This is a genomic window from Vibrio sp. AIC-3 (assembly GCF_013114515.1).
GTDB classification, from domain to species: domain Bacteria; phylum Pseudomonadota; class Gammaproteobacteria; order Enterobacterales; family Vibrionaceae; genus Vibrio; species Vibrio crassostreae_C.
The window spans coordinates 1-57,671 of sequence record NZ_VTXG01000025.1 but is presented as its reverse complement, the minus strand read 5'-3'; the positions used below and the strand labels follow the sequence as shown (position 1 = coordinate 57,671).

Below are 57,671 nucleotides of genomic sequence, written 5' to 3'. Positions count from 1 at the left end.
ATTTGAGCTTGACAGACTGCTTTCAGGCTTCACAATTATCGGCCACGAACCCATCAAAATAAACGATTTTACAATGAGTTAATCGAGAATAAAGCCTTATTCTCCAAGCGTTAACGGCACGATTTTAGTATAATCAATGCTATGAAAAAGACGCCAAATATCGACCCAGAAAGCCAAGATGTTGCCGAGCTACAAGCGATGGTAGCTGCTCTGATGTCGGAGAAAAATGAGTGGAAACAAGAGCGCCAATCGCTGCTTGAACAACTCAAACTCGCCTTCGACCGTCAGTTCGCGAAACGCTCGGAGGCATTAAAGCCTTACGATGAATCACAAGGTGACCTCTTCAACGAAGCGGAATGTGAAGCCGTTAAAGAAGACGAGGTTGAGGTGACAACCACGACCACAACGAAAAAGCGCGGTAAACGTAAACCTCTGCCTAAGACCTTGCCTCGTGAGGTTATCGAACTTGATATAGACGACCATGAAAAGCAGTGCGCTTGCTGCAATCATAGCCTGCATAAAATCGGGGAAGACCGCAGCGAGAAGCTAGAGTTCACGCCAGCGGTACTCAAAGTGTTGGAATATGTTCGTCCTAAGTACGCTTGCCGCCAGTGCGAGAAAACAGGCGACAGCAGCCGAATCGTTCAGAAGCCATCCCCTCAGAGCCTCATCCCTAAAAGCTTCGCCACAGAAAGTTTGCTGACCAACATCATTCTTGGAAAATACCAATACGCGATGCCACTTTATCGTCAAGAATCGCTGTTTACCCAGTCGGGTATCGAGCTATCACGTACCACCATGGCTAGGTGGGTCATCCAAGTCAGTGAGAAGTTCGCCCCGCTGTATGCCGCCTTGAAAGAGCACCTACTTCAACAAGTGGTGGTTCAAGCGGATGAAACGCCGCTCAATGTGCTCAAAGAAGAGAAGCAGTGTTATATGTGGCTCTACTGCTCAGGCGCTGACTCACCCGAAGCGGCACTGCCGAATGTGAAAAATATTGCCTTGTACGACTATCAAAACAGTCGCGCGAGGGCGTGTCCCGTGGACTTTTTAGGTGACTACAACGGTTATCTACAAACCGATGGCTACGCGGCTTATGATGGTCTGCATCACGTCACCAATGTAGGGTGCTTAGCGCATGCTCGTCGCAAGTTCATGGATGCTAAAAAGCTTCAAGGGAAAGGTAAATCGGGCAAGGCTGATAAGGCGCTGGCTAAAATCCAAAAACTCTACGGGATAGAATCACGCTTAAAAGGTGCGCCTGCCCAAGAGCGAAAAGCAGAGCGTCAAGCGCTTGCCAAGCCGATACTGGATGAGCTTTACCAATGGATGACAACCCAGAAGGTGATAGGCTCTAGCCCACTAGGCAAAGCAATAAAGTACACGCTCGGGCAATGGCCTAAACTCATTCGTTATATCGACGATGGTCACTTATCTATCGATAATAATCGCGCTGAACGCGCAATTAAACCGCTGGTTATTGGCAGGAAGAACTCTTATGACCTTTTTCAAGTTTTTCGACAAAACCTCTCTCTCCTCTGTGAGACGAGGCATGCTTTCAACATTAGAATTGCCTGAAAGTGAATTAGCAATAACTTGGGTTATACATACTCTTATTCGGGGATCTTTAGCCCCAACATGGTTTTCGTAATGAGTTTACCTCTATCTGGCTGCTAGTATCTAACCAAGTGGTCGACTTAAATTCTTGACGAGGATTACTCACCTGAGCTTCTTCACTTCCAAGCAAATTTTAAACTCTCTGATTTCGAGTGGTGACAGCAATGTCCCACATGAATCCAAGTAACTCTCTCGCAACAGCAGTAATTGCTATTTGTGACTTTTTCCCTTTAGCTACCAAGCTTCGGTAACGGAAGCATAATCGCTGCTGAGCTTTCCAGGAGATATCTTTGGCTTCTTGGCAAACACTATCTGGTCGATTCGCAGTTAACCAGCTACCGACCTTAGCATTGTTTCTATATGCCCATGCTGCCTCATACAAAAGTCGTCTTAACTCAACATTTCCAGCTTTAGTGATCCCTGCTTTACGAGTCACACTACCACTTGAGTGTTCACCAGGTATTAGGCCAAGGAATGCCATTATTTGTTTCGGATTACTAAATCGGGAGAAATCACCCACTTCAGCCACTACGGAGATTGCAATCGTACGTCCGACACCTTTTAGAGCTTGCAGTTGATTAACCAAGTTATAAAGTGACCAGTTAGGAAGTAACCTATCAATTTCTTGGTCTAATTGCTCAATACGGTTTTCTATTTGCTCCAAGCTTTGTCGATAGTGCTCATAAGCTATTTGTTGAGAAGCTAAGGGGAAAGATTGGTTGGCTAGCCATACTCGATGGCGGACAGTCCACATTTTCTTTTCATACTTTTTACCCGTTCTCAGAAGAATACTTTGGATTCGCTGCTTGGCAACTTTAGTATCTTTCTTTGCACAGCTTCTGGCTCTCACAAGATCTCGCATAGCTTCATGTGTCAGGTCGGGTACCCAGATATCAACTAACTCACCCGCTCTTAACAACCTCGCTAAAGCGACGGCATCTCGATGATCATTTTTGATCTTGTTGGTTGATATCTTAGGTATTCTAGAAGGAGCCACAACTGTACACTCTATGTTCATGCTAAGTAACAATCGATATAGACCGTAGCCTGTTGGGCCCGCTTCGTAGCAGACAAGGATCGTACCGTGAAGCTTGATTAGCTTCTTCATTAGACGAATAACGGCATCTTTTGCTGAAGAAATATTCCCATAAAATCGAACTTCTCCCTGCCGCTCTGGACTTGCAATCGCAACAGCAATTGTGTCCTTGTGCACATCAAGTCCAATATAAGCAGAATAGTTGACGGATTCCATATTGATGACCTCCAAAAACGCACCAGTAGGTAAGTCTAAGTATATAAGGTCATACCATCTGGCTGTTCTCTAACACACCAAACGGTGCTGATGCGAGCGCGATGCTTTACAGCATCATCGAGACCGCGAAAGCCAACGGTCTTATCCTCTACGACTACATGGTCAAGTGCATGAAAGAGCTGGCGAAAGCTGAGCCTGATATCGACGCACTCCTGCCTTGGAACTTCAAACACTGACAAGTCGCCCCGTGGGTTCATGGGGCGGATACCATACAATCAAGGTATTTACGGCCTGCAAGCAACTAACCCTCAAGCGCATCCCCTTGAGCACTGGATTCGTTTAACCATCGACTTGAACCCGCCTGAGTATTTCATGAAGCATTGGCGCTAATAGAATGATGGCTAACCCTGCCCTTCTAGTTATGAAAGAGTTGAAACACTACTTATTGCTGTTGCTAGGAGTCTTGCTAAACAACCCAAAAGTGGAGGTTTCAAAAACAGTACGGGAGTATTCAGCCGAGTTAATGCTTATTAGTAGACCACGCACAACAATACGTTCATGTGTAGACGTCGCATTAGTACATACCTTGAGAACGAAGTCGAAGTTTTCTAGCTCTGGCGATTCCAAAATAATATTGGCATTGTTTAGCTTTGAATGAGAGCCAATATGACCTGTTGTCAGCTGAGATTAATCATGACTGAGGTTAATGGTGATCGGCGATTGGGGAGAGGATAGTAACTGAAACTGATAATGACTACAGTTAATACTGAATGAGCTTAATGATATTGTCTTAAACTATGTGTAACTGATAACTTCAACTTAAACGACAGGCACAAAAAAGCCTCCAAACCCTGAGGCTGGAGGCTATTGCGATAGCTTAATATTAAGTGTTATTCGGTTAGATTACTTTTTGTATTGATCGTGCGATACGTCTAGTTGGTAGAAAGTCGCTTGTGAGTAATCGTCTAGGTCGCCGCTGATGTTTTGGTTGTAAACACCGGCTTTGAAGTACATGTACTTGCCGCCTACGTCGTAGCCGCTGTTGCTCATATCAACCACTTGTACAACGTCGTCTTTGCCTTCACGCATTAACGTTACAGTCATCGTGTTGCCTTTAACGTCAATACGGTAGCTGAACACTTCGCCAAGTGCGATACCATCGTCACCCACTTCAGCCGTCATGTCGCCCACTAGAGGGTAGAAGTCCTCTTTAGTTGCGTCTTGGCTTTCGTGTGCGAAGTAAACCGCACCCGTTGCTTGGTTTGGCAGTTTACGGTAGTACAAACGAATTGGTTCATCGTTTTGATCGTGAATCTGACCAATGATAAAGCGGCCTACTTCGTTCGCATTACCTGTTGTTGTTGCGTGATCGATTTTCAACGTTGCTTCTAAAACGCCATCAATACCAGCAGCAGCTTCTAAGTCAGACTCAGGTGCGCTTGAGAATACCCAGTTGTTCTTGTTAACACCTTTAGTGCTAATAGACTGGTCACCACGGCGCATCATTTCGCGAAGCTCTGTACGCGCATACTTAGTATTTTTAGAGGTACGAACACCTTTCACGTAAGACTTGAAGACTAGACCACCATCGTCAGCTGTGTAGAAGATCTCTGGGTGTTGGTAACCGTTTGCAAGGTTCCACTCAGAAACATCATCAGGCTTACCGTTTTTGTCATGGTCGAATGGTTGAGATAGGTACCAATGCGTCATGTCAAAGTTTTCGCTTGGCGCGTTACCTGCAACTGGTGTCGCTGGCAGGCCTGTCGGAACTGGCAGTGCACTGCGTGTGTCACATTCAACTGAGGTCTCACAAGGGTAAACCGCTGCTACACCAAAGTTACCTGAACGAAGATCTTTGCGCGCATCTTTACGTGCTTTTTCCACTGCTTTCATTTCAGCGATAATAACTGCTTCTGCTGCTACCACGTCTGAAGTGATGATATGGCTAGCAGGACATGCGTTAATGTTACAGTTAACCGCAGCTAACCCTGTCACACTGTTCCAACCATTTTTGGTGTTACCGTGACCAACGTATCTTACGTAGCGCGCTTGCACTGCTGGCTCGAATTGGAAACGCTCTAGGCCGATCGCTTTACCTGAGCTCAGTTGGTTTTCAAGTACGGTTGTCCAGGTTTCACCATCGACACTTACTTGAATATCAAATTTAGACTGGCGCTCGTTACCTTTGCTGAAAGATGCTTGAACCGCATCAAATTCTTGAACTGAACCATAATCTAGCATTGCCCACTCACCGTCACCCGCTGAAGACCAACGTGTAGTTAGGTCTTGGTCAATGAGACGATCAGGTCCGTTACCATCATGGCTACTAGCGGCAACAGCAACTGGCGTCAGAAGCGCTTCACCAGTTTCTTTGTTATTTGGGAAATCAACAGTCGGTGTGCTCGTGCTCGCACAACCAACTGCAAGTAAAATAGAAGAAGCGAGTAAGGTTTTTAGAGTAATTTGTTTCATATCTAATCCATTATTATAATACAAAGACAGCGTTCGTAAGTGAAAGATAAATTGGCAAACACGAGCTATAAGGCGTTTTCTCTCTCAGTATTTGCGATAACACAAAAATATTACGTAATCTTATAATACAAATAAAACACTTCGTTGAATAAATGAGACTGGGAACACTTTTCGCTTTTTCCATACTTTAACTGGATCACACTTCCTATTGATAAAAGACAACATATGAAAATTTAGAATGCGAAATGGGCTATCAAGGGCGAAAAATCCGAGCGGTAATGGTGAGAATGTGCATCACTCGAGCAGAGCATTTATCGTTCAGAACATCTCATTTAACAGTGTCTCAGCAGTTAAAAAAAGACCACATTGTTAGGAATCAATATGGTCTTTAAAGCAGTCATTGTTGTTACTCAAACGTTAGCTAATTCAAATAGTGTTCAGCTCTAAGAGAACTAAAGCTCACATCAAACACTTCACCCGCATAGTCGCTATCAGGCTTAAATTGTGGGTAGATGCCCGCTTTGAAATAGAAAGCGATGTCTGTCGATGTCCAATCTGATGTTAACGAAACCGTGTCCCCATCTTTATCTGTGTAATCTTGTCCCCAAGGGATTAAATGAGAAACGGTGTTGGTTCCATCTAAATCATGAGTCGCCAAGTAGATACCGTCTTGATTGGCACGAATCGTATATCGCCACTCTTCACTTGCCGAATAAGTCCCTAACTCGACACTGAACGGGTCACAATGATTACAGTCTTGGTTGTTGCGCTCAAAATCAGAGTTCAGTATCACTCTTACTGGCTTACTCTCGCCTTCCCATAACAGTTTCACCAGTGCTTGATTGATCTTCCAACCATGGATTTGTCCAAGTACCACTTTTGGATCTTGATTGTTGATGTTCGGGTAATCTTCAATTCGCAAGCTTGCGGTTAACTCGTGACTGGTAGCGTTCGTTCTAGTGTCGTCCAAATACCAACTTGTATCTTCATCGCTGGTGCTACAATCCGGTTGAACACTGCTTTGATACAACTCCCTGAGCTCAGAGCGAATATAGCTAGAGTTTTGGGTAGAGGTGCCGTATCCCATATCCGCTCTAAAGTGCATTCTTCCTTCATCAGTATTGAAGTAAGAAAGATCAATATCACTGTCGTACACATCGCTGTCATTTGAAAGAAGATCTTTACTCGATTCACAACGTTCTGGTTCTAACTCAGCAGCACTGTCACCACCGCTTCCATACCAATCATTCTTACTCGGTGGAATAGTCAGCTTCCAATCATTAATGTCCCAATCGTTTGATCCATCGATTTGAGTCGTGGTGTATCTCAACGCCTGATAGTAAGCAATCGCTTCACCATTCTCAAATTGGTTATAGATACCCGCTTTGAAGTAGCTCAATAAATGCTGCCAGTAAGCGATGTCTTGATTCACTTTTACTTCATCATTCACTTTGAGCGACAGTGTGTTCTCATAAACAGAAAGATCAAATTTGGTAAAACTGTCCAATTCCGCCTCACCTAAATCGTAGCGATTGTATGACGTGGCATAACAATCCGAAGAGTCAGCAGCGCTGCTACAATCAATGGCATTGTTTTTCATGACTGCCCAGTAGTGACCTGTGAGGCCATCTCGTTCTTGCTCCCAAACCACACGCAATAGCGGATGAGGGATATAACCCGTACCACTCTCATCAGTCCCCTTATTGTGTATCTGCAGCAACGTCACTTCATCATGGTCGGCAGGTGAACTCGCCATTGCATACTCGATATCAGGTAAGCTTATTTCCGCATACAAGCTTCGTCTTACACCCGTTTCATTGATATCGAAGTTTTCTCCCTCACGAACCTCAGAACGCATCTTGTAGTTCGTCATTTTGAAGATAAGATTTTCCGTCTCTTCATCAGCATAAAAATAATCACTGACATAACCATCGAAGTTACCATCTTTGACTTCAGAGGTTTTATTGCCCTCCTCTCCATTAGGATCAGAGACCTGAAGATCTGAGCTGGAAAGGATGTTTTGATACTTGGTAATATCATAGGGAGCAACAACACCAGCGGGCATTCCTGGGTTATTGGTATCGGAAGGATCACTGCTGTCACTGGAGCTGCTTCCACCGCAGCCATACGTAAGCGAAGCGAGTACTACGACGAAGATTGGCTTATTCACATTTATCTCACTTATCCATAAGAATAGAGTGACAATGTATATTTGTACTATTTTATGTCAATTATATATTTATCAGAATGTGAGATGCGGCAAATGAAGTGGGATGAATGAGTATTGCGTAGAGTTAGACTCAAGAAAAACGCAGAAAGGCCACTCTAAACTCGCAAGCTATTGAGTGGCTCTCAGATCAACAACTAAACTTAGTATGTTGATTTTTAAATATAAATATTAGAAAAGTTAAACCTTAAAGCTGCTCATCAAGTCACTAACGCTGCCGTTAAGTGTTTTGATTTCTGCTGATTCAATCAACTGATCTTGGCTTAGCTTATTAAGCTCCTCAACAAAGCTTTCAATCTTATGCATGTTCTTAGCAATGCTCTGAATAAGGGCGTTCTGCTCAACAGACGAACCCGAAATATCGTTATTAAAACGACTTACCGTTTCCATCTGTTCCGTTAGCTTGGCCAACATATTTACCGCTTGAACCACTTGGGCACGCGTCATTTCACAGTTACTTTTGGTCAACTCAATCGATTTAACCAAACCATCTGATTTAGACTGCAAGCCAGACAGCGCTTCATCAATTTCAGAAGTACTGATTTGAGTTCGGTTGGCTAACGCACGGACTTCATCAGCAACCACCGCGAAACCTCGGCCATGCTCACCCGCTCTCGCCGCTTCAATTGACGCATTCAATGCCAGCAAATTAGTTTGTTCCGCAATTCCTCCAATCACAGACACGATAGACTGGATGCTCTGCGTTTCATTCGCCATTGAGCGAATATCATCAGAGGTGGTGCAGACTTGCTTCTCAAGATCACTGATATAGGTTTCCGTCACGGTGTTAATTTGTTTCGTCTCATCACTGAACACAGCGGCCTCTCTTGCTGCTTCTGCCGCCGACTGAGAACTCTTCTCGACTTCGTTTGATGCTTCAGATAAGCCGTTAATTGCAGAGACCACTTGAACCGTTTCATCAGTGTGAACTTTCAGTACATCGCTGGTTTCTTTACAACCTTCACGAATACTCAGTACCTTAGTATCGAGATCCGAGTTCTTAAATTTGACGTCCTTAACCATCTCTTGCAGACCAATGATGAACAAGTTGATGTCTTTGGCGATATGCCCTAAGTCATCATTCCCCTTCTCAACAAGCCTTTGAGTCAGGTCTCCGTTACCTTGAGATAGATCGTGGACGATTTTTCTCAGTGACACGATTGGGCGGTAGAAGCGATTCAGCAGTAAAATCATCAATATCACCGAGCCAAGCACACATGCCACGATAAGGATACGCGCACTCGACATCACGCCATTCAACTGATTGAGCGCGAGTTCAGGATCGATACTAGATATCATGTACCATTCTTTCTGGCTGCCAATATCCACTTTCTTGGCCATCAAAATTCTCTGGTTGCCATCAATCACACCCTCAATGAATTGGTCAGGCTGTTCAATGGCACTATTGAGTCTCATCTGAGTATCTGCAGAAGATATATTGCTTTGCGGAAGTACGTTTTCTATTGTGGATGCAATTACCATCCCTCTCTCATCCACGATGATACCTTTGGCTTCGTAGATGCTATCTAGCTGTTTGAGCTGAGTTTCCAAATCATCAAATCGAATGTCTGCCATGATGACGCGATCTTGATAGGTGTAAGTCACACCAATCATAGGTACTTGAGTACTCTTGGTGAAAAACAGATCACTAAAAGATAAACCTGATTTCAATTTCGCTTGTTGATACCAAGGACGAGTCGTTGGGTTGTATTTTTCTTTGATTCCAACACCGTTTGGGAAAGACTCTGAAGGACGAGAAGTGTAAGAACGACCATCATCAAAACCCACTACAATCTTGTCAATACCACCGAGCTTAGCGGCAAAATGCATCAGCGCTTCGTTTGGTACTTGGTATGGGGATTTCATGAACTCTTGTGCAACGGAATTGACCGTATCGATGGTGCGCTGGACGGTGCTTTCAATCTGATTAATTTCTATCGTTAACGAGTGATCAATCTCGTTATAAATCGTTTGGTTTACTTGATCAGTCGCCAAGTTAAGCGTGAACCAGTTCGTAAATGCCAAGGCACTGGAACTGACGATCGCCACCATTAAAATCAATTTTCCTTTAAACCCTAGAGACAATTTTGAATTCATAAAACTCATAATCCATATCAACCTATGTCTATTATTTTTATCCGAATGAAATGGTCATTTTTTAGATATTCGAAGATACGGGAAGCAAAACTTGTTCATGCCGTTCCATCGTCACAACCATCAATTTAACTAATATTGTATGTTTAATTTACTGCACTTTCTGTGAGCAATCTTGACATATCAAAACTGGTTAAAATCACCCTGTGACATAGGTATCATTTATGAGTTTGAACTTTTAACATGATTAGAAAGGAATAATTAACCAATTAAAAATGATCAACTTTCAGATGATTACCTCACAACTTCGCCGATAATGCCTCCACTCAAATTATTCATATCACTTTCGGTCACCTGACTAGGAAAGTGAGCCTTAGGTCACATTTTCACTAACCAACCATTCACTCAAGGCATTCAATCTTAAAATTTATTTGTAATACAATAAGCCTTAAGTTATGGTGTATTTGAATCATAACTTAAGTTCTTTCTGGATGCTTTTGTTCAGTTCAAAGTGATAATTGAAGCAGCCGCTTTAAGGTCATTGAACTCGTTTAACGTAGAAACTGTCGGGGGATCTCGTTATTCGTTTTTTCACTTTCTATTGATCATTTGTTTTTCCAGACGGCTCGTCCGAACATGCCCATACAGTCACCAGCTGTGTGGGTTTTTTTTACTTTCTTTTCAGACCCGATATACGAGCGGTGTTAAGCCATCGCCAACAATCAGTTAAGTGCACTGGTTTAAGCTTGCGAGGAAAAGTGAGTGAGTTGGTGCTAGAAGGCTTTGAATTTACAAATAGATATAGAAACAAAAATAGGAATTGAGGCAGTAACAAAGTTGAACAGAGTTTTGAGTAGGTGTAGCTGAGGAAGTAGAAGAGTTTAACGAGGGAACAAAGGGTTGGGTATGGCAGATAAAAACGAACCTCGCTGAGGTATCGCCGCCTAAAAAGACAGGCAATACCCTAGCGAGGTCGTACGTCGATTACTTCTCTAGTTTAGCGAAGTAGTCGAAGATTACTGGTACGTCGTTGTTACCCATTCCTGCGTCAACAGCAGCTTGTAGGCTAGTTGCAGTACCTTGAGCAATTAGAGACTCAGTACCTAGCTCTTCACAAAGAGCAAGGAAGTAACCAAGATCTTTGTTAGCGTTAGCAACAGAGAAACCTAGCTTCTCTTCGCCGTCTACTGCGTAGAACTTACAGAATTGCATGAATGGTGAGTTAGATGGACCTGCAGACATGATGTCAAACAGTTGTTGGCCATCAACACCAGCGCGTTGAGCAACAGCGAAAGCTTGAGACATAGTCGCAACAGTCGTCATACCCATGAAGTTGTTTACAAGCTTAGTAACGTGACCAGAACCTAGAGCACCTAGGTGGAATACGTTTTCGCCTTGCTCTTCAAGAACAGGTTTAACTTTGTTGAAAGTTTCCATGTCGCCAGCAGCCATGATGTTCAGAAGACCATCTTTAGCGTGTGCAGGAGTACGGCCTAGAGGTGCGTCGATCATGCCCGCGCCTTTTTCAGCTAGAGCTGCGCCGATTTTCTTAGTAGAAGCAGGGATAGAAGTACCGAAGTCTACTAATACTGCGCCTTCTTTGATGCCAGCTAGAACGCCGTCTTCGCCGTAAACGATTTTTTCAACAACAGCAGAAGTTGTAAGACAAAACTGAACGATATCACTTGCAGCCGCTAGTTCTTTAGCAGAAGTGAATGCAGTTGCGTTGCCGCGATCTGTAACGCGAGCAACAGCTTCAGCGCTTAGATCCATTACGTTTACGTGGTAGCCGCGCTTTTGTAGGTTTTCAACCATGTTGCCGCCCATAAGACCTAGGCCAATGAAACCGATTACAGGTTTAGTCATGTTCAAACTCCAAATATAGTATTGTATGATTATATGGTCATTATAATAACGACGTCTTTTCCGTTACGCAATAGTTTTAGGGTAATCCTTCAATGCTTAGACGCAAGTTGTGACGGGGATTCACTTTACGAGAAAATATGGTCACGCTTTGTACTTACAAGAGCGATATCCCAATCAAAAAATAACCTATTGATGAAATAATGCACTCTAAATGTCATACGATTAATGAGAATAAGCCACTCCAATAACGATTATTAACCTGCCGTCCCTTTTTTCAGACAAGATTAAGGCTGCCCACTGTCAGTAGTTGACAAATTATTGGAAGACAGTCACTGCCCTAGCCTTAGTAAGGTTTACTGAACACGGGTTTTAAACCAAGTTTTGTCGCCACTTACTAAGCCTGGCACTCTTGCTACTTAGCCTCTAACTAACCAACGCAACCTCTTCCCACCTCGTAGGCTACTGCCTGTTCTGTGCAAACAAAAAAACTCCGAGCTTTCACTCGGAGTTTTTAGTATCTAGCTTCTGTTACTTCAGCGAATTACAGTTCGATTGAAACTGTTTCACCGTCAACATTTAGCATTAGCGTGTTGCCTTCAAGCTTGTGAGACACTTCAACTTGCTCGCCTTCGTTCTTATTAGGAACAAGAAGCGTCAGGATGTTGTGCTCTTTCGATGGCTTGAATTCCACTTCAACGTGACGGTGGATTTCAAGATCTTTGAACTCGTATGGGTCAACTTCGCCAAAACCTTCAACATTCTTAACTGAAGTGATGTTGTCAGCTGATTCGTTGATGAAGTTTACGTCTAGGTGTGCAACTTCGCCACGGATAGTGAAAGACTTGTCTGCCACTTCGTTTGCGAAAGTTGTGTGCATTAGCCAAGTCATGTCTTTCTCTTCAGAAAGCGTTGCCTTGTCTTGCATTACGAAGACTTTACCTTGAACAAACCAGACCTTACGCTTGTAAGATTCAATTTCAGGAACGAAATACTTGTAAGACGCTGTCGCATCACCTTCAACCATCTTCACATCAGATTCAGTGTCGAAATCAGAGATGTTGCCGCCCGCTTCGATACAGAAGCGATCTTGATGGTTTTCGTAGCCTGTATTCTTGTTCTCGCCATACTGACCTTTACCGCCAAATAGTGGAAGGTTCTTAGAGAACGTTTGACGACGCCATTTCGTGTGCATATCAACACCGAAACCACCGTAGTAGCCAGTGATTGACGCTAGCGTTTCACCGAATGCATGCAACGTGAATGCGTTTTGGTCACCGTGAGAGTGGCTGATTGAGCCAAACGGAGAACATTTGAATACCATGTGAATATGGTTATCACGCTCAGTCATCTTGTTGTGGAATGCAGCCCAACCCGTGATTGGGAATACTTTCAACAGTGGGTCATTCGATGGTGCTTTCTCTTCAGGTGCATCCCAAAGGAAGTTAAAGCGAAGATCATCGTAACCGAAGTCCCACCAACCGAAGTTGTAGAATTTAGTGTGTGCTTCAGTATCACGGCCTTTCAGTTGGTTGTAGTACCAAACATACTCAGGCTTCTGGTTAACACCTGCGTAATGCTTGATGTTGTAAGCCAGTTTTAGACCTGGGAAATCACCGATTGAAGACTGGTCACAGAAGCTCGCGCGCTTAGAGTGAACAGGCATGCAGTAAAGCGGGAAATCACCTGTGTTTTCGTAGAATGTTTTGTTGAACATGTCTACGCCACAGTATGCTTTCAATAGGTCAAATGCTTCGCCTAGGAATGCAGTTTGCGTGTTCCAGTAGTCAGGACCTTCAGCCCAACCGCCGTCTACACCGCCCCATGGTGGGTAGTGTACTGCGTAGTATTCTAGTGCGTATGCAATGTACTCGCCTGCTTTCGGGTGATCGTGGTAAAGCGCGATACACGTTGGGATGATAGCAGAAGAGATAGAACGAACACCGTGGCTGTTCAGTGGGTTGTTCAATAGATCAACCGTCACTTTCAGGTGGTGCATGATTTCGTCTAGACGCTCAATCAAAGCATCTTGAACTTGCTGACGTTCTTCATCTGTGAAGTAGCCGTGTAGCCAGTCGTAACCCCAAGCCATAGCCGCGATAACACGGAAAGCCGCTTCATCGTTATAGCCACGAGAAGTCACGCCTTCTGGATCGTACGTAGACAGTTTTAGAGTCCAAGCTTTTGCTTTAGCAATTAGCGCTTCGTCTTCTTTCACAACACCAGCAATTGCTAGGTTACGTGTCGCGTTTAGTGCCATTTGGCAATCAACGTACATTTGACGCCAGTAAGGACGCCATAGAGAAGCTTTGCCTACCGTGTCAGCTGGGTACGCTTGAGGCTCTTCGAAAGGAGCAGTCTCAAGGAACTTAACTGTCGAGTTATTGTAGAAATCATCAAACATGCAGTGAGCTTCATCAGCTTTCACTTTCGCTTTGAATTCTTCTAACTGATCTGCTTGAACAAGAAGACGTGGACGTGCTTCGCTCAAGTTGTCTAGGAATGATAGGTCGAAGTCACGTTTCTGTACTTCGATAGGGAGTAGGTCTACAAGATTACCTGCTGAAGTATCATTCTCCAGCTTCATCTTCCTGATTGCATCAAGAGATTTTTGGTCGCTCATTCTAACTCACTTATTTTTCAAGTTGATTGAAAGGAATTAGCAATAATATACGTCTTATTGTAGGACAATTGAATATATTTCGATTCGATTGAACCATTTTGTACAGTTTTCGTGATTTAGGTCAGATATCTTCCACCTGACAGTTTTTCCGTGTCGCAGAACAAAAAATGCGACGCCCTTTCGAGTCGTCGCATTCTATTATAAACGTTTTCTATGTATTAGCTTTCGGTTACTGCTTTCGCTTGCTTGCCGCCGTCATCGACCGCTTTAACCAATAGCACACCAACACCACCAACAATCACACCACAAAGAATGAAGACTAGACGTCCCCACATTGGGTTAGTAAGTAGAGCCATTAGCATGATACCGACACCCGCTACCGCAATCAGTTTACCAAGCATTTCACGCTGTTTGTTATCCAGTACTTTCTGTTCTGCTGACTCCGCAACTAATGGAGTAGACAGGTTGCCGAAGAACTTATCAACGTCTGCTTGACGCTTCTCAGTTAATGGCTTGTAGAACAGAGTTGATAGGATGAAGAAACCACCTGTTAGTGTAATGTGAGCAATCAGACCAATAGCTACCTTAACATCAGACCATTCACGGCTTGTTAGCTCTTCTAGACCGAAGATTGAAGACACTATTTCAGCGTTAACAACGAAACCCACGTAGTAAGAAACAAAACCACCAACCACTAGCGTACCCCAACCAGCCCAGTCCGGAGTCTTCTTAATAAAGAAGCCAAGGAATGCAGGAATTGTCATTGGGAAGCCGATCAGTGCGCCTACATACATCATGGTATCGAACAGGCTCAAACCTTTAAGCGAGTTGATGAACTGTGCAATAAGGATGATAGCAATACCAAACACGGCAGAAGTAATCTTAGAAACCGTTACTAGTTCTTTTTCGCTAGCCGTACCTTTACGAACGATTGGTTCATAGAAGTTCTTAACAAAGATACCCGAGTTACGGTTTAGACCAGAATCCATTGAAGACATTGTCGCTGCAAACATCGCCGCAACTAGAAGGCCAACCATACCTGCTGGCATGTACTCTTGTACGAAGTATAGGTAGGCAAAGTCACCCGCTTTCTTACCTGCTTCTGGGTAAGCTGCTGCTAGGTCGACACCTTGACCTGCAATGTACCAAGAAGGCATGAACCAGATAAATACACCACAAAGCATTAGCACACACGCTAGTAGCGCTGCTTTCTTCGCGTTCTTTGAGTCTTTAGCCGCTAGGTAACGGTAAGAGTTAAGCATGTTGTTAGTAATAGAGAACTGCTTCACGAAGATGAAGAATGCCCAAATGCTGAAGATGCTTAAGTAGTTAATGTTGTTACCAGAAAGGAAAGAACCGCCTTCCGCTACAGGGAAGTTATTCACGATTTCACCAACACCGCCACCTTGAACAACAGCAACAACAGCACATGTCACGGTTACTGCCATGATGATAACCATCTGCATAAAGTCAGATGCAATTACCGCCCATGAACCACCCGTTACAGACATTGCCAATACAACCAAACCGGTAATCCAGATAGTTGCTGTCATGTCGAAACCGAAGATACCAGAAGCGATGATTGCTAGTGCGTTTAACCATACACCGGCAGAAACAACACTGTTTGGCATTGAAGACCAAGTGAACACTTGTTCGTTAGTCGCACCGAAACGCATACGAATTGCTTCGATTACCGTTACTACACGTAGTTGACGGAACTTTGGAGCAAAATATGCGAAGTTCATGAAGTAACCAAATGCGTTGGCTACGAAGATGACCGCTACTGCAAAACCATCGTTATACGCTTTACCTGCCGCACCGGTGAATGTCCATGCACTAAACTGGGTCATAAAGGCGGTTGCACCAACCATCCACCACAACATGTTACCGCCCCCGCGGAAGTAGTCACTGGTGGTACTTGTAAATGTTCTAAACATCCAACCTATCGCAATCAAGAATAGGAAATAAATGCCGACAATAATCGTGTTGAGTTCCATCGTGTATCCTTTGTCCGTTGTATTTTGTTACGATGACTATAGGAAATCTCAAACTTTATTTGTAGTACAATAATCCAAATAAGTGATGGCGATCTTATTTTGATTGATTAAGTTAATTATATATATGACATAGGATGGAATATGGCCAATCCATCAAGGCAATTACTGGTGTTTGAGGTAAAAACTCAAAAAACAAGGCCAAAGAACATCACGCCCATTAAAATCAAAGACTTATGAGAAAGTGAGACTTTGCACACTTATTAACAAATACAACCAAACACATATAAATATAAAATCCTCAAAAATAATAAAAGCCAAATCAGAGCTAAATCACCCTCATTTATCACACAATAAACCAGCGTTTTTTATCTATTGAGAGTGGATAATTTCATTAGAATTCTACTTAAATTAATCAATATAGAAGAGGCATACCCAGTTCAAACGATGGTAGATTCAAAATATACAAAAATGAAAAATCATGGATGACGCATAATTATTTGGGGGTCGAGAGTGTCTAAAACGAATATCGAGCGTAATATTATTTTTATTATGATGGTAAAGAGAACGACCGCTAGGCGTATACAAGAAGGAACTGGCTTAAGAAGGAGTTAAGCGGGGGTGAACCAAAACAGTGCCACACATGGTGCAACACGCTTTCTAAAAACAAAAAAGGCATGCACTTGGCATACCTTTTTGACTGGTTCAAATGAAATTGAAAACCGTGTTTAGCTTGCAGTGGCTAAACGGTGGTTAGCATCTTGCAAGTGAGCCGCTGACATTGTACGAGCTTTTTCACTGTCGCCAGCCATAATCGCTTCATAGATTCTACGGTGTTCATTGATACATGTGCTGCCCTCTTCAGAAGAGTGCACGATGAAGTTAACGAACATGGTCGTCAGAATATTGCCGAATGGCAGGTAGAAATCGTTACCTGTTGCATTGAAGATCAAGCTGTGGAAACGAATGTCGATGTTTGTCCAACTTTCTTGGTCAAATACTTCTGCGTCATCCACTTCAACCATCTTCTGGAAGATCTCTGAAAGCTCGATACGTTGCTCAGCAGTCGCAAATTTTGCAGCTAATGCACACGCTTCAGGTTCAATCGCACGGCGAAGGCCTAGAAACTGAGAACAGAATTGGTCTATGTCGGTTAGACCATCCATCCATTCAATCAGTTGAGGATCAAGAAAGTTCCAGTATGCGCGATCCACTACACGAGTACCGATTTTCGGGCGGGACTCTAACAGGCCTTTAGAAGTCAGTAGTTTAACTGCTTCACGAAGTGCCGTACGGCTGATACCAAACTGTTCACACAGCGCCATTTCACCAGGAATAATAGAACCTTGTGGCAGTTCACCAGACAAGATTCCACGAGCGATTTCACGCGCTACTTGCACGTGCAGGCTGCGCTTCGAGCCCGAGATTGAATTAAAAGTGCTAACCATAAGTTCACTTATTTTATATGTTATGTTTATGTATTATTTAAGGATCACTATAACAGGATTTCAACCTAGCGCCAATTGAGTAAATTAGCAACGAGTCGCGTTCTATTAATTTACTCAATGAATCAAACACTTATAAAGCATCTAACTCCACACAGCTAGAAACATTATGTTACACCATTCATAAATCCGTCATCAAAACGCATCGGTTCTGTCATCCTCGATTTCTATACTCCCTTCCCAAAAAATCACTCAATTGGACTGAAATAATGAAACCGACAAAAACAAATCTCACGCTTAAGAGCGCTATTACTGCTGCGCTGATTTTTTCTGGTTCTGCATTAGCAATGGATACACGATACGAAGACCGCTCTGGTAACTTGGTCGCCGATGTACCTCAAGATGAATCACAATGGGTGGATCCAAACACGCTAATTTTTGCTTACACGCCAGTTGAAGATCCTGCAGTATACGCTGATGTGTGGAGCGAGTTTTTGAGCCACCTTGAAAAAACAACGGAAAAGACGGTTCGTTTCTTCCCTGTTCAAAATAACGCAGCTCAAATTGAAGCAATGCGTTCAGGTCGCCTACATATCGCAGGTTTCAACACAGGTTCTACACCACTAGCGGTTAACTGTGCAGGCTTTGCCCCATTCACAATGATGGCTGCAAAAGATGGCTCTTTCGGTTACGAAATGGAAATCATCACTTACCCTGGTTCTGGCATTGAGAAAGTGGAAGACCTAAAAGATAAGAACCTAGCGTTCACATCACAAACGTCTAACTCTGGCTTCAAAGCACCTTCTGCTATTTTGGACGCTGAATACCAACTTCAACCTGATCGAGATTTCAAACCAGCATTCTCTGGCGCACACGACAACTCTATTTTGGGTGTGGCGCACAAAGATTACGATGCTGCAGCAGTTGCTAACTCAGTATTGAACCGCATGCTTTCACGGGATGTTGTGAAAGAAGACCAAATCAAGAGCATCTACAAATCTCAAACCTTCCCGACTACCGCTTACGGCACAGCGCACAACCTGACGCCAGAGCTGCAAGAGAAGATTCAAAAAGCGTTCTTCACTTTCGATTGGGAAGACACAAAGCTTCAAGAAGAATTTAAACGTAACGGCGAAGCGCAGTTCGTTCCTATTACTTACAAAGAGCACTGGGAAGTGATCCGCACTATCGATACGGCAAACAAAGTCTCTTATACGTGTAGCTAACTGCAACCGAACTAAAAAGCCAATCACACACTGATAAAACTAACTGCAGGTGTAATCGCCTGCAGCTATTCACCACTCTTTCCGGTTTACTTTCCATGCCTGTCTCAGGCGAACTCTTAGTACACCGCTCTTATAGGAATTATATGTCTACTCTTACCCTTAAAGGGCTTACCAAGCACTACTCCAGTTCTGATAAAGCCCTTACCAACGTTAGCTTGTCGGTCAATGCCGGTGAAGTGGTTGGTTTAATTGGTCCATCTGGTGCGGGTAAATCAACGCTTATCCGTTGTATTAATCGGCTCACCGAACCCACCAGCGGCGAAGTGATCTTTTCCAATACCAATCTAGAAACGCTGTCTAAGCGACAACTGAGACAATCACGCCGTGAAATCGGGATGATTTTCCAAGAGTACGCGCTGATTGAGCGTTTGACGGTGATGGAAAACGTACTTTCAGGACGTTTGGGTTACGTGAATTTCTGGCAAAGCTTTACTCGCCGTTTCCCTGAATCGGATATCCAAGCCGCTTATGCGCTACTCGACCGTGTTGGATTGTTAGAACACGCCAATAAAAGGGCCGATGCTCTGTCGGGTGGTCAGCGTCAACGTGTTGGTATTGCACGTGCACTTGCTCAGAAACCGAAATTACTGTTGATTGATGAACCAACGGCCGCACTTGATCCACGTACAGCGCGCCAAATCATGCGACTGATCAGTGAGATTTGTTCAGAGCAACAGCTCCCTGCCATCATCAATATTCACGATGTTCAATTAGCAAAGCAGTTTGTTGACCGTGTTGTCGGCTTGAATGCAGGTTGTGTCGTATTTGATGACAAACCAAACCTGCTCACTGAAGATGTTTTAACGCAAATCTACGGTGAAGAAGACTGGAGTCAACAAGCAGAAGAAGAGGCCGATGACCTCATCATCACAAGCCCTCGCCTATCTGAGGCAACAATATGACTCAACCATATCCAAATCAAGTTCAGCAGCATTTAAAGTCAGCACAACAACACTTAAAGTCAGGAAAACAGAATTCCAAACAATACCCGACACAGTGGACAAAGCCGCCACTGATTTCTAGCCCATGGCTGCGCTGGAGCTTAATCATCATTGTAGCGGTTTACTTGTACCTTGCGACTCAATCGGTACACGTCAACTGGACTCGAATTTACGAAGGCAGCGAACGCGGCTGGCAGTTCATTTTGGCTTTCATGAACCCAGATTTTGGTGCCCGTTGGAACAACATCTCACAAGGTTTGATTGAGAGTTTAACCATGACCCTCACATCGACCGTGGCGGGTGTCCTTCTTTCAATTCCATTCGGGTTAGGCGCAGCGAAAAACCTTGCCCCTACGCCTGTTTACTTGTTCTGTCGTGCGTTTATTTCGGTTGCGCGTAGCTTACAAGAAATCATCGTAGCGATTCTGTGTGTTGCTCTATTTGGCTTTGGTACGTTTGCGGGTTTTGTCACGCTCACCTTCGCCACCATCGGCTTTCTCGCAAAACTGTTTGCCGATGAAATTGAAGCCATTGACCCAGCACCACTCACCGCAATGCGTGCAACGGGCGCGAGTTGGTTACAACAGGTGAATTACGCAATTCAAGCACAGGTGATGCCGCGCTTCATCGGACTTTCTATGTACCGACTCGACATCAACTTTCGTGAGTCAGCCGTGATTGGCATTGTTGGCGCAGGTGGTATCGGCGCAACGTTAAACACAGCAATGGACCGTTACGAATACAGCGCAGCAGCCGCTATTCTATTGATTATTATCGTGATTGTGATGTTGTGTGAATACCTATCAACCATCATCCGTAAGCATGTGCAGTAAGGAACGACCAATGAGCACGCTAAATGAAACACCGACAAGCGCCATCAATCGTACCCAATGGCAGCGTTACGACAGTAAACAGAGCCTCATCCTTTGGCTGGGCTGGCTTTGCTTTGTTGCTTTGACAGTATTCGCATGGCAAGTCATGAACAAAGATACGATTTGGTACTTTGTGACTGACTCACCCAACCAATTTGCTGATATCTCTTCACGTATGTGGCCACCAAGATGGAGCTACTTAGAGTCTCTTTGGAGTCCGTTGTGGGACACCATTAACATCGCGACACTTGGCACACTGTTAGGGATCGTACTCGCGTTTCCAGTAGCGTTCTTAGCTGCACGTAATACAACGCCAAGCATGACGTTTATCAGACCTATCGCGCTGTTCATCATCGCGGCAAGTCGTTCAATTAACTCGTTAATTTGGGCATTGTTATTGGTAGCAATCATCGGCCCAGGCTTGTTGGCCGGTATCATTGCGATAGCGCTACGTTCAATTGGCTTCGTGGCGAAGTTAATGTATGAAGCGATTGAAGAAGTGAATGCAACACAGATGTCTGCAATCCAATCGACCGGAGCTTCTCCGCTGCAGGTATTGAACTACGGCATTCTTCCGCAAGTGATGCCAAGTTTCATCGGCACGAGCTTGTTCCGTTGGGATATCAATATTCGTGAGTCTACGGTTTTAGGCTTGGTCGGCGCTGGCGGTATCGGCTTGAAATTGCAAGAATCGATGGCGATGCTGGCATGGCCTCAAGTGACTGTGATTTTCTGTGCGATTCTAGTGACGGTCATCTTCTCCGAATGGGTGGCAGCCAAAGCAAGAAAAGCCCTTATCTAAATAATAAAAACAACGTCAAATAGACGGTTAGCTAAGATCAAAGCCTACTCACTGAGTAGGCTTTTCGTTTGTTGAAACGTTCTATTCTGTTTCTTACACACATAAAAAAACCGAGCAACTCGCAATGAGTTACTCGGTTTGACTTATTCCCGATGTATTCAGTCGTTGTTGGTATCAACGAACGATTTTGCAATCACGACTGAATTCAATGTGACGCTTCGTTCCCGCAAAGCACCACATCAGTACACACCATCGTTAAATGGTATGTGTGTTGATCATTTACAGTTGAGCAAATGATCCTTCCCACGAGTATGTCTCACCCGCAAACTCAACAGTGTGAGTTGCTTGCTGCGTGTCTTCAGCTTGGTTTGAGATACCGTAGTGGTAAGTGTTACCAGAAGTAGTCTGAATGCGAACAACAGTCCCGACACTGTTATGGCCCACAACAGATACTGATTTAACTAGACCACGAGCGCCTACAGAGGCTTCGATAGACTCGTTAAAGTAACCATGCGTTTCTAGTACAGAAGCAAACACGTGGTTTTGACCAGACTGACGTAAGATGAACGCAGGCTCACTCTTAAGGTTGAAGTCTGGATCGTTAGCACCAGTGCGAGCAAAAATCACTTCGCTGCCCGCATTCGCGCTAGTTACTAGGCTGTAGTAGCTGCTGTCATGTAGCCAGCTTACTAAAGAACCTTCTTCGTTTACTTTGCCTGAAGCCACGTTCCATAGATGTTGGTAACCGTTGTCTTCACCTAGCGGCTTAAGCGTTTTTTCCATGTTGTAATCAAAGTCAGTACGGATGATCTGGCCAGAGTGGTGAACTGGTAGGTCGTACTGGTGCTCAGCGTCAGCTTCGATGCGGTACACATCAATCACTAGCGGTTTTTCGAACTCAGGAAGTTCAGCAAGAATCACGCTGCGTTGCATGTCTACGCCAGTGTAGTACTCAGAAATAGTGCCGCTCATGCCTTGTAGAGACTGGTCGTCTGCTACGAAGAAGTGCTTCTGACCAAACTTAGACTCAGCCAATGCTGTGTTGAAGTTGTTCTGCGTTTTCTGATCAACCGTTACTGTGTTGTGAGCAACCGTCTGCTTACAGTAAGACTTGTTCTCTGGAATGTAACGACCGCCAAACTTAGGCTCAACGTTTACCCAGCGACCGAAGCCGTAATCGTGCAGCACTTCGTGGCCACGGTTGAATACGCTTAGGTGCAAGCCATCGTAGTGACCGTGGTCTAGCGCAGAGTGGTACTGGTGGTCTGAACCGTGCTGACCAAACCAGATCAACGCCATTGTGTCGTCGTCTTGCACATCACGGTGACGAAGGATGCTTACGCCGCCTTTTTCGCCTTCAGGCCCGTCTGTTACAAACAGGCTACCCCAGTTGAATGGTTTGATGTCGTCTGCTGCATCAACCGCATCAGACAGTGTTTTACCAGAAGCATGAACCCAAACATTTTTTTGGTGATCAGCCATACCAAGCAGAGTTTCAGTCTGCTCGTAACGGTGGTAACACACAGACGTCGCCATGATAACCCCTTCATCGTTGATAGAAATCGTCTTCGATGAATCGTTCAGAGCAGGCAATGTGCCGTCTGGGAATGCAGTTTTGAATACTGAGTAAGACGTTGTCTTGATCACTGAATCGTTAAATTCGTAAATACCGATTTCTGGCTGACGACGTTCAATCGCTTCTGCGAACAGGTAGATTGGACGCAGAGAGAAACGGTGATAGTAAGGACCTTCCATGTAGTAGCCGTCTGGCGAGAACAGTTGGTCAAGTTGCGCTAGGAAACCGCCGCTTACTTTGTCCAATTTCAGGCCGTAAAGTGCTTTATCTACAGACTCTTGATCGTTGATCGCGTAACCACAGATACCTACCGCCGCCACTGCCCATAAGCCGTGGTTGTGTACGATATCGAAGTCGTGTGCGTAAGTAACAACGAACATTTCGATCATTTGCTTCAGAAGATCGTCTTCGATAAGACGCTTCTGCTCTTCAGAGATAGTGTGGTAAATGCAGCTGTACGCACAAGAAGCGTAAAGCATCCACATGTTCTCGTTCAACGTTTGGTGGAACAGCTTACCCGGAGGGTTAGTGTCACGGCTTACGTTGCTTTCCAATGTTGGGTATACCGTCGCGTACGCAGTTAGCATATCAACGATGTAATCACGGTACTTTGTTTCCTCTGTGATCAGGAACAAACGACCCGCTAGATCCATATGGATGTAGTTTTGCTTGTGACGATTGTGCTCGTAACCGCCACCTTCACCGTGACCTGGTACTTCGATGCCAACTTCTGCCATGTACGCGTCAGTTTGTTTAATGTCACGAGTCAGTGCGTTACCTAAAAGGCTATCCTTGCCAAGTTCTTTACGAAGCTCTGCTGCTTCATCAAAGTTAAGTAAAAGTGGTTGATAGCTCATTATTATTTCCCCTGCTTTGCAGTGCTAAGTTCTTCTGAATTTGTTTCTTGTAAAGTTGTCTCTACTGAGTAGAAGCCTGTCCAGCTGTATACTTTACCGTTCAGTTCTACCTTGTGTTCAGTGTTGTCAGTCGCACCAAGTTGGTTGCTGATCATCACGGTCACATTTGATTTTTCTGTGCTGATTTCGACGACTGAACCTACATTTGTATGCGCGACAACCTTGATGTCTTTCACAACGCCGCGAGCATTGACTGATTGCTCGAACTCTTCGTTGAAGTAACCGTGCGTTTCAAGAACAGAAGCGAACAGTGTTGTTTCACCCTTGCTACGTAGAATGAAAGCAGGCTCTGAGCGTAGGTTGAAGCTTGGGTCATTCGCGCCAGTGCGAGTAAAGATAACTTCAGCATTGTCGTTAGACGTTGCACCTAACCATGTGTAGTAGGTGTTGTTTTGTAGCCAGCTCACAAGTGCCGTGCCATTCACATCACCGCTTGCTACGTTCCATAGGTGTTGGTAACCGAAGTCACTACCCAGCGTGTTCAACTCTTTATTCGCTTGGTATTCAAAGTTAGTACGAACAATCTGACCGGCATATTGGTGCGAGTAATCGTATTGGTGTTCGCCTTCGCCACCTTTCTCAGAATCTAAGCGGTAAAGATCCAATAGTAGCGGAGATTCCAACTCTTCAAGATTTAGCATGAACACGCTGCGTTGCATGTCAAAACCTTGGTAGTGATCGTTAGCAAACGCACTCATGCCGTTGATTTGCTCGTCTTCTACTTTGAAGAAGTGTGGCAAGCCGTGTACTGCATCTGCACGTTCAACGTCAAAGTTGTTCTGACATTTTTCATCAATCGTTACTGCGTTATGTGCAATTGTTTGACGAGCGTAAGATTTGTTTTCGTCTAGGTAACGGCCGCCGAATTTAGGCTCAACGTTCACCCAACGACAGAAACCGTATTCACGCAGTACTTCTTGACCACGGTTGAAGAAAGAAATACCCAGCGTATCAAAGTTACCGTGACCCATGCCGTGTTGGCCGTAGTTCATAACAAGTTGAGAAACGTCGCCTTTCTTATCCTGCATACGGATAAAGCCTTGCGCGCCGTTGTGACCTTGAGGGCCTTCGTTCAATTCAACACTTGGCCAGAAAGGCATGCCGATTTCTTTCTCAGCAGAAGCTGCTTCGTAGGCTTTAGATAGCTCAAGACCACATGGATGCATCCATACTGCGTCTTGAATCTTCGCCATACCCAGAATATTTTGGTCTACGCCGTTTTCAGACGAGTAATGTTTGCTGTAAACGCTCACTGCAACCTGAACACCCATGTCTGTAATGCCCATTGTGCGAGATGCATCGTTCAGAGCTGGGAACTCACCGTTCGGGTAAGCCGTCGCAAGCATGGCTTGTACTGTGTTACCAATCACGCCGCCTTTGTAGTTGTAGATATCCACTTCAGGCATATGACGGTGGATCACTTCCGCGAATACACAAGTTGGGCGAATCGCGTAACGGTGGTAGTAAGGACCTTCCATGTAGTAGCCAGACGGTGCAAACAGCTGAGAAACTTGCGCTAGGAAGCCGCCAGTGTCGTTACGGTCAATGCCGTACACTGACATTTCAAGGTACTCACGCTTGCCAAGAGCAAGACCACAAATACCGACAGCGGCTACAGCCCAAATACCGTGGTTGTGAATTCGGTCGAAGTCGTGTGCGTATTTAACTGTGAACATTTCTAGCATTGGTTCGAAAATACGAGACTCAATATTGTCGCGTTGTTCTTGTGTCAGGGTTGAAGCAACACAAGAGTAAGCTAAGCTTGAGAACATTAACCAGCAGTGTTCGTTCAGGATTTGGTGGAACAAACGACCTGTAGGGTTAGTGTTTTTCTGTACGTGGTAATCAAACGTTAGGTATTTGTCTGCGTACTCTTCTAGTAATTCTGTAACAAAGTCAGCGTACTTTTGCTCTTTAGTGATCAAGAACATGCGACCAGCTAGATTCATGTACGTGTAATTTTGCTTATGGCGGTTATGTTCGTAACCACCAGCCTCACCATGACCTGGGACATCAATAGGTAAACGCATGAATGCTTCTAGATCTTTCGCGTTCGCTGCAATGGTTTTGCCCATTAAGCTAGAACGGCCCACTTCAAGATGAAGCTGCTCGATTTCTGCTTCAGTCAACAATACTGGTTTAGTCGTCATATTCTTTGTCACCCTCAATAAAGAGTTTATCTGCTTAAACTTTGATTAAATTTTCAAACTTCATATAAAGTAATACAATATGAGCTTTAATTATACCTATTCGTCGCTAAATGATGAGTAGAGTCACACAATTAGCCATAAGTCATTGATGTAGCTGACTAATGGTAAATATTGGCCATTTATTAAGTTGTTGATTTATTTACGCTATATAAAGTATCGCTTGATCGATATCACACAAATTTAGATATATTGTATTACAATTGAACTCATTCCCTTATGATGGATGCAAGTTAAGTAACACTTAAAAGATTTAAACAGATTAGGAGATACACAATGAACTCTTTCTTTATCCTAGATGAAAACCCATGGGAAGAACTTGGTGGCGGCATTAAGCGTAAAATCGTTGCTTACACTGACGATCTAATGGCAGTACACCTATGTTTTGATAAGGGCGCGATTGGCCACCCTCATACTCACGAAATCCATGACCAAATCGGTTACGTAGTTCGTGGCAGCTTCGAAGCTGAGATTGAAGGCGAAAAGAAAGTCCTTAAAGAAGGCGATGCTTACTTCGCTCGTAAACACATGATGCACGGTGCAGTTGCACTAGAGCAAGACAGCATCCTTCTTGATATCTTCAACCCTGCGCGTGAAGATTTCCTAAAATAATAAACAGCGCAACCTCAGTTGCTAAGGTAAGCATATGAAATCATTAAACATCGCGGTCATTGGCGAGTGCATGGTTGAGCTACAAAAGAAACAAGACGGGCTTAAGCAAAGTTTCGGTGGCGACACACTAAATACTGCACTTTACTTGTCTCGCTTAACAAAAGAGCAAGATATCAACACGAGCTACGTAACAGCACTAGGCACTGACCCATTCAGTACCGACATGTTAGAAAAGTGGCAAGCGGAAGGTATCGACACTAGCTTAATTGCTCAGCTTGATCACAAACAACCAGGGCTTTACTACATCGAGACCGATGAAACTGGTGAACGCAGTTTCCACTACTGGCGTAATGATGCTGCAGCAAAATTCATGTTTGACCAGGAAGACACACCTGCTCTACTTGATAAGTTATTCTCTTTTGATGCGGTTTACCTAAGTGGTATTACGCTTGCTATCTTGACAGAGAATGGACGCACGCAGCTATTCAACTTCTTAGACAAATTTAAAGCTCAAGGCGGCCAAGTATTCTTCGATAATAACTTCCGTCCAAAACTTTGGGAAAGCCAACAAGAAGCGATTTCTTGGTACTTGAAGATGCTTAAGTACACAGACACGGCTCTACTGACGTTCGATGACGAGCAAGAGTTGTACGGCGACGAAAGCATTGAACAGTGTATTGCACGTACGTCTGAATCTGGTGTGAAAGAGATCATCATTAAACGTGGTGCTAAAGACTGCCTAGTAGTTGAGAGCCAAAGCGCACAGTACGTTGCTCCAAATCCAGTAGACAACATTGTTGATACAACAGCGGCTGGCGATTCGTTCAGCGCGGGCTTCCTAGCTAAGCGCTTAAGCGGTGGCAATGCACGTGATGCAGCGTTAGCAGGTCACATTGTGGCAGGGACTGTGATTCAGCATCCAGGTGCTATCATTCCTCTAGAAGCGACGCCTGATCTGTCTCTATAATTACGCACTTTAACTATTAATCAAGGGTTTGCTTAGTTGAAAGCAAGCCCACATTTAACGTGAGAAAGAATTCATGACGACATTAAATGAACAACTAGCAAACCTAAAAGTAATTCCTGTAATCGCTATCAACCGTGCTGAAGACGCTATCCCTCTAGGTAAAGCACTTGTTGAAAACGGCATGCCATGTGCAGAAATCACGCTACGTACAGAATGTGCAATCGAAGCGATTCGCATCATGCGTAAAGAATTCCCAGACATGTTAATTGGTTCAGGTACTGTACTGACTAACGAGCAAGTTGACGCATCTATCGAAGCTGGCGTTGATTTCATCGTAAGCCCAGGTTTCAACCCGCGCACTGTTCAATACTGTATCGATAAAGGCGTTGCAATCGTACCGGGTGTTAACAACCCAAGCCTAGTGGAACAAGCAATGGAAATGGGCCTTCGCACGTTGAAGTTCTTCCCTGCTGAGCCTTCTGGCGGTACTGGCATGCTTAAAGCACTAACAGCGGTTTACCCTGTTAAATTTATGCCTACTGGTGGTGTAAGCTTGAAGAATGTAGATGAATACCTATCGATCCCTTCTGTACTTGCGTGTGGCGGTACTTGGATGGTTCCAACTAACCTTATCGATGAAGGTAAGTGGGACGAACTAGGCAAGCTTGTTCGTGACGCAGTTGATCACGTTAACGCTTAATCTGTTTTAGATTGAGTGATGAAGCCTCACCTCTGTGGGGCTTTTTGTTATCTGTCATTTATTGCGCTGACTAACCGTAAACACGCTCAATCAACGTTCTGTTTCCCCTATACCCTATCGCCTTTCTCCCTATGGGCTCGTAAAGATCCGTGACTAAGACAGGCAAGAACGAGTAATGTAAGGCTTTCAATCTACGTCAGTATGCATCTAGCGAAGCGTTACTGGTGCCTCCTATCGCCTATCCAGCCCCTTACCCAGCAATGTTCCTTTTCGATACGTCGTCAAACATCTCTCATGGCATGCACTGAAGACCACAATAGACAAAGTGAGCCGCAAAATGTGTCCCGCCCGTCCAGTTTAACGCCCACTCAGTGACAAAAATTCCAAACACGCACCTCTAAAGCACAAAAAATAAACAAATGGCATAGAAAGGCTTCATAGCCGCAGATAAACAGAAAATAGCGAAGTGAAAACAATGAGCTACACTTGAAATCTCAATACAAAAATTTTCAGTATAGAGTTCCAAATTAACGTGAATGTCGTCGCACAACACATCGATTTGTAGCACATTTGTTACGGTTATAATTAAAATCTTATAGATACGGCAAAGTAAGCGCCCTTGTTTATATTGTAATACATATAAACATTTAACCCTCAATTTATTTTAGATCTCAAACAAAATACACTCACATTTAAATTCAATTAAAACAAATACTTACGCGATCACACATTGGCACTAGAAAAATCAATGCGACCTAGATCATACTAAAGACATATTGTAGTACAAATAAAACTTAGGACGCGTTAATCTAAGCCCAGTTAATTATGATATTTAAAAGGCTGAAAAGATGACTATTGATACTTTTGTTGTTCTCGCCTACTTCTTCTTTTTAATCGCGATTGGTTGGATGTTCCGTAAGTTCACCACCTCTACAAGTGATTACTTCAGAGGGGGCGGCAAAATGTTGTGGTGGATGGTTGGTGCAACTGCCTTCATGACACAGTTTTCAGCATGGACGTTTACAGGTGCCGCAGGACGCGCGTTCAATGACGGTTTCGTTATTGTAATCCTATTCTTAGCCAATGCTTTTGGCTACTTCATGAACTATATGTACTTCGCTCCAAAGTTCCGCCAACTTCGTGTGGTAACGGCGATCGAAGCAATTCGTCAGCGCTTTGGTAAAACGTCTGAACAGTTCTTCACATGGGCAGGTATGCCTGACAGCCTTATCTCTGCAGGTATCTGGCTAAACGGTCTAGCTATCTTTGTAGCAGCGGTATTCAACATCCCAATGGAAGCTACCATTGTGGTAACGGGTATGGTTCTAGTATTGATGGCTGTAACCGGCGGCTCTTGGGCGGTTGTTGCTTCTGACTTCATGCAAATGCTTGTAATCATGGCCGTGACAATCACTTGTGCGGTAGCAGCTTACTTCCACGGTGGCGGCTTAACTAACATCGTTGCTAACTTCGATGGCGACTTCATGTTAGGTAACAACCTAAACTACATGAGCATCTTCATCCTTTGGATTGTATTCATCTTCGTGAAGCAGTTCGGTGTAATGAACAACAGCATCAACGCTTACCGTTACCTATGTGCAAAAGACAGTGAAAACGCACGTAAAGCGGCAGGCCTAGCATGTATCCTTATGGTTGTTGGTCCACTAATTTGGTTCCTACCACCTTGGTACGTAAGTGCATTCATGCCTGAGTTCGCTGAGCAATACACATCAATGGGCGACAAAGCCGGTGATGCTGCTTACCTAGCATTCGTACAAAACGTAATGCCAGCAGGTATGGTTGGTCTTCTTATGTCAGCAATGTTCGCTGCAACGATGTCTTCTATGGATTCAGGTTTGAACCGTAACGCTGGTATCTTTGTAATGAACTTCTACAGCCCAATTCTTCGTAAAAATGCGACTCAGAAAGAGCTGGTTATTGTAAGTAAGCTAACGACTATCATGATGGGTATTTTCATCATCGCGATTGGTCTATTCATTAACTCTCTGCGTCACTTAAGCTTGTTCGATATCGTAATGAACGTAGGTGCATTGATTGGCTTCCCAATGCTAATCCCAGTACTACTAGGTATGTGGATTCGTAAGACACCTGACTGGGCTGGTTGGTCTACTCTAGTGGTTGGTGGTTTTGTTTCTTACATCTTCGGTATCTCTCTGCAAGCAGAAGACATCGAGAACCTATTTGGTCTAGAAACAGCGCTTACAGGCCGTGAATGGAGCGACTTGAAAGTAGGTCTTAGCTTAGCTGCTCACGTAGTGTTCACAGGTGGTTACTTCATCATGACTTCTCGCTTCTACAAAGGCCTATCGCCAGAGCGTGAGAAAGAAGTTGACCAACTATTCACTAACTGGAACACGCCGCTTGTAGCGGAAGGTGAAGAGCAACAAAACCTAGATACTAAACAGCGTTCAATGCTTGGTAAGCTTATCAGCACAGCAGGTTTCGGTATCCTAGCAATGGCTCTGATTCCAAACGAACCAACAGGACGCTTGTTGTTCCTACTATGTGGTTCAATGGTACTAACCGTTGGTATCCTATTGGTTAACGCATCTAAAGCTCCGGCTAAGATGAACAACGAGTCAGTTGCTAAATAGCTAAATAAGCAGCTAACAAGTTAAACCAAAATGAAGCCCATGTTATTCGATAACATGGGCTTTTTGTTTGTCTTCGGTTTATCAAAACGGAATATGAAACGCACCTCGATCAATGCTCACAAACCATAGAAATACCTATCTCCTGCCCTCGTTTCATCTTCTTTTCCAACCTTTCCAATGGTTTGATCTCTTTCTCTGATTGTTTCTGTTACTTTGAATGACAACACAAACACAACAGACAATTACAATGAAAAAAACATCACTATTACTTGCTTCCATTGCTCTGGCACTTTCTGGTGTCGCACACGCTGACCAGCTAGAAGACATTCAAAAATCAGGTACTCTGCGTGTGGGCACCACAGGTGACTACAAGCCTTTCTCTTACTTCGATGGTAAAAGCTACTCTGGCTACGATATCGATGTTGCACAGCACATCGCGGAACAATTAGGCGTTGAATTGAAGATTGTTCGTACCACATGGAAAGATCTACTGACCGACCTAGACGACGATAAGTACGACATCGCGATGGGCGGCATTACGCGTAAAATGCAGCGTCAGTTAAACGCGGAACAAACTCAAGGCTACATGACCTTTGGTAAGTGTTTCTTGGTTGCGAAAGGCACCGCAGAACAGTACGACAGCATTGAGAAAGTGAACCACTCTTCTGTTCGTGTGGGCGTGAACATTGGCGGCACTAACGAGATCTTTGCCGACGCGAACTTGCAGAACGCAAGCTTCACACGCTACGAGAACAACCTCGACGTACCAAAAGCAGTAGCGGAAGGCAAAGTTGATGTGATGGTGACAGAAACCCCTGAAGGTCTGTTCTATCAGGTAACTGACGAACGTCTTGAAGCGGCCCGCTGCGAAACCCCGTTCACCAACAGTCAGTTCGGCTACCTGATTCCTAAAGGTGAACAACGTTTGTTGAACACGGTGAACTTCATTATGGATGAGATGAAATTGAAAGGTGTTGAAGAAGAGTTCCTGATCCACAACTCCCTTAAGTAACTCTTTTCAATTTATACCGTAACAAAAAAGAGGCCAGCAATGCTGGCCTCTTTCGTTATGGTTCAATGGTTCGCTTTAACCGTGAGTTATCACATTCTGCTGTACCAATGCATCCAGAATGTCCGAAGGCATGGTGCTACTTAAGGTTAGCTGTGGCGCAAGGTCTTCAACCACAATCACCTGTTCCGTAGTACCTAAGCCATCCGGGTTGATCGTAAGCTCAATATCATCCCCGTCCACTTTCGCGTCTATTTGTTGTAGCAACGCGGTCATGTCTGGAGATGTATTTTTAAGCTCCGGCAACACTTCTCTCAAGTCAATGCTGTCCCCTTCCGACAAATCAAAGTCGGTAATCGTATCTTCAACACCATCTTCGATGTTAAGCCATACGAACGAGTCCATACCATCACCACCAGTCAGAATGTCTGAGCCTCCGCCGCCAATCAGGGTGTCGTTACCGTCACCGCCAACAAGCGTATCGTCACCTGCGCCACCTTCAAGTCGATCATTCCCTGAACCACCCGTTAAGTCAGTCGCATTAGCACCAGCCAGTAACTGAACATCATCGGTTTCCGAAGCCAAGTTAATATCAACTGCGTTAGACACAATGTTCAAGTTAAGGTCAATCGATGCAGAGGTTGCTGTATCGTTGTTGTCAGTCTCTTCAGAAACCGCCTCGACTTTCAGTGTGTAGTTACCTGGAGTTTGAGAAAGCCCAACCGCTTGCAAGCTTTCAATTGCATCTGCCGTTGCTACCCAAACACCACCGCCAAGATCCGTCACAGAACCCGCAGCACTGGTGATTTGAGCGCCAGCAGGTACATCACTGATATGCAGCGTTAGCTCTTCTGTAATGTCCGTTAAGGCTGCGATAATCCCAACTAAAGGAATGCCACTCGCACTCACAGACTGACTCGCAGTAATGTTTCTCACGTAGTTAGTCGCACTATCGATAGACAGGGTTGGTGCATTCGCCACTGGCGTCACCGCGATGTTGTAAACCACAGGTGCTGTCTCTATCGCAATACCTGAAGGGTTGCCGCTGTCTTTGGCAACAACTTCTAATCCAATGCTATTGGTTGGAGACAGGCTCGCATCAAGGAAAACACCATTTGGACTGGTTGGCGTATCAATCAACGCATTCAGGTCACTCAATGTCCCCACTAAGATGACTGAACCCGTGTTGTTGCCGTTAACAACAACCGTCGTCACTGCTGGAAGTGATACATTCAATGTACCGTAATCCACCGTCAGCGTGACGGTCATCAGATCATCAGAAAATGTATCTACATAATCAGGGTCACTGACATTGATACCACTCAACAGTTGACCAGCATCCTCGTCAATAACCGTAGTGACACTGTCACCATTAACAACCGGTGTATCGTTCACTCCATCGACAATCGCGGTGATCTCCGCTGTATCCGTTAGGAAGTCATTAGCGCCGTTGGTTGTACCATCATCCTCTACGGTATAGGTAAACTTAACGTTGCCGTTGTATTCATCAGCTGCCGTAAATACCCAGTATGAGCCAGTGATCGTAGCATCATCAGCACCACCTACGTTCTCGAAGCGTTGTAGTTGACCTTGGCCTTCATCGAGCGCCAGATTAGTCACGGTAATCGTGTCGTTTTCCGGATCGCTCGTCGCAGCAATTAAATCGCCCTCTTTGATGATCAACTGACCTTCTTCAAGGATGTTGCCTAAGTCGATGTCCGTTGCTATAGGAGCGTCATTCACTTCCGTTACTTCAAGACTAATTTCAGCACTGTCGGTTAGGAAGTCATCCGCGCCATTAGTTGTACCGTCATCAGTAATTGAGTAATTGAATTTAACGTCACCGTTAAAGTCGTTGTCCGCTACAAATAGCCAGAATGGTCCGGTAATCGCCGCGTCATCGGCGCCACCTGCATTTTCAAAGCGGGTTAGTTGGCCTTGTCCCTGAGTCAGAGTTACACCAGTTACTGTTAAGTTGTGGTTTTCTGGGTCAGAGCTTGCTGCAATTAAATCCCCTTCAACAATGACGATTTGACCATCTTCTGCAATCGAACCTAAATCAACGTCTGTCGCGACAGGTGCATCGTTCACTTCCGTCACCTTAATGGTGAACGTAGTTTGATTAGTTTGAGCCGTATTCGGATCACCTGCGTCAATCAAGCCGTTATTACCACCATCATCGAGCGTTGCATTGATCGTGACTAAACCACTCTGGTTGAGGTAATTCTGGTCTGGATCGGGTTTGAACGTCACTGCTCCATTGGTCAATGCGGTATTGATGTCGGCTTCTTTACCGGTAATCACCAATGAGCCACCAGGTTGCAATACAAACGTCACATCAGGAGAACTTGTAAACTCAAATACACCTTGTGCTCCCGGCAATAATTGGTCAATTTCCAACGTCAGCGTATATGGTGCATCCGGATTATCAAAACTTGCGTCTACATCGTAGATACTAAAGTTGTCAATCGCCACACCACTTGAGTCTTCTTGCGTTTCAATGTTGGTGACATTCACAAACGTCGGCTGGTCGTTGATCGGATCAACCACTAAATCAACATCGAAACTGGTTGGTGTACCCAAATATTCGGTGTTATCAGCGTCAGTATCAACAGAGCGAACGGTAATCTGCAGCGGGCCATTGATGCCTAACACATTACCTGCATCACTGTTGTGTTCACCAGAATTGAATACGATCTTATCAAGTGACTGCGCAGCAACATCCAGTGTCCAGATCTTCGTAACTGGATCGTAACTAGCCAAGGTCGTGCCGTCTGGGTAGTAGATAGAGGCATCTTGAGGCACACCCGCCACTTCAACTCGAAGTGTTTCAGGAGCATTTTCAGTAAACGTTCCACTTCCTGTTGCAGACAGCTCTTTGTCCAAAATCGTCGCATTGATTTCGATATCAATGTTTTGGCCTTCATTACCTGCCACTGAATCGGTTGGGTTAGTATCGACATCATCGCCAACAGGTACCACATGCAGTTTGAAGCTTGGCAAGTTTGCCGCCGCAGTAGGCACACCCAGCAACGATTCTTGAGTGAAGACTTCCACACCAAACTCAGCGGTACCACTGAAGTTTTTAGGCGGTAAAATCGAAATCTCACTCAAGTCGAACGATAACCCTGATGCTTGAGGTAGTTGAACACTCCACTCACCACCACCATTATTCTTCACCGTGTATGCCGAACCAGCATCTGCACGCATCTGGAAGCCATCAGGTACATCTGTAAACTTAATCGACACAAACTGCTCTGAGCCATCAAGGTCAGTCAATGCGATCGATACTGGCCCCGTACCTGACAAGGAAATAAGTTGGTCTTCGTTACCTGTAATCTCGATAACATCCGGATCACTGCCCGGTCCTGTGACAAGGACATCATCCACGACAGGAACCACTTCAAAGTTCACACTCGTAGAGAAAGTATCGGTATCAGTCGCGCTGCCAGTTGGCGAAGCTGCATCATTGTATGTAGCAGTATCGGTAATCGTCCCGCTGACATTCACTTGCACCTGATTTACGTCATTATCTGTTGGGTAATTTAACGCCGGTCGGAATAGTACATTATCCAACGCGCCTGCATTAATCTCAGCTTCATTAAAGGTCACCGATGTGCCAAGCGATACCCCTGCGCTGGTATAGAAAGCCCCAACACTCGTGTCATTTAACGTCAGTGTGATAGAGGTGAATTTTTCGTCACCACCTTCAACTCCGCTTACTTGGTCATCAATGGTCGAGCTGAAATCAAGTTGGATATAGGTATCTTCGTAGCCGACTGGATCTTGCCCTGCTTGACCGTCGGTATCGACAGGGTTAAACGAATCGTCAAGCGAACCAACGACAGTAACGTCAATATCTGGGTTACCTTCAACATCAGGAGCAACTTTAATGACTACTTCTGTCACTAGAGTTTTCTCATCCCCCGACAATACGTCTTTAGTTACTATCGTCAACGGCAACCTAAAGTCGCCGGAGTAGTCGGCTGGTAAGTTAAGCAGTAGTCCAGAGAGGTCGGTCGAGACCCCTTGATCGACGGTAGTCTGGAATACATATTTCCCGTTAACAAAGTCGAGGTCGCTGCTTCCCGATAAACTAATTGGGAAGGTGACTTCGTTCGCCGCTCCTGGATTAATGGTCACACTGTCATCAATAATGATGGTCACTTGATCAGTTGAGTCGTCTTCGCCCGAGAACGTAATTAGACCATTCAATGCCGTCCCCAGATCTAACTGGGTGTCCTCAATCGCATCAACAACACTGTTTGGTGTAATATCAATATCGGCAGCAACCTTGTTACTCCCAACCACCACTTGAGGAAATGACAGAGTGACTTCTCCGTCCCTACGAGCGGCCGTAGATGACTCAACCTCAGCACCATCACCTCGGTCTATCACCGTACTAAAGATGTCCATCTTGATGTCATTGAACCCTCCAGCCCCGCTGTTTCCTGAAGGAAGAACAAGGCCGTTCGGTGCACTTATGCTAAATATGTCTTCATTCGTTACAACCCAGCGCCCATTGCCTTCATAAGCAGCGCCAATAACGAGCAGTTGATTGAGTACAGCATCTGATAGCTCCGAACCGTCCACGTTTGTTAATTCAATAACTAACTGGTCAACTTCTTCGATAGCGGACGAAGCATCTGTTTCTTGATATCGAATGACGAACTCATCCGTAACCGATGTATTATCGCTGTTGGTTGTGAACTTAAGCACGCCAGTGTTTGCATCAGCAACTACGGTTGCTAGTGCTCCAGTACCCAGCACATCATCGACGATAAGCTTGTTGCTAGCGTCTTTCGGCTCAACGACTGGAAGTACGATAACATCAATCGAGCCCGTGATTGTCGCGGTAGCGATGCCCTGACCAGGATCAGTCGCATCAACATACTCATGATCTCGCTCTTCGATCATGACAACCGTATTAAGCGTAAAGTCGGTGCTCGAGTCTTGTTCAGGTGTGATCTGAATAAAATTATTGTTCAGTGCAATTTGAGTAAACTCTTCTGCCGTCTGTCCACTCTTCGGCGTAATGGTTAAAGTGCCTGCTGAAGCATCGTAAACCCAAGTTACATCGCCATTAACCACAACACTTTCAACATCTGTCGGAATGGCACTGATCACAATAGAAGTGAAATGCTCATCATCATCAATATAATCAGTACCCTCTGGGTGCCAATCAATACTGATCGCCGTATCTTCATCGCCATTAGTGACTGTGCTGTACGTCGCTGAGGTATCGATTCTAGGTTCGACTAACACTCGCACTTCTTGGTCAAACGTAAGCGTATGACCGTCATTCTCAGTCACGATCACTTTACCCTGAATGTGAATGTTCTCTGTTGAAGAATCGACAGGTCTGATGCGGATTCCTGAGGTTTTACCTGCGTCAGTGATGTTCGCTTCGTAGATAGGTTTAGAAAGATCGGGGCTACCACCCGGACCGGTTTCGTAACCGACAAAGTTAAGGTCAATAATGGTACCGTCACCGTCTTCCAGAATAACGCCATCAGGAATACCCGAGAGGATAACGGTTATGGATTCTGAACCATCGTCAGGTAATGGGGTTTGATCTACTGCTGCAGGATCAGGTCTTCTCTCTCCCGACAACACGGTGAAATCAAGCTCGGCGTAGCTGTCTCCATTCTGGCTCTCTTGGATCGTGGTTTGAACACCAGGTGTTGTGCCATCGGTGATTGCTGTCCAAGCCGTACCGTTTGTACCGCCATAAGGAATATCTGCAACCCCTTTAACCTCAACGTTAACCGTTTTAGTTCCTAGGATTTCTTCATCAACTTGTGCACCAGTAGAGAGGTTCGCAGTGTCTTTAACCACACCGGTTACATCAAAAGTAAAATCGACATTGCTGTGTTTAGTCGGAACAATCTCTACGTTGGCGAGATCGGAATACGCCACTTCCTGATAATCAATACCGTTAATAGTGATTGTAGGAACTGGGGTCGTAGTTCCAAGGAAATAAAGCACCGCCCCTTCGGTAATATTACTGATACGAACAAATAGCTCTTCTGAACCATCAGTGTCCACTGAGCCGTTCATTGTGATGACTTCGTCTAGCGTGAAGGCATCTTTGTTGTCCAGAGGACCTAGGTAGTCTGGGTCATCAATATTGTCTTCGTTAATACGAATCCGGTTAACACTGAACGACCCAGGGTCCGCATCGGCAGTCACATCAATGATAATGTTTTGCTCAACAGAGCGAGCGGTCGTTTTGTCTAACCCGCCGTTCGCTGAATCATCGTATGGGTTAAGCGTCTCTTCCGTAATTGCCGTCGCTTTGAACTCAATTTGTCCAGAGAAGTTGTCGATTGGGTTAACGACTGTGCTATTAATATCAGCAGATGCGATGATATAAACACCATTAACAGGCGTTAACACATTGCCATTTTGATCAAGTAACTCAAACTTCCCATCACCCTGAATCGCTTCAAGTTCATAGGTAATCGTCTCAGTATTGCTGTTATCTTGCGATTCAGCATTCAGCTGCAACGTAACATTGTCTTCATCTTCATTCACTTGATACTGATAAGTACTGTTGGCGTCATCCCACGTTGCAATATCCGCTACCGCTTCAATCTCGATTCTGAAGTTTGAGTTAACGGTGTGATCCGTATTGCCATTTTTCTCAATTTCTAGCTCATAACGAACGCGCCCACCAGTTTCATCCGAACTAGCGTGTTGGTCCGGAACAAAGAACAAGTTGTCTATCGTCGCAATAGTTTGTCTTGGCTCATTCGGATTTGGAGCAAAGCTTTGTTCGAGTTGAGGAGGACCAAATATAATGCTCCCATTTGACTCAGGCACTAATTCAATGTAGTCAGCACCATCAAAGTAATAAAAAGTACCTTGATGACTATCACCTCCGTTCGGGCTTTTAATCGTCAACTGGCCAATAGATTCAGCGTTATCTTGGTCATACAGACTAACTTGCAGCGCAACTTGAGCTGGCGCATTAGGCAAACCATTTTGGTTATCTTGAATATTCTCAAGAGCCGGCTCATCACCTGTTGCATAAGGTATGGTTGAGTCTCTACCCGCATCCTCGAAGGTCGTCACTTTCAGAGCGATTCTTGTAGAGTCCCTATCAGTAATCGTTATATCTAACGGTGTTTCAGAGGTATCTAAATCGCCATCCGTCGCAATCACATTAATCGAAAAATCGATGGTGTCTAGGCCGTCATGATCGAGATAGCCGTTAGCTCTAAATTCAACCTCGCCATTTGAGTTGATACGCAAACGCCCTAGCTCACGGGTGTCCACGCCACCACTACCATCGTCGGTTTGTTCGTACACTCGTACTTGTTGACTACCGCTATTTAAATCGAAACTGCTGCTGTACGGCCCGCTGTTTCCTGTACGGAAAACAATATCTGCACCATTACTGGTAATGCCCTCAATTCGACTCAGTACCGCGCCATCCGCGCCGACATCCGTCGCATTAGCAAACATGTCAACTTTGGAATTACCATAGCCCTGGCCTTCAATTCGTGTGATCGATTGAGTTGTCACCAATGGAACATCATCAGTCACCGTGATTTTCAAATCGATCGCGTTTGATTGGTCTTGATCAAAATCTTCTGCAACAACAGAAAAGTTAAGGTCAATTGCGTTTTCATTCGCGCCATCAGGGTGCTTAAGTGGTTTAAACAATTCAAACTGATAGCTGTTATCCGAGGTATCGAAAATAATCTCAAACACAGCTTCATTACTCGTTGCAGTTTGAGCAACGTAAGTAAATGTTGTGCCGCTTTGTGAAACAGCAAGCCACTCTAAACTTTCTCCGTTGGAGGTTAAGCCAGTCAGAACCAAATCTTCATCAACCAGTTCATACTTCACAACACCATCCGCGCCTTCATCGACAGTGAACAGGCCATTAATAATGGTGTCTTCAAATTGATCGGAACCAATACCAGTAAGATCGTCTTCATCGACAACCGTTTCACCCGTCGGCGCACTCATTACTGGCGCATCGTCTAGCACCTCGATTGGCAATACATATTGGTTAGAATCATCGCCGTCACCATCAACCGCAACGACATCAAATGGAATCGTTAAGGTATTGGAATTCGGGCTTGTTGGATGGTTTAGAGGACCTAGCAACGTAAACGTATAAGAGCCGTCATTCGCTAGCGCGAGCGTGAAGATAGGAGTTCCACTTGTCGTCGTACCTTGATAGGTCGTTGTGTTGGCGGCACCTGTGACTTCTGTAATAGAAATCGCTTCAGTTCCAGAGGTCAATGTCGCTTCAAGCGCAGAGATATTACGCAGTTCGTAAACCTCTACTTGGTCTGCACCTTCTGTGGTAACAAATGCACCTGTTGCTTGAGAAATCGCAGAGCCGAGATCATCTTCATCAACCACAAATGTGCTGGTCGCTGTCGTATCGGTAATGACAGGCACATCATCGGTGATAGTAACGGTCAAAGGTTTCATCACAGAGTCGGTATTGTCTTGGTCGACCGCGATCACTGGCAGAGTGAATACTTGATCGTTGTTGCCTTGCACAGGCAGATGATCGAGCTCTTCCAACAAAGTGAAGGTGTATTCGCCTAGCACTACACTATTAAAAGTGATGGTAAAGATATCCGTTTGAACACCCCCACTCTCAACGAAACCAATATAGGTTCCGCTGTTGGCTGGATCTTCTTTAAGCTGAACCACTAGGCCATCCGATTTCAAATCACCAGACGTGTTGAACTGAGTGGTATCAATACGGAAATAGCTCACATCATCACTTCCCGCTGTGAAAGCAATGGTTTCAGTTTGGCTCACAGGTAAGCTCGGAGATGAACCTTCCACGAGATTCGCTTCTTCCAATGCAACCGTTGGTACAGTATCAATTACCGGTGGAGCACCATCTGAAATCGTCAATGTCACGGTCGAAGTAACAATATCACCGTCTTTATCTTCTGATGTCACGGTAATCGTCTTAACGATATCACCACCAGAATGATTCAGGTTTCGATTAGGCTCAAAGCGCACATCACCTTCAAGCGTGATAAACAACGAACCTTCCGTAAATACAAACTCTTGCTCACCAGTGTTGGTTTGCACCAGAGACTCTTCAGGCTGACTACCATAAGTAAATTTGGTTATGGTAGCGCCATCAGCACTTTGCGCAGGCATCACATCAAATGTCGTTGTGGTAGGTGTGCCCGTGCTTGGTTCAGTGATGCTAAGCGCACCAGACTTCATTAACTGGACATCATCGGTGATGGTTACTGAAAGCGGTTTAGACGCTGAAATATCGCCATCGGTGTCTTGCGCGTAAACAGAAAGATCAAAACTCAGATCGTTGCTTCCTAAGCCATCAACGTGATCCAAACGCTCAAGCAGCGTAAAGGTATACTGGCTAGGATTAGTATCATCAAAATCTAGGGTGAATATGATTTTCTCACCACCCGAACCATCCGTCGTAAACGCAATGTAGTCGCCAGAACCCGCAGGCTCCTCACGTAAACTCAATTCAAGGCCATCAGACTTCAACACGCCGTTGGTATTGAACAGCCCAGCTTCAACGACTATTTTTCCAATGTCATCACTGCTCGCTAGCGAGGTGATAGTCTGAGTCACACTGACAGGCGTTCCGCTAGGTGTCGAACCATCCGCAAGTAAGCTTTCCGACAAGCTGACACTTGGCACAACGTTGATTGTTGGTCCATCGCCATCAACAATCGTAAGCGTGACTGTTGATGAAAAGGTATCTTTATCAAAGTCAGAAGACGTAAACACAATCGACTTAACAATGTCGCCCGCAGAATGATCTAGATTTCGGTTTGGTTCGAACCTTACATCACCGCTTAGCGTGACAAACAGTGAGCCTTCAGCGAAGGTAAACTCTTGCTCGCCATTGTTAGTTTGATCCAAGGTGATCGCTGAACCACCACCAAAAGTAAACTGAGTAATGGTCGCCCCATCAGCACTTGGTGTAGGCATTACATCAACAGTAGCAGTGGTTGGTGTGCCAGTATTTGGCTCTGTGATGCTTAACGTGCCATCTTGCATCTGTTGAATGTCATCTTGTATCGTTACCATGACATCGCGTTTAACCGAATCATCACCATCGGTATCAACGGCGTAAACAGGCAGGTTGAAGTTGAGGCTGTTATTAAGATCACCATCAAGGTGATCTAACGCCTCAATCAAAGTGAAGGTGAACTGCCCTTTATTAACGCTATCAAAATCAATGGTGAATACATTAGTTACGTTACCGGCCCCGTCATCAGTAAACCCGATGTAGTCGCCAGGTGAAGCAGGATCTTCTTTTAACTGAACAACAAGACCATTTGATTTGAGTAGGTCGCCAGGATTGAACTCGTTGGTTGCAATTCTAAAGTGGCTTAAATCATCACTACCCACGGTATAAGTGATCGTTTGTGTCGAGCTAACCGCTGAACCACTCGGCATAGAGCCATCAGTAAGACCAACTTCCGATAGGTTAATATCTGGCACTACATCGATAACCGGATCAATTCCGTCTTTGATCGTCAACGTGACATCCGCGGTATCGGTATCGTTATCAAAATCACTGGTCGTCACGACTATCGTTCTCACGATATCGCCAGATGAATGGTCTAGATTTCTACTTGGTTCAAAGCGCACCTCACCTTCAATCGTGATGTACAGTAAGCCATCGGTTACGGTAAAAACTTGTTCTGTAGACACAGTTGGGTCTAACGTAACAGCCGTGCCACCATCGTAGATAAACTGAGTCACTTTCGCGCCATCAGCACTCTGTGTCGGCATAACGTCGATTGTTGGCGTGGTTGGCGTACCTGCTGCTATATCAGCAAGTGAAGGCTCAGTGATACTTAACTCCCCATCTTGAACGCCTTGTACATCATCGGTGATCAACACGGTCATTGGCGACATTGCAGAATCATCACCATCGGTATCAACCGCTAAAACAGGGACATCGAAACTTAGAGTATTGTTTTGTAATCCATCTGTATGGTCTAACGCTTCAAGCAGTGTGAACGTATATTGCCCTAGATTGGTTGTCGAGAAACTGATCGTGAAGACGTTGGTTTCGACGTTAGAACCGTCCTTGACGAAGCCAATGTAATTACCAGAATTCGCTGGCTGCTCTTTAATCTCAACCTCTAATCCATTCGACTTCAAAGCCCCCGAAGTATTGAACTGAGCAGGGTCAATTCTGAAATAACTAACATCGTCACTACCTTCTGAGTAGGCAATAACTTGAGTCATCGCCACTGGATTGCCGGTTGGCGAAGAACCATCAGCGAGATCCACTTCTGAGAGCGTAATTCCAGGGACCAAATCGATCGTTGGAAGATCACCATCGGTAATCTTCAATGTCACGGTAGATGAGACGATATCACCATCAAGGTCAGTAGATGTAACAACAATCGTCTTAGTAATATCACCACTCGTGTGATCTTGATTTCGCACAGGCTCGAATCGTATCTCACCTTCTGTGGTAATAAATACAGAACCTTCAGTGAACACAAACTCTTGCTCGCCATTCACATTGAGATCAAGGCTTTCTGCACTGTTTCCATCAAACACAAATGAAGTGATTTTTGCTCCATCTGCGCTCTGATTTGGCATCACGTCCAGAGTATTCGATGTTTCGACGACTCCAGCAGGCTCACGACTGGTTATTGTGCCGCCTTGCATCAACTGCACATCATCACCAATAGTCACGCCAAGCTGAGAGACTAACGAATCGTCGCCGTCACTATCCACCGCATACACAGGCAGATCAAAACTCAGGTCGTTGTTGCCACGTGCATCTTGATGATCCAAGGCTTCGATTAAGGTAAAGGTGTATTCACCTAAGGTTGTCCCAGAAAAACTCAACGTAAATACTGTGGTTACCGCATTCGACGAGCTGGTTGTAAATCCGATGTAGTTGCCCGACCCTTGCGGATCTTCACGTAATTCAACAGCTAAACCATTCGATGTGAGTGCATCATTGGTATTGAACTCTGTTGGTTCAAGGCGGAAGCGGACCACATCATCACTTTGATTAGTGAAGGTGATGGTTTCGGTTTGACTTACCGCACTGCCACTTGGGGCTGAACCATCCGTCAGGTTCGTTTCAGATAAGCTAACCGTTGGAATAACATCAATGGTTGGAATATCACCATCGGTGATCGTTAACGTAACGGTTGACGTGACTGAGTCTTTGTCGAAATCGCTTGAGGTCACCACTATCGACTTAACAATATCGCCGGCCGTATGGTCAAGATCTCGATTAGGCTCAAAGCGAACTTCACCTTCGAGGGTAATGTACAGTTTGCCTTCTGCGAAGATAAACTGCTGTTCGCCTGCAATATTTTGATCGAGGGTGTTTACGACGCCATCATAAGTGAACTGAGTGATGGTCGCGCCGTCAGCACTTTGGTTTGGCATGACATCAAAAGTAGCCGTGGTCGGTGTACCAGCCGCTAAATCAGCGACGGTCGGCTCGGTAATATTGAGCGCACCACCTTGCATGATTTGAACATCATCATCAATCGTTACATTAAGCTGCGATACCAGTGAATCATCACCATCACTGTCTACCGCATAAACAGGCAGATCAAAGCTCAGATCATTGTTCGCTAGGCCAGCAACATGGTCTAGCGCTTCAAGTAGAGTGAAAGTGTATTCACCTAACGTGGCTGAAGAGAAGCTAATGGTAAACACGGGGACTTCAGCGCTCGAACCGTTGGTAATAAAGCCTATGTAAGTGCCCGGATTAGCCGAATCTTCTTTTATCTCGACCGCAAATCCATTCGATTTCAGTACACCACCGACATTAAACTCAGTTGGTTCAATGCGGAAACTCGTCACATCATCACTTTGGTTAGTGAAAGTAATCGTCTCGGTTTGACTTACTGCGCTACCGCTCGGGCTAGATCCATCGCTAAGGTTAGTTTCAGATAGAGTAACGCTTGGCACGGCATCGATGGTTGGGATATCACCATCGGTAATCGTCAGCGTAACCGTTGCTGTCACGGGATCGTTATCGAAGTCACTTGAAGTCACCACAATCGACTTCACGATGTCTTCGCTCGTTGTGTGGTCTAAATTACGATTTGGCTCAAAACGCACTTCACCTTCAAGAGTGATAAACAACTCACCTTCTGTGAAGCTAAATTGCTGCTCACCATTGTCAGTTTGATCCAATGTTCGAGTTTGACCATCATACGTAAATTGAGTGATCGTCGCGCCATCGGCACTTTGTTCTGGCATCACATCGATGGTATTGGTTGTCACTGTGCCGTCTGCAAGATTTGGTTCAGTGATATCTAACGTACCACCTTGCATGATTTGAACATCATCACCGATAGTCACATTGAGTTGAGACACCAGTGAATCATCACCATCTTTATCAACAGCGTAAACCGGCAGGTCAAAGCTTAGGTTGTTATTTCCTAGCCCATCAACGTGATCTAACGCTTCCAACAGTGTGAAGGTGTATTGACCGATATTGGTATCCGAAAAACTAATCGTGAACACGTTCGTTTCAACATTAGGCGCCGTCGTCACAAAGCCGATGTAGCCACCCGGCGTACTTGGGTCGACTTTCAACTCAACCGTCAGTCCATTCGATTTTAGAAGGCCGCCAATATTGAACTCAGTAGGTTCAATACGGAAACTCGTCACATCATCACTTTGGTTGGTGAAGGTAATCGTCTCAGTTTGACTGACCGCACTGCCGCTTGGAGTAGAGCCATCACTCAGGTTGGATTCAGATAGCGTAACACTTGGTACATTATCAATCGTTGGAATATCGCCATCGGTAATGGTCAGCGTAACCGTTGAGGAAACAAGATCGTTATCAGAATCACTTGAGGTCACCACTATCGATTTAACAATGTCTCCACCTGTGTGGTCGAGATTGCGATTAGGCTCGAAACGCACGTCGCCCTGTAGGGTGATATACAGCGAACCCTCAGGAACATCAAATTTCTGTTCACCCGTATCGCTTTGGTCAAGTGTTAGTACCGCTCCACCATCGTAGGTCAACTGAGTAATGGTCGTTCCATCAGCGCCTTCTTCATCAAGAACATTAACCGTTGTCGTGGTCGGCGTACCTGCCGCTAAATCCGAGACCGTTGGCTCTTCAATATCGAGTGAGCTATTGACCATCACTTGAACGTCATCGGTGATCGTCACCGCCAACGGAGACATCAGAGAGTCGTCACCGTCGCTATCGACGGCGTAAACAGGCAAGTTGAATGTGAGGTCGTTAGTGCCTTGAATCGGCGTGTGGTCAATCGCTTCGATAAGCGTAAAGGTGTATTCACCCAAATTAGTACTGCTGAAATCAAAAGTGAAAACGGTAGTTTCAGTATTCGAAATATCAGTCGTGAAACCGATATAATTACCCGAACCTGCAGGTTCTTCTCTAATCTCGATCACCAGACCATCGGACGTGAGAGAATCGCCAACGTTAAATTCACTAGGCTCTAAACGGAATTTCTCAACATCGTCACTTTGGTTGGTGAAAGTGATGGTTTCTGTTTGGCTAACCGCACTGCCGCTTGGTGATGAGCCATCAGCGAGATCCGATTCTTCAAGAGCAACACTCGGAACAGCATCGATAGTAGGGTTATCACCATCAGTAATGGTCAAAGTAACGGTTGATGTCACCGGGTCGTTATCAAAGTCATTCGACGTCACGACTATCGACTTAACAATGTCTTCACTCGCAGAGTGGTCTAGGTTACGGTTTGGCTCGAAACGCATTTCACCTTCAAGGGTGATGAACAAGCGACCTTCTGCGAAGTTAAACTGCTGCTCGCCTGAAATACTTTGATCCAGTGTATTTACGACACCGTCATAATTGAACTGAGTGATGGTCGCGCCATCTGCACTTTGATCGGGCATCACGTCAATGGTGTTGGTTGTTACAGTGCCGTCAGCAAGATTTGGCTCGATGATATCTAACGTACCGTCTTGCATGATTTGAACGTCATCACCAATAGTCACATTAAGCTGAGACACCAATGAGTCATCGCCATCGCTGTCTACCGCATAAACAGGAAGCTCAAAGCTTAAATCGTTTTTATCTAGGCCATCCACATGGTCTAGCGCTTCAAGTAAGGTAAAGGTGTATTCACCTAACGTAGTAGCAGAGAAACTAATGGTGAATACTGGGATTTCAGAGCCAGAAGCGTTGGTAATAAAACCGATGTAAGTGCCCTGAATAGCAGAGTCTTCTTTTATCTCAACCGCAAACCCATTCGATTTCAGTGTCCCATCAACATTGAATTCAGTTGGTTCAATACGAAATTTAGCTACATCATCACTACCAGCAGTAAAGGTAATCGTCTCGGTAGCGCTGACCGCACTTCCACTTGGAGAGGATCCATCAGCAAGGTTGGCTTCTGAGAGAGTAACTGGCGGGATCAAATCAATGATTGGATCTTGACCGTCAGTGATACTTAGCTCAAGTGTTGAAGTGTCAGTGTCTCCATCACCATCTTCAGCTAAAAACGAGAACTGTTTTACAATGGTTTCACTGTTTGTATGGTCAATATCGCGCGCAACTTCAAAACTAAAATCGCCATTTAGTGAGATGGTTACAACACCCTCAGTAAAACTGAATGTTTGAACAGCATCTGGCAGCAAGCTCTGATCTAGTGAGTAATCAACACCATCATAGTTAAAAGATTGAATTGTCGAGCCATCAGCGCCTTCGAAGTTGAACAGATTATACGAAACAACGGTATCGCCGGCTAAAGTTGGTTCCGTGACTGATTCAACTTTATCAACTAGCTCAACAACATCATCTGTGACATTAACGAGAATCTCTGCGGCTTCTGGTGTACTCGAACCGCCAGATAGTGCAGAACGGTCGCCATCTGCATCAACAGCATAAATTGGCAATGCAAAAGTTAGCAGCGCATCTTCAGCGCCTTGATGAGAAAGTTCTTCATAAAGATTAAACTCATAGTTGCCCAATGAAGGGCTATCAATTTTAACATCAAAGACCGTAATTCTCGTTCCATTGACCTCAACGTAACCTTCATAAGTTCTTACACCACCGATCTCACCAATCAGCTCAAGTAGCACAGCCTCACCATTTGAAACCAAGGTGCCACCCGTATTAAATTCCGTCGGCTCCAGTTCATAATGGTCGATGATGTCGCTTTCGAAAATATCGGCAGTGATACTTCCGCTCCCCGCTACAGGCGCGGTTCCCTCTTGTGAGCCACCAATGATGCCTGCTTCATCGACACTAATACTGTCGACATTAGTAATGACTGGGCTATCGCCATCAGTGATAACAATGTTGATGTTATTGGTTACAACATCTTGGTCGAAATCGGTAATCGTGATCGGTAAATCGAACGTCAGTGAATCGGTGCCCACTTGTTCTATTGGATTAAACTGCTCGAATTTATAAGTACCATCGGTATCTAGTGAGATAGTGAGAACAACCTCACCTCGACCTTGGATGGACAGAGTAATCGTTGTTCCATCATCAGAAAGTCTGGCAAGCGTATTTTGATTATCACTGAGCAACCCATCAAACTGGTCCAGTGCACCAGCATCAAATACAGCTGATTGAAGATTATCACTACCAATATTGGAGAACGTTCCTTCAATTGCTGCACTGCTAGTTTCTACGTTACTGATATTCACACTTTCAGCAGACGGATCGCCCCCATCAACCACGGCAACTTGCGCATTAATTGGTGTTGCTAATGGGTTTCCGGCGGTGTCTTCACCTTGAATATCAAAAGTGATGTTAATTTGATCGCCTGTATAGGAAACCTGACCGCCACCAACAGACGTTACGTGATCAATTGGTTGAGAAATCGTTGTGGTCAATGAAAGCTCAGCGTTATTTCCAACACTAACAACATCGATGTCGATGCGTAATACTTCATCGGTGCCTTGAACACCAATGATAGAGTTCGTCGCCGCATCATAAGTAAACGTAACGGGTTGACCACTTGAAGTAATATCACTGTTTAGCTCTGTGAGTAGCGAAGCGAGAGACAGTGCTTCTGGAACAAAAGAATCAGGGGAGAGCGCTAAACTACCAGCAATAATCGTTTCGGTAGTTGTAATAGATTGGGGGTAGGTATTGCCAGAAATGGAGCCTTCGGTGAGCACTTCACTGATTGATTGACCTCCCGATGAACGGGTTATTGTTCTGAACTCTTCTCGGTCTTCATCAACCGTTTGTTCTGCTAGACCTGCGGTCTCAAAAAATGTCGACGGATGAGTTTCGGTGTAGTTGTAGTCAATCGTCACAAAGCCAGCGTTTGCAGAACCTAATCCGCCCCCCGCAGCCGTTGCTTCTAAGATTTGGGTCGGATCGGCACCACCTAAAATGGCTTCTTGGATAGCAGCAAATTCATCATCATCAAAATCTCCTGCATCGGCTTGCTGTAAGTCAAAATTAACTTCTCCAGCGATAGGAGCATCAGCCCACACTAAGTCTTGATCAACACAGCCAACACAATTACTTGCCACCTCAGTGACACCGTTTGGGTTACCTAATAACAGCTCTGCTTGGTTTGCAGTGATAACAATCTCGTTTTCACGAATAATATCGCCAACTGAAATTTTTCGTGCGCTTCCATCAGACTTAACCGCAATGACTTCTCCACTCACTGCCTCTACAACTGCAGCTTGGCGCGAAACTTCAATACCCATATATCCCCCGAGGTCACAAAATGCTGTATTGCCCAACATCGTGAAAATGATAGTAATAACGGTTTCAGGCTTAAATTATATTCAGAACTTATTCTCTGCATTAACAATCAATTACGTAGACTGATGTATGTGATGAGTCAGTTCCGTTTCGCCTGTTTTTTTTATAGTTTACTTAACTTTAAGCCTAGTCTTCCTTATCCGAAATGTCATGTCTGTGCGAAGTGACTTCTTTTCACAAATCTAGGCATTCACTTTAGTTTGTTCATGGACTAAGCAAAAGTTTATAGGGTGTTGATTAATGTGCAATAAAGCGCATACCTTAATTACACCTCAAATTTTTATAAATATATACAGTAATAAAGTTGATAAATCATTAGGATTTATGGGCGATTGATAGGGTCGATATATACCTAAACCCCAAAGAAGAACTAAATCCCATATTTGAGACAAGGTGCAGCATAAAGCTGATGAGAAACTGTTCAAACACCGTATATGGCGTCAATTACATATACAATAGTTAGAGTATTGAATGGGTATACAGGGACAATGAGTAGAAGTTGCAAATGGATATTTCGAGGTATCCAAAAAAAGCCCACTAAGTTGAACCTTAGTGGGCTTTAAAATCAGTATATAGCGTTATGCTGTTAGCAATGACACACAACTATTTAGCAAGGCGATTTGCAGTCCAGACGTAAAGCAGCTCGAGAGCAATCGTCGCACCAGCCAATGCCGTAATTTCGCTTTGGTCATAGGCAGGAGACACTTCTACAACGTCCATACCAACCATGTTGATACCCTCTAAGCCACGGATGATTTTGAGTACTTTATCTGAGTTCAAACCACCACACACAGGCGTCCCAGTACCCGGCGCAAAAGCAGGATCCAGACAATCGATATCAAACGTTAGGTAAACTGGCTTATCACCAACAATGCCTTTCACTTGAGCAATGATCTCATCCACGCTCATGTCATTCGCTTGCATCGCATTGATAACATTAAAGCCATGACCTTCCTGCTTATACTCTGTACGAATACCTATTTGCACAGAATGCTCAGGCGAGATTAACCCTTCATTTGGCGCATAGTAGAACATAGTACCGTGATCGTAACGACTACCCTGACTGTAAGTGTCAGTGTGCGCGTCAAAATGAATCAGAGCCATTTCACCGTACTTCTTACCGTATGCTCTTAGCAAAGGCAATGTAATGAAGTGATCGCCACCTAAACCTAACAATGTTTTACCACTGTTTAGAATCGCATTTGCAGCCGCTTCTAAACGCTGAGTTAAATCTTCAGCATCACCGCAATCAAACACAAGATCGCCAGCATCAATCACCGAGGTATGTTCAAATACATTGAAGTCCCAAGGAAATTTTTTGCCTTCCCACGCCAAGTTTACCGACGCACGACGAATCGCATCAGGCCCCATACGAGCGCCCGGTCGACCCGACGTCGCCATATCTAACGGCGCGCCCAACACAACCACATCAGCATCGTGATCAATTGGGTTCTGTACCAATGGACGACGCATAAAAGTCATCGCGTTGGAGTACAGCGAGTAATCTGGTTTGGTAAATAGATCGTTCATTAAAAATCCTCAAGATAGGTGTAACCCATCAAGCCTTGCTCTAACTCTTCAAGTACGCTTTGCTGCTCTTGTGCTGGTACTTTCGCCGTGACCAAATCTTTGTAGTTCTGACGAATCAGATCCGTATCGATATGAACATAACGCATCATGTCTTCAACCGTATCGCCTTCATTGATGTAGTCGATATTCGCTTGACCACTTTCATCAACATTCACCACGACACTGTGGGTATCACCAAATAGGTTGTGCATATCGCCCAAGATCTCTTGATATGCGCCGACTAAGAAAAAGCCCATCAGGTATGGTTCATCTGGGTTCCACGCAGGAACTGGCAGCGTTGTTTCAATACCTTGGCCATCAACGTACTGATCAATCGTACCGTCAGAATCACAGGTGATATCCAGTACTACAGCGCGTCGCTCATCCGCATTATCCAAACCACTTAGAGGTAATACAGGGAATACCTGATCAATACCCCAAGCATCTGGTAAAGATTGGAACAGCGAGAAGTTCACGAAGAACTTGTCGGCTAAACGCTCGCTCAACTCATCCAAAATAGGACGGTGGTAACGGTTCTTAGTACTCATACGAGAGCTAAGTTCGTAGTTAATACGCAAAGACATCTGCTCTGCCCAAGCACGGTGCTGAAGATTCAGCATGCCTGTTGCAAATTGGTTGTGCGCTTCTGCGATATCGCTTTGCGTGTCGTTGTAGATCTCGATCAACGCTCGGTCATCATTACCCGCATCTAGCTCTAAGAAGTTCTTCCACATGTTATTAAGCAACATTGGTGCGTCAGCTTCTGGAGCCGCCATATCTTCCGGAGAATAGCTTTCTGTACCGATCACGTTAGTAACAAGCACAGCGTGATGCGCAGTCAACGAACGACCAGATTCAGAAATGATCACAGGTTGCGGCTGATTGTAGAGCTTACAAATATCCCCTACTGTCATTACGATGTTGCGAGCGTACTCAAGCAAGCCGTAGTTCATTGAGTTTGAAGACTGGCTACGTGTACCGTCGTAATCCACAGCCAAACCACCACCAACATCTAAGTACTTCAATTGAGCACCGATATCGCGCAGTTCACAGTAGAAACGAGCCGCTTCGCTCACACCATTTCGTACATCACGAATATTGGCCATTTGTGAACCAAGATGGAAATGCACTAGCTCTAGAACATCCAGTTGGTCTTCTGCTTTCAAGCGTTCAATAACAGTCAGCACTTGTGATGCAGACAAGCCGAACTTCGACTTCTCGCCACCACTCGCTTGCCATTTACCTGCGCCTTGAGAAGCAAGACGAATACGCAAACCCAAACGAGGTTTTACGCCAAGTGCTTTCGCTTCAGAAAGAACAAGATCAAGCTCAGACAACTTCTCTAGAACGATAAAGACTTTGTGGCCTAGCTTTTCGCCAATCAGCGCAAGACGGATGTATTCTCTGTCTTTGTAACCGTTACACACGATCACAGAGCTCGCTTTTTGAGCCAGCGCCAATACCGCTAATAGTTCAGGTTTGCTGCCCGCCTCTAGTCCTAGCTGCTTTTGCTCTAATTGAGCTTGGCTCGCTAAGATCTCATCAACCACTTCTTTTTGTTGGTTAACTTTAATCGGATAAACAAGTAGGTAACGATTGTCGTACTGATATTCGTCGATCGCTTGGTTAAATGCGTTACAGATATTGTGCACACGTTGATGCACTATTTGAGGAAAACGCACAAGAGCAGGTAAACCAATATTTCTTTGCTCTAACTGTTTTACGATCTTACTTAGTGGGACTTGATGATCCGTCTCGCTCGGTGAAACATACACCTCACCGTTATCATCAATTCCATAAAAACCTTGGCTCCAGTGCTTTACATTATACTCAGCACGGATGCGTTCCAAATTAACCGAATTTTCCAATTCTAGAGACCTCACACTATAGGGCCATCGACAGAAGATACCTCTTTGGAATAGCGAGGTATAACCCAACAAAAAGCGTTCAAAAACGATTTGTTGGCTGCATTAACCGATATTATTAAGAGCGAGTCCAACCATTGATATTTGTGGTGACGATTACGTTTTTTTATCGACAGATCGACTTAAAATGACAGGTAAGGAATTACAAGGTTTTAGGGTAAAAAACAGGCTGAAGCGCATTAAATATAAAGCAATTTCTCACATTAAATTAGGGAGAAAAAATGTGCAGAAACCAAAAGATTTTTAGTAAATTGAGTGAGGTTAAGTCAGAGTTGTGACAAATATAAGCACTTCACAATCTGAACTCTCGCTATCACCAACACAGCTTGTGTCCCGCGATTCTATGCCGATAAACACTTCATTCTTCCTACTAGAACTCGCTCACTTCAATGTTGTAACCGCTCAATTTTTGAACTTTTCTCGCGCATATCTTGTATTCGGTTCAATCTTCTTGTAATTTTAACTGACCAACCAATCGGTCAGCCTTCGAATTTAGGGGATACTATGAGCCATAATCTAGACCTTGAACCAAACACGTCGAGCACCAACGACATGGATCAAATGTTCAACCGACAAAAAGATCACTACCGCAATAACGTTAATCCTACGCTTGAGCAGAGAAGAGAAAACCTCTCAGTATTAAAAGCGTTGTTAATGCGCTATCAAGAGCAATTGATTGAGGCAGTATCTGAAGATTATGGCCATCGAGCAAAGCACGACAGCTTGATTGCTGATATCACCCCTTCTCTTCACCAGATCAATTACAGCGTGAAGAACCTTAAGAAGTGGTTGAAGCCATCGCGCCGCAAAGCTGGTTTGATGCTAACGCCAGCAAAGATCACGGTTCATTATCAGCCAGTAGGTGTGGTTGGTATCATCGTGCCTTGGAACTTCCCAGTCATGCTCTCTTTAGGCCCTCTGATCACAGCGTTAGCAGCGGGCAACACGGCGATGCTCAAGATGTCGGAGTTTACTCCAGCGACCAACCGAGTTTTAAAAGCGATGTTGGCCGAAGGCTTTAGTGAAGATCAGGTTGCGATTATCGAAGGCGAAGCTGACGTTTCCGCTAAATTTAGCCAACTGCCGTTTGACCATATCCTTTTCACAGGCTCAACCGCTGTGGGTAAACACGTTATGAGAGCAGCGGCTAACAACTTAACACCAGTTACCTTGGAATTAGGCGGCAAATCTCCAACCATCATTGCCCCTGACTTTGATGTAGCTGACGCTGTTGAACGTATCTTGTTTGCCAAGAGTCTAAACGCTGGCCAGATATGTGTAGCGCCTGATTACATCTTATTGCCGCGAGAAAAATCAGACGAGTTCATCACAGCCTATAAGCGTTATTTCAAGAAGCTTTATAAAGCCGGTATTGATAGCAAAGACTTAACCTCAGTGATCAACATGCGCCAATACAATCGCTTGAAAGGTGTCATTGAAGACGCACAAGCCAAAGGCGCGGTTATTCACACGGTAACCGAACAAGCACAAGACGATGTAAACCACAGAATGACGCCGCACCTTCTCACCGAAGTGAACGATGAGATGCTCGCGATGCAAGAAGAGCTGTTTGGTCCTGTTTTGCCTATCGTGCCTTATGATTCCATCGAAGAAGCAATCAATTACATCACAGAGAGAGAACGCCCACTGGCTCTGTACCTAATGAGCCATAATAAAGAAACCCAAGACAAGCTTTTATCAGACACGCACTCTGGCGGCGTGTGTATTAATGATTCTTTGGTGCATGTGGCTGCAGAAGACGCACCATTCGGTGGCATCGGCCCTTCAGGCATGGGACACTATCACGGCATTGAGGGCTTCAAGACCCTTAGCCATGCCAAAACCGTTCTAAGTAGAGGAAAAATCAACTTCACCAAGTTAATGCATCCTCCTTACAACAACCCAATCAAGAAACTGATGTTCAAAGTACTCAATAGATGATCACCAAAAGACAAAAAATCCTAGATGCTGCACTCCTGCTCTTCTCTCAACAAGGGCTAGAGGGCACATCTACCGGACAAATAGCGAAAACAGCCGGCGTGGCAAAAGCGACGTTGTTCCACCACTTCGAGAATAAATCTCTATTGATTGATGAACTGTTTCGCGAGCTGAAGCTAGAGCTATTCTCGACCCTTCAACCGCACACTGATGTGGCTGTAGAAGATCGCTACCAAACCTTTAAGTTCATGTGGGTCACAGGAATTGAGTGGGCATTAGAGAATCCGGTTGCGATGAAGTTCTTCACCAATGTTCATTTCGACCCATCGACTCAAACTCGAGAAGTGATTGTTTCACAGATGTTCGCATCGCTAGACGAGATCATTTTGAAAGGGCAACAAGATGGTGAATTGATGGTGTTGGACATTAACCTTGTTAGGCACTTCATCCATAGCCACTTTTTGAATTGTGCAAACTGGCTGATTGAACAAAGCGAGTCTCCACCAGAGCAAACATCGAAGTACATCAACGATAGCTTTGATATGTGTTGGCGAGCGGTTGGTGGGCAAACCAAATAGCTTTAGCTTTAAGCTCTAAACCCAAAGATATAAGTTCTAGACTCAACTTATTTCCAATAATGATCACTAAAGCGCCACAAAGGCGCTTTAATTATTTGAACACAATTTAATCACCTCAACATATTGACTCAGAGTACTTTCTTTCAGTACCATCCCACCATCATTTCAAAAGAGAATAACGCCATAATGAAGTACTAACATCCTGACATCCGATTTATTTTTATAAAAATCATTTGGACACTCGGGGTTAGTGGGCGTTACTTCATCATCTATTTTCGCGACAAATCAAGCTCTTAAAGATCCGTTTTTTGACAAACAAACATCTTTAAGATCAGTACCTCAAAGACAGGAACCATCTCAATACCGCTTTCTCTCTTTCATTGGTCATCTATCTAAGTAACGCCTTTGGCGATCTGTTGTTAGCATCCAGCAGGAGCTTGCACAGAAAAGCGCCTCACCCCTTTTACTCGTTTACACGTAAAGGGAGGTATTTCTATGCCGACTATATTAGCCAATAATCTCTCATTCCAACTCGATACTGGTGAGTGGTTATTCAAAAACATCACCTTTAATTTGAGCACTCGCCTCACAGGCCTAGTCGGAAGAAATGGGGCTGGAAAGTCATTGTTACTTTCGTTGCTCGTTGGACAAAAACAGCCCACAACGGGCAGTGTTTCGCGCCAAGGTTCAATCGGCTTTTACTCTCAGTTACCATCAACGCTACTGGATACCAACATCACCATCGCTGACTTCTTAGGACTCACCGAAAAGTTAGAAGCGTTAAGCGCCATAGAACAAGGTAGCTGTGAACTGCAGCACTTCAATATCGTTGGCGATGATTGGGATTTAGAGGCGCGTACCCAGCAGTTGCTAGGTACATTAAAGATCACTCGTGATTTGAACACACTTTGTTGCTCTTTGAGTGGTGGGCAACTCGCCCTGTTACAGCTTCATCAGCTATTCGTATCAAATAACGACATACTGATCCTCGATGAGCCTTCGAACCATTTGGATAACGACGGACGCAATTGGCTACTAGAACAATGCCAGTTGTTTGAAGGTAAGGTACTTGTCGTCAGCCATGATCGAAGCTTATTGAGACAAATGGAAGGTATCTACCATCTCAACAGTTTGGGGTTACGTTTCTATAAAGGAAACTACGATGACTACTTCAAACAAATGTCGAATCAGGCCGATGCACTAGATAAACAGATTGCACATCACCAATCCGAAAAGAAACGACTGGAGCGCCAAGCTCAAGCTAATAAGGAAAAAGCACAGCAACGTGAGTCTCAAGGTAATCGACTCAGAAAGTCCGGTAGCCAACCCAAGATATTATTGGATGCGATGAAAGATAAAGCAGGACGAACGCAAGGAGCATCAGCCACTAGTCAAAAGAACTTAAAGGACCAAAACCAACATAAGCTTCAATCTCTTAAAGAACAAAAGGAACAACTAAAACCACAGGCCTTGTATCTACAACAGAGTAATAACAGTAAAAAGAGCTCTTTGTTAACCGTTGAAAACTGCCGCCTTATTTACGGCTCTGGTGCGCCAATCAGTTTCTCTTTATCACAAGGGGAACGGTGTTATCTAACCGGTGCTAACGGGTGTGGAAAGTCGACACTGTTAAAAGCGATTCACGGTCAACACGCCAATTATAAAGGCTCGATTAAGCGCTTAGGGGCGACCGTCTATTTGGATCAACACTTTGGCCTGTTAGACACCAACGATACGATGTTCGATAGTTTAATAACGCATCATAGACAGGATCTTAAGAGCTAACTTGTTTATTTAGATAGAAAAAAGGCTTCATTTATGATCAGATAATCGTCGCCAAACAAACTACCTACATCAATAGTG

Annotated in this window: 26 protein-coding genes and 3 pseudogenes (1 of these 29 running past the window's edge); 16 read left to right on the top strand and 13 right to left on the bottom strand. The window is 44.7% G+C overall.

Annotated elements, in window-relative coordinates:
• On the top strand, window positions 1–82 hold the 3' end of the coding sequence (gene tnpB / locus F0229_RS16400; protein ID WP_017037716.1) for an IS66 family insertion sequence element accessory protein TnpB. Its footprint begins 272 nt before the window's first position; only the last 82 of its 354 coding nucleotides appear in the window; its start codon lies beyond the left edge, outside the window; its stop codon occupies window positions 80–82.
• Window positions 83–141: 59 nt separating this feature from the next.
• Window positions 142–1,494, top strand: a pseudogene (locus F0229_RS16395) (IS66 family transposase); the annotation flags it as partial.
• A gap of 256 nt (window positions 1,495–1,750) precedes the next feature.
• Here the strand turns inward: F0229_RS16395 and F0229_RS16390 are convergent.
• On the bottom strand, window positions 1,751–2,869 hold the full coding sequence (locus F0229_RS16390) for an IS110 family transposase (RefSeq protein WP_017070419.1): 1,119 nt from the start codon (window positions 2,867–2,869) through the stop codon (window positions 1,751–1,753).
• Window positions 2,870–2,928: 59 nt separating this feature from the next.
• Between F0229_RS16390 and F0229_RS16385 the strand changes: the two are divergent.
• Together F0229_RS16385 and F0229_RS22010 are read left to right on the top strand one after the other, a co-directional pair.
• Window positions 2,929–3,105 (top strand): annotated as a pseudogene (locus F0229_RS16385) (transposase domain-containing protein); the annotation flags it as partial.
• Window positions 3,106–3,124: 19 nt separating this feature from the next.
• Window positions 3,125–3,259 (top strand): hypothetical protein, encoded by a 135-nt coding sequence (locus tag F0229_RS22010; protein WP_301338076.1) that lies wholly within the window; start codon window positions 3,125–3,127, stop codon window positions 3,257–3,259.
• A gap of 513 nt (window positions 3,260–3,772) precedes the next feature.
• On the opposite strand, the gene F0229_RS16380 is transcribed toward F0229_RS22010, so the two are convergent.
• The 7 genes from F0229_RS16380 to F0229_RS16350 form a co-directional block, all read right to left on the bottom strand.
• Window positions 3,773–5,341, bottom strand: a complete 1,569-nt coding sequence (locus tag F0229_RS16380) for a polysaccharide lyase family 7 protein (protein ID WP_017069952.1) — start codon at window positions 5,339–5,341, stop codon at window positions 3,773–3,775.
• A 421-nt stretch (window positions 5,342–5,762) separates the two neighbouring features.
• Window positions 5,763–7,511 carry a polysaccharide lyase family 7 protein gene (locus tag F0229_RS16375; protein ID WP_171733255.1) on the bottom strand — a complete coding sequence of 583 codons (1,749 nt, stop codon included), beginning with the start codon at window positions 7,509–7,511 and terminating at the stop codon, window positions 5,763–5,765.
• Between the two features lie 237 nt (window positions 7,512–7,748).
• Complete coding sequence (locus tag F0229_RS16370; RefSeq protein WP_171733265.1) at window positions 7,749–9,620, bottom strand: methyl-accepting chemotaxis protein; 1,872 nt, start codon at window positions 9,618–9,620, stop codon at window positions 7,749–7,751.
• Window positions 9,621–10,646: 1,026 nt separating this feature from the next.
• Entirely contained in the window at window positions 10,647–11,528 is an 882-nt protein-coding gene (locus F0229_RS16365) for an NAD(P)-dependent oxidoreductase (RefSeq protein ID WP_004733521.1), read from the bottom strand.
• 541 nt (window positions 11,529–12,069) lie between these two features.
• Entirely contained in the window at window positions 12,070–14,148 is a 2,079-nt protein-coding gene (locus F0229_RS16360) for a DUF4962 domain-containing protein (RefSeq protein ID WP_171733254.1), read from the bottom strand.
• Window positions 14,149–14,366: 218 nt separating this feature from the next.
• A complete protein-coding gene (locus F0229_RS16355) occupies window positions 14,367–16,145 on the bottom strand; it encodes a transporter (protein ID WP_171733253.1) in 1,779 nt (592 codons plus the stop codon).
• Window positions 16,146–16,870: 725 nt separating this feature from the next.
• On the bottom strand, window positions 16,871–17,590 hold the full coding sequence (locus tag F0229_RS16350) for a FadR/GntR family transcriptional regulator (protein ID WP_171733252.1): 720 nt from the start codon (window positions 17,588–17,590) through the stop codon (window positions 16,871–16,873).
• A 266-nt stretch (window positions 17,591–17,856) separates the two neighbouring features.
• Here F0229_RS16350 and phnD point away from each other — a divergent pair, with 266 nt between their 5' ends.
• From phnD to phnE (F0229_RS16330), 4 genes are all read left to right on the top strand, one after another.
• The gene (gene phnD / locus F0229_RS16345; protein ID WP_171733251.1) at window positions 17,857–18,813 is read left to right on the top strand and encodes a phosphate/phosphite/phosphonate ABC transporter substrate-binding protein; all 957 of its coding nucleotides are present in this window, start codon (window positions 17,857–17,859) and stop codon (window positions 18,811–18,813) included.
• Window positions 18,814–18,956: 143 nt separating this feature from the next.
• Window positions 18,957–19,775 (top strand): phosphonate ABC transporter ATP-binding protein, encoded by an 819-nt coding sequence (gene phnC, locus F0229_RS16340; protein ID WP_017069947.1) that lies wholly within the window; start codon window positions 18,957–18,959, stop codon window positions 19,773–19,775.
• Entirely contained in the window at window positions 19,772–20,647 is an 876-nt protein-coding gene (phnE, locus tag F0229_RS16335; protein WP_253821002.1) for a phosphonate ABC transporter, permease protein PhnE, read from the top strand. The genes phnC and phnE (F0229_RS16335) overlap by 4 nt, the downstream gene beginning before the upstream one ends.
• A gap of 10 nt (window positions 20,648–20,657) precedes the next feature.
• Window positions 20,658–21,488, top strand: coding sequence for a phosphonate ABC transporter, permease protein PhnE (gene phnE, locus F0229_RS16330; RefSeq protein ID WP_137001662.1), 831 nt, complete (start codon window positions 20,658–20,660; stop codon window positions 21,486–21,488).
• Between the two features lie 279 nt (window positions 21,489–21,767).
• Here the strand turns inward: phnE (F0229_RS16330) and F0229_RS16325 are convergent, their stop codons facing one another.
• Both F0229_RS16325 and F0229_RS16320 read right to left on the bottom strand, forming a co-directional pair.
• A complete protein-coding gene (locus F0229_RS16325; RefSeq protein ID WP_065583811.1) occupies window positions 21,768–23,921 on the bottom strand; it encodes a heparinase II/III family protein in 2,154 nt (717 codons plus the stop codon).
• A gap of 2 nt (window positions 23,922–23,923) precedes the next feature.
• On the bottom strand, window positions 23,924–26,131 hold the full coding sequence (locus F0229_RS16320; protein ID WP_171733250.1) for a heparinase II/III family protein: 2,208 nt from the start codon (window positions 26,129–26,131) through the stop codon (window positions 23,924–23,926).
• 333 nt (window positions 26,132–26,464) lie between these two features.
• Between F0229_RS16320 and F0229_RS16315 the strand changes: the two genes are divergently transcribed.
• The 5 genes from F0229_RS16315 to F0229_RS16295 all read left to right on the top strand — a co-directional run bounded on the left by F0229_RS16315 (window position 26,465) and on the right by F0229_RS16295 (window position 32,094).
• Entirely contained in the window at window positions 26,465–26,800 is a 336-nt protein-coding gene (locus tag F0229_RS16315) for a cupin domain-containing protein (protein WP_009846518.1), read from the top strand.
• A gap of 34 nt (window positions 26,801–26,834) precedes the next feature.
• Window positions 26,835–27,767 (top strand): sugar kinase, encoded by a 933-nt coding sequence (locus F0229_RS16310; protein ID WP_017061485.1) that lies wholly within the window; start codon window positions 26,835–26,837, stop codon window positions 27,765–27,767.
• 73 nt (window positions 27,768–27,840) lie between these two features.
• A complete protein-coding gene (locus tag F0229_RS16305) occupies window positions 27,841–28,467 on the top strand; it encodes a bifunctional 4-hydroxy-2-oxoglutarate aldolase/2-dehydro-3-deoxy-phosphogluconate aldolase (protein WP_017069898.1) in 627 nt (208 codons plus the stop codon).
• An 848-nt stretch (window positions 28,468–29,315) separates the two neighbouring features.
• Window positions 29,316–31,082, top strand: coding sequence for a sodium:solute symporter family protein (locus F0229_RS16300; RefSeq protein ID WP_017072458.1), 1,767 nt, complete (start codon window positions 29,316–29,318; stop codon window positions 31,080–31,082).
• A 247-nt stretch (window positions 31,083–31,329) separates the two neighbouring features.
• Window positions 31,330–32,094 (top strand): transporter substrate-binding domain-containing protein, encoded by a 765-nt coding sequence (locus tag F0229_RS16295; RefSeq protein ID WP_017072457.1) that lies wholly within the window; start codon window positions 31,330–31,332, stop codon window positions 32,092–32,094.
• Window positions 32,095–32,169: 75 nt separating this feature from the next.
• Here F0229_RS16295 and F0229_RS16290 read toward each other — a convergent pair whose 3' ends face one another.
• The 3 genes from F0229_RS16290 to speA form a co-directional block, all read right to left on the bottom strand.
• Window positions 32,170–49,740, bottom strand: a complete 17,571-nt coding sequence (locus tag F0229_RS16290; RefSeq protein ID WP_171733249.1) for a retention module-containing protein — start codon at window positions 49,738–49,740, stop codon at window positions 32,170–32,172.
• Window positions 49,741–50,401: 661 nt separating this feature from the next.
• Window positions 50,402–51,328: an agmatinase gene (gene speB / locus F0229_RS16285; RefSeq protein ID WP_171733248.1), complete on the bottom strand. Its 927-nt coding sequence runs from the start codon at window positions 51,326–51,328 to the stop codon at window positions 50,402–50,404.
• Window positions 51,328–53,235, bottom strand: coding sequence for an arginine decarboxylase (speA, locus tag F0229_RS16280; RefSeq protein WP_301338075.1), 1,908 nt, complete (start codon window positions 53,233–53,235; stop codon window positions 51,328–51,330). Before speA ends, speB begins: the two co-directional genes overlap by 1 nt.
• Window positions 53,236–53,796: 561 nt before the next feature.
• Here speA and F0229_RS16275 point away from each other — a divergent pair.
• From F0229_RS16275 to F0229_RS16265, 3 genes and pseudogenes are all read left to right on the top strand, one after another.
• A complete protein-coding gene (locus tag F0229_RS16275) occupies window positions 53,797–55,233 on the top strand; it encodes a coniferyl aldehyde dehydrogenase (RefSeq protein WP_171733247.1) in 1,437 nt (478 codons plus the stop codon).
• Window positions 55,230–55,808, top strand: a complete 579-nt coding sequence (locus tag F0229_RS16270; RefSeq protein WP_171733246.1) for a TetR/AcrR family transcriptional regulator — start codon at window positions 55,230–55,232, stop codon at window positions 55,806–55,808. The genes F0229_RS16275 and F0229_RS16270 overlap by 4 nt, the downstream gene beginning before the upstream one ends.
• 495 nt (window positions 55,809–56,303) lie before the next feature.
• A pseudogene (locus F0229_RS16265) lies at window positions 56,304–57,569 on the top strand (ATP-binding cassette domain-containing protein); the annotation flags it as partial.
• Window positions 57,570–57,671: the final 102 nt, after the last annotated feature.

What these genes read in the sequence shown, in the direction of transcription:
- phnC (WP_017069947.1), top strand. Translation starts at nt 18,957, where the DNA reads ATGTCTACTCTTACCCTTAAAGGGCTTACCAAGCACTACTCCAGTTCT.
- F0229_RS16315 (WP_009846518.1), top strand. Translation starts at nt 26,465, where the DNA reads ATGAACTCTTTCTTTATCCTAGATGAAAACCCATGGGAAGAACTTGGT.
- F0229_RS16320 (WP_171733250.1), bottom strand. Translation starts at nt 26,131, where the DNA reads ATGACGACTAAACCAGTATTGTTGACTGAAGCAGAAATCGAGCAGCTT.
- F0229_RS16270 (WP_171733246.1), top strand. Translation starts at nt 55,230, where the DNA reads ATGATCACCAAAAGACAAAAAATCCTAGATGCTGCACTCCTGCTCTTC.
- F0229_RS16305 (WP_017069898.1), top strand. Translation starts at nt 27,841, where the DNA reads ATGACGACATTAAATGAACAACTAGCAAACCTAAAAGTAATTCCTGTA.
- F0229_RS16360 (WP_171733254.1), bottom strand. Translation starts at nt 14,148, where the DNA reads ATGAGCGACCAAAAATCTCTTGATGCAATCAGGAAGATGAAGCTGGAG.
- F0229_RS16300 (WP_017072458.1), top strand. Translation starts at nt 29,316, where the DNA reads ATGACTATTGATACTTTTGTTGTTCTCGCCTACTTCTTCTTTTTAATC.
- F0229_RS16310 (WP_017061485.1), top strand. Translation starts at nt 26,835, where the DNA reads ATGAAATCATTAAACATCGCGGTCATTGGCGAGTGCATGGTTGAGCTA.
- F0229_RS16390 (WP_017070419.1), bottom strand. Translation starts at nt 2,869, where the DNA reads ATGGAATCCGTCAACTATTCTGCTTATATTGGACTTGATGTGCACAAG.
- phnE (WP_253821002.1), top strand. Translation starts at nt 19,772, where the DNA reads ATGACTCAACCATATCCAAATCAAGTTCAGCAGCATTTAAAGTCAGCA.
- F0229_RS16355 (WP_171733253.1), bottom strand. Translation starts at nt 16,145, where the DNA reads ATGGAACTCAACACGATTATTGTCGGCATTTATTTCCTATTCTTGATT.
- F0229_RS16365 (WP_004733521.1), bottom strand. Translation starts at nt 11,528, where the DNA reads ATGACTAAACCTGTAATCGGTTTCATTGGCCTAGGTCTTATGGGCGGC.
- phnE (WP_137001662.1), top strand. Translation starts at nt 20,658, where the DNA reads ATGAGCACGCTAAATGAAACACCGACAAGCGCCATCAATCGTACCCAA.
- F0229_RS16325 (WP_065583811.1), bottom strand. Translation starts at nt 23,921, where the DNA reads ATGAGCTATCAACCACTTTTACTTAACTTTGATGAAGCAGCAGAGCTT.
- F0229_RS16290 (WP_171733249.1), bottom strand. Translation starts at nt 49,740, where the DNA reads ATGGGTATTGAAGTTTCGCGCCAAGCTGCAGTTGTAGAGGCAGTGAGT.
- speB (WP_171733248.1), bottom strand. Translation starts at nt 51,328, where the DNA reads ATGAACGATCTATTTACCAAACCAGATTACTCGCTGTACTCCAACGCG.
- F0229_RS22010 (WP_301338076.1), top strand. Translation starts at nt 3,125, where the DNA reads ATGGGGCGGATACCATACAATCAAGGTATTTACGGCCTGCAAGCAACT.
- F0229_RS16370 (WP_171733265.1), bottom strand. Translation starts at nt 9,620, where the DNA reads ATGGTGGCGATCGTCAGTTCCAGTGCCTTGGCATTTACGAACTGGTTC.
- phnD (WP_171733251.1), top strand. Translation starts at nt 17,857, where the DNA reads ATGAAACCGACAAAAACAAATCTCACGCTTAAGAGCGCTATTACTGCT.
- F0229_RS16380 (WP_017069952.1), bottom strand. Translation starts at nt 5,341, where the DNA reads ATGAAACAAATTACTCTAAAAACCTTACTCGCTTCTTCTATTTTACTT.
- F0229_RS16350 (WP_171733252.1), bottom strand. Translation starts at nt 17,590, where the DNA reads ATGGTTAGCACTTTTAATTCAATCTCGGGCTCGAAGCGCAGCCTGCAC.
- F0229_RS16275 (WP_171733247.1), top strand. Translation starts at nt 53,797, where the DNA reads ATGAGCCATAATCTAGACCTTGAACCAAACACGTCGAGCACCAACGAC.
- F0229_RS16295 (WP_017072457.1), top strand. Translation starts at nt 31,330, where the DNA reads ATGAAAAAAACATCACTATTACTTGCTTCCATTGCTCTGGCACTTTCT.